The organism is Desulfovibrio sp. (assembly GCF_009712225.1).
Classification (GTDB): Bacteria; Desulfobacterota; Desulfovibrionia; order Desulfovibrionales; family Desulfovibrionaceae; genus Desulfovibrio.
In genome coordinates, this window is sequence record NZ_WASP01000005.1 from 237,239 (window position 1) to 293,996 (window position 56,758).

51 protein-coding genes, 2 tRNA genes and 1 riboswitch (1 of these 54 only partly in view) are annotated in these 56,758 nt (G+C 55.0%); of the genes, 21 read left to right on the plus strand and 32 right to left on the minus strand.

From position 1 onward, the window contains the following. Positions 1 to 61 precede the first annotated feature (61 nt). On the minus strand, positions 62 to 1,774 hold the full coding sequence (locus F8N36_RS04875) for a 30S ribosomal protein S1 (RefSeq protein ID WP_291331676.1): 1,713 nt from the start codon (positions 1,772 to 1,774) through the stop codon (positions 62 to 64). A gap of 205 nt (positions 1,775 to 1,979) precedes the next feature. Beyond that, positions 1,980 to 2,206, plus strand: a riboswitch (cobalamin riboswitch). 30 nt (positions 2,207 to 2,236) lie between these two features. On the opposite strand from F8N36_RS04875, the gene F8N36_RS04880 reads away from it, so the two are divergent. Next, the gene (locus F8N36_RS04880) at positions 2,237 to 3,193 is read left to right on the plus strand and encodes a sirohydrochlorin cobaltochelatase (RefSeq protein WP_291331677.1); all 957 of its coding nucleotides are present in this window, start codon (positions 2,237 to 2,239) and stop codon (positions 3,191 to 3,193) included. Positions 3,194 to 3,304: 111 nt separating this feature from the next. Here F8N36_RS04880 and F8N36_RS04885 read toward each other — a convergent pair whose 3' ends face one another. From F8N36_RS04885 to F8N36_RS04900, 4 genes are all read right to left on the minus strand, one after another. Then, entirely contained in the window at positions 3,305 to 3,880 is a 576-nt protein-coding gene (locus F8N36_RS04885; RefSeq protein WP_291331678.1) for a hypothetical protein, read from the minus strand. A 144-nt stretch (positions 3,881 to 4,024) separates the two neighbouring features. Continuing rightward, entirely contained in the window at positions 4,025 to 4,333 is a 309-nt protein-coding gene (locus tag F8N36_RS04890; RefSeq protein WP_291331679.1) for a hypothetical protein, read from the minus strand. An 87-nt stretch (positions 4,334 to 4,420) separates the two neighbouring features. After that, positions 4,421 to 5,701 carry a phenylacetate--CoA ligase gene (locus tag F8N36_RS04895; RefSeq protein ID WP_291331680.1) on the minus strand — a complete coding sequence of 427 codons (1,281 nt, stop codon included), beginning with the start codon at positions 5,699 to 5,701 and terminating at the stop codon, positions 4,421 to 4,423. Positions 5,702 to 5,803: 102 nt separating this feature from the next. Continuing rightward, a complete protein-coding gene (locus F8N36_RS04900) occupies positions 5,804 to 6,856 on the minus strand; it encodes an asparaginase (RefSeq protein WP_291331790.1) in 1,053 nt (350 codons plus the stop codon). Positions 6,857 to 6,967: 111 nt separating this feature from the next. Here F8N36_RS04900 and F8N36_RS04905 point away from each other — a divergent pair, with 111 nt between their 5' ends. Together F8N36_RS04905 and F8N36_RS04910 are read left to right on the plus strand one after the other, a co-directional pair. Beyond that, entirely contained in the window at positions 6,968 to 8,152 is a 1,185-nt protein-coding gene (locus F8N36_RS04905) for an MFS transporter (RefSeq protein ID WP_291331681.1), read from the plus strand. A gap of 2 nt (positions 8,153 to 8,154) precedes the next feature. After that, the gene (locus F8N36_RS04910; protein ID WP_291331682.1) at positions 8,155 to 8,724 is read left to right on the plus strand and encodes a methylated-DNA--[protein]-cysteine S-methyltransferase; all 570 of its coding nucleotides are present in this window, start codon (positions 8,155 to 8,157) and stop codon (positions 8,722 to 8,724) included. 592 nt (positions 8,725 to 9,316) lie between these two features. Here the strand turns inward: F8N36_RS04910 and sfsA are convergent. Continuing rightward, complete coding sequence (gene sfsA / locus F8N36_RS04915) at positions 9,317 to 10,132, minus strand: DNA/RNA nuclease SfsA (RefSeq protein ID WP_291331683.1); 816 nt, start codon at positions 10,130 to 10,132, stop codon at positions 9,317 to 9,319. A gap of 90 nt (positions 10,133 to 10,222) precedes the next feature. On the opposite strand from sfsA, the gene F8N36_RS04920 reads away from it, so the two are divergent. Then, entirely contained in the window at positions 10,223 to 11,413 is a 1,191-nt protein-coding gene (locus tag F8N36_RS04920; RefSeq protein ID WP_291331684.1) for a pyridoxal phosphate-dependent aminotransferase, read from the plus strand. Positions 11,414 to 11,618: 205 nt separating this feature from the next. Further along, positions 11,619 to 11,694 (plus strand) — tRNA-Ala (locus tag F8N36_RS04925). Between the two features lie 78 nt (positions 11,695 to 11,772). Here F8N36_RS04925 and F8N36_RS04930 read toward each other — a convergent pair. The 4 genes from F8N36_RS04930 to F8N36_RS04945 all read right to left on the minus strand — a co-directional run bounded on the left by F8N36_RS04930 (position 11,773) and on the right by F8N36_RS04945 (position 15,054). Continuing rightward, complete coding sequence (locus tag F8N36_RS04930; RefSeq protein ID WP_291331685.1) at positions 11,773 to 12,594, minus strand: hypothetical protein; 822 nt, start codon at positions 12,592 to 12,594, stop codon at positions 11,773 to 11,775. A 208-nt stretch (positions 12,595 to 12,802) separates the two neighbouring features. Continuing rightward, the gene (locus F8N36_RS04935; protein WP_291331686.1) at positions 12,803 to 13,276 is read right to left on the minus strand and encodes a hypothetical protein; all 474 of its coding nucleotides are present in this window, start codon (positions 13,274 to 13,276) and stop codon (positions 12,803 to 12,805) included. Continuing rightward, positions 13,263 to 14,186 (minus strand): hypothetical protein, encoded by a 924-nt coding sequence (locus F8N36_RS04940; protein ID WP_291331687.1) that lies wholly within the window; start codon positions 14,184 to 14,186, stop codon positions 13,263 to 13,265. Before F8N36_RS04940 ends, F8N36_RS04935 begins: the two co-directional genes overlap by 14 nt. Positions 14,187 to 14,538: 352 nt before the next feature. Then, a complete protein-coding gene (locus F8N36_RS04945) occupies positions 14,539 to 15,054 on the minus strand; it encodes a hypothetical protein (RefSeq protein WP_291331688.1) in 516 nt (171 codons plus the stop codon). A gap of 263 nt (positions 15,055 to 15,317) precedes the next feature. On the opposite strand from F8N36_RS04945, the gene F8N36_RS04950 reads away from it, so the two are divergent. Next, complete coding sequence (locus F8N36_RS04950) at positions 15,318 to 15,998, plus strand: hypothetical protein (RefSeq protein WP_291331689.1); 681 nt, start codon at positions 15,318 to 15,320, stop codon at positions 15,996 to 15,998. 247 nt (positions 15,999 to 16,245) lie between these two features. Here the strand turns inward: F8N36_RS04950 and F8N36_RS04955 are convergent, their stop codons facing one another. Then, entirely contained in the window at positions 16,246 to 17,412 is a 1,167-nt protein-coding gene (locus tag F8N36_RS04955; protein ID WP_291331690.1) for an HD-GYP domain-containing protein, read from the minus strand. A gap of 589 nt (positions 17,413 to 18,001) precedes the next feature. Between F8N36_RS04955 and F8N36_RS04960 the strand changes: the two genes are divergently transcribed. After that, positions 18,002 to 19,174: an HD-GYP domain-containing protein gene (locus F8N36_RS04960; protein WP_291331691.1), complete on the plus strand. Its 1,173-nt coding sequence runs from the start codon at positions 18,002 to 18,004 to the stop codon at positions 19,172 to 19,174. 63 nt (positions 19,175 to 19,237) lie between these two features. Here F8N36_RS04960 and F8N36_RS04965 read toward each other — a convergent pair whose 3' ends face one another. After that, complete coding sequence (locus tag F8N36_RS04965; RefSeq protein WP_291331692.1) at positions 19,238 to 19,840, minus strand: class I SAM-dependent methyltransferase; 603 nt, start codon at positions 19,838 to 19,840, stop codon at positions 19,238 to 19,240. A 475-nt stretch (positions 19,841 to 20,315) separates the two neighbouring features. Here F8N36_RS04965 and F8N36_RS04970 point away from each other — a divergent pair, with 475 nt between their 5' ends. Further along, positions 20,316 to 20,633: a multidrug efflux SMR transporter gene (locus F8N36_RS04970; protein ID WP_291331693.1), complete on the plus strand. Its 318-nt coding sequence runs from the start codon at positions 20,316 to 20,318 to the stop codon at positions 20,631 to 20,633. A gap of 95 nt (positions 20,634 to 20,728) precedes the next feature. Here the strand turns inward: F8N36_RS04970 and F8N36_RS04975 are convergent, their stop codons facing one another. The 14 genes from F8N36_RS04975 to F8N36_RS05040 all read right to left on the minus strand — a co-directional run bounded on the left by F8N36_RS04975 (position 20,729) and on the right by F8N36_RS05040 (position 33,498). Further along, complete coding sequence (locus F8N36_RS04975) at positions 20,729 to 21,376, minus strand: L,D-transpeptidase family protein (RefSeq protein WP_291331694.1); 648 nt, start codon at positions 21,374 to 21,376, stop codon at positions 20,729 to 20,731. 283 nt (positions 21,377 to 21,659) lie between these two features. After that, complete coding sequence (locus F8N36_RS04980) at positions 21,660 to 22,661, minus strand: hypothetical protein (RefSeq protein WP_291331695.1); 1,002 nt, start codon at positions 22,659 to 22,661, stop codon at positions 21,660 to 21,662. 7 nt (positions 22,662 to 22,668) lie between these two features. Beyond that, the gene (locus F8N36_RS04985; protein ID WP_291331696.1) at positions 22,669 to 22,905 is read right to left on the minus strand and encodes a hypothetical protein; all 237 of its coding nucleotides are present in this window, start codon (positions 22,903 to 22,905) and stop codon (positions 22,669 to 22,671) included. Between the two features lie 575 nt (positions 22,906 to 23,480). Continuing rightward, complete coding sequence (locus F8N36_RS04990) at positions 23,481 to 24,131, minus strand: aminotransferase class IV (RefSeq protein WP_291331697.1); 651 nt, start codon at positions 24,129 to 24,131, stop codon at positions 23,481 to 23,483. Positions 24,132 to 24,138: 7 nt separating this feature from the next. Then, positions 24,139 to 25,119 (minus strand): aminodeoxychorismate synthase component I, encoded by a 981-nt coding sequence (locus F8N36_RS04995; RefSeq protein ID WP_291331698.1) that lies wholly within the window; start codon positions 25,117 to 25,119, stop codon positions 24,139 to 24,141. Next, on the minus strand, positions 25,116 to 25,691 hold the full coding sequence (locus tag F8N36_RS05000) for an aminodeoxychorismate/anthranilate synthase component II (protein ID WP_291331699.1): 576 nt from the start codon (positions 25,689 to 25,691) through the stop codon (positions 25,116 to 25,118). The genes F8N36_RS04995 and F8N36_RS05000 overlap by 4 nt, the downstream gene beginning before the upstream one ends. A gap of 486 nt (positions 25,692 to 26,177) precedes the next feature. Beyond that, entirely contained in the window at positions 26,178 to 26,492 is a 315-nt protein-coding gene (locus F8N36_RS05005) for a hypothetical protein (protein ID WP_291331700.1), read from the minus strand. A gap of 96 nt (positions 26,493 to 26,588) precedes the next feature. Then, a complete protein-coding gene (locus F8N36_RS05010; protein ID WP_291331701.1) occupies positions 26,589 to 26,969 on the minus strand; it encodes a hypothetical protein in 381 nt (126 codons plus the stop codon). An 8-nt stretch (positions 26,970 to 26,977) separates the two neighbouring features. Next, on the minus strand, positions 26,978 to 27,457 hold the full coding sequence (locus F8N36_RS05015; protein ID WP_291331702.1) for a hypothetical protein: 480 nt from the start codon (positions 27,455 to 27,457) through the stop codon (positions 26,978 to 26,980). 531 nt (positions 27,458 to 27,988) lie between these two features. After that, positions 27,989 to 29,746 (minus strand): hypothetical protein, encoded by a 1,758-nt coding sequence (locus F8N36_RS05020; protein WP_291331703.1) that lies wholly within the window; start codon positions 29,744 to 29,746, stop codon positions 27,989 to 27,991. 435 nt (positions 29,747 to 30,181) lie between these two features. Beyond that, a tRNA-Ala gene (locus F8N36_RS05025) sits at positions 30,182 to 30,257 on the minus strand. 54 nt (positions 30,258 to 30,311) lie between these two features. Continuing rightward, positions 30,312 to 31,154, minus strand: coding sequence for a class III extradiol ring-cleavage dioxygenase (locus F8N36_RS05030; RefSeq protein ID WP_366247031.1), 843 nt, complete (start codon positions 31,152 to 31,154; stop codon positions 30,312 to 30,314). Positions 31,155 to 31,321: 167 nt separating this feature from the next. Beyond that, positions 31,322 to 32,776, minus strand: a complete 1,455-nt coding sequence (locus F8N36_RS05035) for a 4Fe-4S dicluster domain-containing protein (RefSeq protein WP_291331705.1) — start codon at positions 32,774 to 32,776, stop codon at positions 31,322 to 31,324. A gap of 227 nt (positions 32,777 to 33,003) precedes the next feature. Beyond that, entirely contained in the window at positions 33,004 to 33,498 is a 495-nt protein-coding gene (locus tag F8N36_RS05040) for a GyrI-like domain-containing protein (RefSeq protein ID WP_291331706.1), read from the minus strand. Positions 33,499 to 33,823: 325 nt separating this feature from the next. Here F8N36_RS05040 and F8N36_RS05045 point away from each other — a divergent pair, with 325 nt between their 5' ends. Beyond that, positions 33,824 to 34,600 carry an L-2-amino-thiazoline-4-carboxylic acid hydrolase gene (locus tag F8N36_RS05045; RefSeq protein WP_291331707.1) on the plus strand — a complete coding sequence of 259 codons (777 nt, stop codon included), beginning with the start codon at positions 33,824 to 33,826 and terminating at the stop codon, positions 34,598 to 34,600. A 116-nt stretch (positions 34,601 to 34,716) separates the two neighbouring features. On the opposite strand, the gene F8N36_RS05050 is transcribed toward F8N36_RS05045, so the two are convergent. Then, complete coding sequence (locus F8N36_RS05050) at positions 34,717 to 35,991, minus strand: DUF4910 domain-containing protein (protein WP_291331708.1); 1,275 nt, start codon at positions 35,989 to 35,991, stop codon at positions 34,717 to 34,719. Positions 35,992 to 36,423: 432 nt separating this feature from the next. Between F8N36_RS05050 and F8N36_RS05055 the strand changes: the two genes are divergently transcribed. Further along, a complete protein-coding gene (locus tag F8N36_RS05055) occupies positions 36,424 to 37,422 on the plus strand; it encodes an Ldh family oxidoreductase (protein ID WP_291331709.1) in 999 nt (332 codons plus the stop codon). 59 nt (positions 37,423 to 37,481) lie between these two features. On the opposite strand, the gene F8N36_RS05060 is transcribed toward F8N36_RS05055, so the two are convergent. Further along, a complete protein-coding gene (locus tag F8N36_RS05060) occupies positions 37,482 to 38,186 on the minus strand; it encodes a DUF554 domain-containing protein (RefSeq protein WP_291331710.1) in 705 nt (234 codons plus the stop codon). A gap of 257 nt (positions 38,187 to 38,443) precedes the next feature. Between F8N36_RS05060 and F8N36_RS05065 the strand changes: the two genes are divergently transcribed. From F8N36_RS05065 to F8N36_RS05095, 7 genes are all read left to right on the plus strand, one after another. Further along, positions 38,444 to 38,755 (plus strand): hypothetical protein, encoded by a 312-nt coding sequence (locus tag F8N36_RS05065; protein WP_291331711.1) that lies wholly within the window; start codon positions 38,444 to 38,446, stop codon positions 38,753 to 38,755. A gap of 71 nt (positions 38,756 to 38,826) precedes the next feature. Next, a complete protein-coding gene (locus tag F8N36_RS05070) occupies positions 38,827 to 39,552 on the plus strand; it encodes a sulfite exporter TauE/SafE family protein (RefSeq protein ID WP_291331712.1) in 726 nt (241 codons plus the stop codon). A gap of 155 nt (positions 39,553 to 39,707) precedes the next feature. Then, complete coding sequence (gene larA / locus F8N36_RS05075) at positions 39,708 to 41,012, plus strand: nickel-dependent lactate racemase (protein ID WP_291331713.1); 1,305 nt, start codon at positions 39,708 to 39,710, stop codon at positions 41,010 to 41,012. Positions 41,013 to 41,204: 192 nt separating this feature from the next. Beyond that, on the plus strand, positions 41,205 to 42,182 hold the full coding sequence (locus F8N36_RS05080) for a lipoate--protein ligase (RefSeq protein WP_291331714.1): 978 nt from the start codon (positions 41,205 to 41,207) through the stop codon (positions 42,180 to 42,182). Between the two features lie 268 nt (positions 42,183 to 42,450). Further along, positions 42,451 to 42,894: a transcriptional regulator SlyA gene (gene slyA / locus F8N36_RS05085; protein WP_291331715.1), complete on the plus strand. Its 444-nt coding sequence runs from the start codon at positions 42,451 to 42,453 to the stop codon at positions 42,892 to 42,894. Between the two features lie 45 nt (positions 42,895 to 42,939). Next, on the plus strand, positions 42,940 to 44,064 hold the full coding sequence (locus tag F8N36_RS05090; RefSeq protein ID WP_291331716.1) for an HlyD family secretion protein: 1,125 nt from the start codon (positions 42,940 to 42,942) through the stop codon (positions 44,062 to 44,064). Next, positions 44,045 to 45,601 carry a DHA2 family efflux MFS transporter permease subunit gene (locus F8N36_RS05095; RefSeq protein ID WP_291331717.1) on the plus strand — a complete coding sequence of 519 codons (1,557 nt, stop codon included), beginning with the start codon at positions 44,045 to 44,047 and terminating at the stop codon, positions 45,599 to 45,601. Before F8N36_RS05090 ends, F8N36_RS05095 begins: the two co-directional genes overlap by 20 nt. 12 nt (positions 45,602 to 45,613) lie before the next feature. Here the strand turns inward: F8N36_RS05095 and F8N36_RS05100 are convergent, their stop codons facing one another. The 4 genes from F8N36_RS05100 to F8N36_RS05115 form a co-directional block, all read right to left on the minus strand. Next, positions 45,614 to 46,552 carry a DMT family transporter gene (locus F8N36_RS05100; RefSeq protein ID WP_291331718.1) on the minus strand — a complete coding sequence of 313 codons (939 nt, stop codon included), beginning with the start codon at positions 46,550 to 46,552 and terminating at the stop codon, positions 45,614 to 45,616. Next, the gene (locus F8N36_RS05105) at positions 46,552 to 47,952 is read right to left on the minus strand and encodes a sigma 54-interacting transcriptional regulator (protein ID WP_291331719.1); all 1,401 of its coding nucleotides are present in this window, start codon (positions 47,950 to 47,952) and stop codon (positions 46,552 to 46,554) included. The genes F8N36_RS05100 and F8N36_RS05105 overlap by 1 nt, the downstream gene beginning before the upstream one ends. A 25-nt stretch (positions 47,953 to 47,977) precedes the next feature. After that, complete coding sequence (locus F8N36_RS05110; RefSeq protein ID WP_291331720.1) at positions 47,978 to 48,919, minus strand: glycyl-radical enzyme activating protein; 942 nt, start codon at positions 48,917 to 48,919, stop codon at positions 47,978 to 47,980. Positions 48,920 to 48,983: 64 nt separating this feature from the next. Continuing rightward, on the minus strand, positions 48,984 to 51,479 hold the full coding sequence (locus F8N36_RS05115; protein WP_291331721.1) for a glycyl radical protein: 2,496 nt from the start codon (positions 51,477 to 51,479) through the stop codon (positions 48,984 to 48,986). A 710-nt stretch (positions 51,480 to 52,189) separates the two neighbouring features. Between F8N36_RS05115 and F8N36_RS05120 the strand changes: the two genes are divergently transcribed. The 4 genes from F8N36_RS05120 to F8N36_RS05135 form a co-directional block, all read left to right on the plus strand. Next, positions 52,190 to 53,023, plus strand: coding sequence for an amidohydrolase family protein (locus F8N36_RS05120; protein ID WP_291331722.1), 834 nt, complete (start codon positions 52,190 to 52,192; stop codon positions 53,021 to 53,023). Between the two features lie 12 nt (positions 53,024 to 53,035). Next, positions 53,036 to 54,415 carry an MFS transporter gene (locus F8N36_RS05125; RefSeq protein ID WP_291331723.1) on the plus strand — a complete coding sequence of 460 codons (1,380 nt, stop codon included), beginning with the start codon at positions 53,036 to 53,038 and terminating at the stop codon, positions 54,413 to 54,415. Between the two features lie 190 nt (positions 54,416 to 54,605). Beyond that, positions 54,606 to 55,352 (plus strand): sulfite exporter TauE/SafE family protein, encoded by a 747-nt coding sequence (locus tag F8N36_RS05130; protein WP_291331724.1) that lies wholly within the window; start codon positions 54,606 to 54,608, stop codon positions 55,350 to 55,352. 99 nt (positions 55,353 to 55,451) lie between these two features. Next, positions 55,452 to 56,758 carry the 5' portion of a 2-hydroxycarboxylate transporter family protein gene (locus F8N36_RS05135; protein ID WP_291331725.1) on the plus strand. Its footprint extends 31 nt past the window's final position, so only the first 1,307 of its 1,338 coding nucleotides appear in the window; its start codon is at positions 55,452 to 55,454; the stop codon falls past the right edge of the window.

Below are 56,758 nucleotides of genomic sequence, written 5' to 3' on the forward strand. Positions count from 1 at the left end.
GGCACCATGAACGGGCGCCCCCTTGCGGGAGCGCCCTTTTGTATCTTGAAGCAATAACAGACTAGCTGTTTTCGCTTTCTTCAAACTTCTGCTTGAGCAGGTCGCCCAGGCTCTGACCGGCTTCTTGCGGGCCGGAATGGAATTCCTTGGGCTTGCGGCGTTCTTCTTCGTCCTTGATCTGCTTGATGGACAGGCCCAGACGGCGCTCTTCAGCGCTGACGTGGATGACTTTGGCCTGGATTTCCTGGCCTTCCTTGTAGATCTCGGCGGGGGTCTTCACTTTCTTGCTGGAAAGTTCGGAAACGTGCACCAGACCTTCAATACCTTCTTCCACTTCAACAAAGAGGCCGAAGTCGGTGATGTTGGTCACGATACCCTTGATGGTGCAGCCCACGGGGTAGGTGTTGGGCACGTGGCCCCACGGATCGTCCACCAGCTGCTTGACGCCGAGGGTGAACTTTTCGTTTTCCTGATCCACGGTCAGCACCTTGGCCTGCACGGTGTCGCCCACCTTGTACAGTTCGTTGGGATGACGCACTTTCTTGGTCCAGGAAATGTCGGAAACATGGATAAGGCCGTCGATGCCGTCCTCGATGCCAATGAACATGCCGAATTCGGTGATGTTCTTGATGACGCCTTCAAGGATGGTGCCTTCGGGGTACTTTTCAGCAACCAGTTCCCAGGGGTTGGGGCGAACCTGCTTCATGCCGAGGCTGATGCGCTTCTTGTCGCCGTCCACGCCCAGAATGACCACGTCCACTTCGTCGCCGGTGTGAACCATCTGGGAAGGATGACGCAGCTTGCGGGTCCAGGACATTTCGGAAATGTGCACCAGGCCTTCAACGCCGGGTTCCAGTTCCACAAATGCACCGTAGTCAACCAGGTTGGTGACCTTGCCGCTGCACTTGGCACCTTCGGGGAAGCGGGCAGAGATGTCCTGCCACGGATCGGGCACAAGCTGCTTGAGGCCCAGGGAAACCTTGTTGTTGTCGCGATCGAAGGAAAGCACCTTCAGGGTCAGTTCCTGACCGATGGTGATCATTTCCTTGGGGTGGCGAATGCGCTTCCAGCTCATGTCGGTGATGTGCAGCAGGCCGTCGAGGCCGCCGAGGTCAACAAACACGCCGTATTCGGTGATGTTCTTGGCCTTACCGGTAACGATCTGGTTTTCTTCAAGGGTGCGCAGCAGATCCTGACGCTTCGAGTCGCGTTCTTCTTCAAGCAGCACGCGGCGAGAAACGATAACGTTGCTGCGGCGGCGGTTGATCTTGAGCACGCGGAATTCGAATTCCTGGTTGACCAGGGCGTCCATATCCGGCACGGGACGCAGGTCCACATGCGAACCGGGCAAAAATGCTTCCACACCGCCGATGTCCACGGTGTAGCCACCCTTGATGCGGCGGACAATGTGGCCCTTGATGACCCTGTTGTTTTCCTGCACGTCTTCGAGCTGGTCGAAAACCTGCATGCGCTTGGCTTTCTCGAAAGAAAGGGTGATGGTGCCGTCGTTTTCGTTCTTGCGAACAACGTAAACGTCAACACGATCGCCAACCTTGACGCAAATGTTGCCGGCGGGGTCGCGGAATTCGGCCGCGGGAATCTGCCCTTCGGACTTGAAATTCACGTCTACAAGCACATTGTCGTCATCCACGCGGACGATTTCGCCCTTCGTGATAGAGCCTTCCTCAAGATCGCCGAAATCGGGATTGAGGTAGTTTTCAAGGGCGCTTTCGAAATTGATTTCGTTGTCGTGCCCGGTTTCAAAACCTGCCATATGTCCAGCCTCCAAACATAATTTCCCCATAACAGGGAGGTGACTTATTATCAGGATTTCATCAAAAGAACAAGAAAAAAGAAGCGCCAAAACGGCTTTGGACGCCGAAAAAACGGGATTTGAACAGTGCTGGAAACCTGCTCTGCCCGGGTGCTGCAAAATGGGTAGGCTGCCAGCCCCTGTCAACCGGGGGTCGCAGGGTTTGGGGCTCTTGACTTTTGCGGGCGCATGCAGTGTTTTTAAAAAGTCGGCGGGGAATTCCGTGCAAATCGGAAACAGTCGCGCTGCGGTAAGAGGGAACGAAACTTCATCGCTCCGCCAAGGGCGGAGCGCAGCAGCCAGTCGCGCAAGCGGCGAAGGCGAAGCGTAGGTGCGGGCGCAGGCCCCCATTGCCCTCAAGTCCGAATATCCTCCGGCATTTCATACACTTCAACCCGTCAACGCGCTATTGAGGAGGTTGCCATGCAGCGTAACGCGCCGCATTCCATTCTGCATTTTTTCACTCGTACCCTGTTGCCCCTTTTGCTGCTCTGCGCCGTGCTGGGCGCTCCTGTTGTTTCCCCAGCTGGTGAGCCCGCCGCCAAAGCGGCCGCCGCCGTGCCCCAGGGCAAGGCTGGCGTGCTGCTGGTTGCCTTTGGCACCAGCGTGCCCGAAGCCCTCGTTGCCATGAAGGCCGTGGATGAGGAATTCAAGGCCGCTTTTAGCGGCCAGCCTGTGGTGTGGGCCTATACCTCGCAGATTATCCGCAAAAAAATCGCCGCCGAGGGGCATCCCGTGGGCGGCATCAGCGACGGTCTGGCAAAGCTTGCCAGCGAGGGCGTCAATGTTGTGCGCGTGCAGTCGCTGCACGTAATGGCGGGCGAGGAATTCAGCGCCCTTGAGCGGGCCGTGCTCATCGACCTGCAGAAAAATCCCGGCCGCTTTGAGGCCGTGTATCTTGGCCGCCCCATGCTCGAATCAAAGAAGGACGCGCAGGAACTCATCAAGGCCATCACGGCTGATGTCAAAAGCCTGCGCGGCAAGGATGCGGCTCTGGTGCTCATGGGCCACGGCCAGAGTCACGGTCGTGCCGACCTGACCTTTGAAGGCACACGCGCCGTGTTCCACGATGCCGACAAGCGCGTGTACATGGCCACGGTTGAGGGCGCGCGCAGCGTGGATGATCTGCTGACAGAGCTCAAGGCCGCCAAGGTCAAAAAGGTTGTGATCGAGCCGCTCATGCTGGTGGCGGGCGACCATGCGCGCAACGACATGGCTGGTGACGAGGAAGACTCGTGGGCCTCAAAGCTCAAGGCCGCCGGGTTCAAGGTCGAAGCCAACATCAAGGGACTGGGCGAGATTGCGGGTGCACGGGCCATTCTGGTGCGCCATGCGCAGGAAAGCGCCGATGATCTGACAAAGGAGCCCAAGAAGCAGTAGCGGCCAATCCCGCACCACAGTTTTTTGGCTATGGGCCGTGCAAGCCGGGACAGCGCGTCCGGCCTGTGCGGCCCCTGTTTTTGCGGAGATTTTGTGGCGTAGAAAGTATGCCTAGGGTTGCCTGGCCAGCAGAAGCGCCAGCACCCCGCCCTGTGCCGCAATTGCGACCAGCAGTGCCAACCAGCACCACGGAAGGCGCAAGGCCCTGGGCGCAACGCCCACAATCAGCGCCAGCATGCCCTGAAAGGCCCTTTTGAGCGGCCACAGCAGGGCCAGGGCTGTCCAAACGGAAGCGCCAATGGTAAAGCCCTGCAGTTCCTTAATTTCCCATAGCCCTGCCAGCGAAGCGTACAGATCGGCCTTGCCCATGTTGTAGGCATTGCCAATGGCCTCGAGCCTGTCCAGGGCCTGACCGTCGGTAAAGCTGATGCCAAGGATGAAAAAGCTCGATACAAGCACGAAAAAAAGCAGCAGAAAAAGGCCGAAGGTGCGCATCTGCCAGCGAGAATGCGCAACGCCAACCACATCGCCCATGCGGCGCGCAAAAAAATGCAGAGGAATGGCCAGAAGCGGCACAGGAACAATAAGCAGGCCCAGCCCGGGTTTCACCAGGGCAAATGCGCCACCGGCCAGCATGATGTAGCCAGCCAGAAAAAGAATGGATACGGCTGTGGCGGCAAGGGGCATGCAGGCTCCTGTGTCGGCGATTTTTGGCACGTAAGGTGGAGTAGTACCTGCATTTAAGGGTATGACAAAATAAGGCAAAGGTCTATGTGCTGATTACCTTTGCAAAATGGCAGTACAGGCGGTGGAGACGCGCGGGACGGGGGCTTAGCGCCCGGGCGGGCTGAAAGCTGGCGGCATGCCTGCTGTCGCCGCCCGGCAGGCCGGGTGGTCGGGGTCGATGCAGCGGAGTATGGAGCACCACGAGCCGCCGTTTTCCTGACGGGCCACGCAGGCCTCAAGTTCTCTGCTGGGGCAGCCGCCAGCCGAATTCATGTCTGGCAGGGCAGCCCGGCAGGCGCTTTCCCTGCGCAGGCATTGCGACTGCGCCGCGGGGGCATGCTGTGCGCACCATGTGGGGCTGTCCACATTTGCCAGCTCGCGGGCGCAAACTGCGGCAGGCCACAAATGCAGCATCAGGCCGCAAAGGACTGTCGCCGTGAGCATGCAAAGGGCGCAGGGCATAAGCCCCGCGCCTGAAAGTTTGATCTGATGTGCCACGGCTCAGCGCTTGTCGACAACGCGTTTGGATTTGCTGAATGTGCGCGGCAAGCTGGCGTAGTCGGCCACGTTTACAGAAACACGGGCCATGATGGCCTTGTGCAGCCGGTTTTCCAGCTCGCGCGCCACAGATTCGTCATTGCCCGCGCCCTGTCCCTGCCCGCGTTCCACGGTGAGGGCCAGATGGTCGAGGGCGCGTTCGTCGCGGGTGAGCTCCACCTGGTATTCGCCGCCCAACTCCGCGAACTGCCCTATAACTTCCATGATCTGGCCGGGGTAAATATTGACCCCACGGTAGATGATCATGTCGTCCGAGCGGCCAAGAATGCGGTCGTGGCGGGGCATGTCCAGCCCGCACGCGCATTTGCCCGGCAGCAGACGCGAAAGGTCGTGGGTGCGGTAACGCAGCAGGGGCACGGCCTCCTTGCTCAGGCTGGTAACAACCATTTCGCCCACCTCGCCTTCGGCAACGGGCTGCATGGTGGCGGGGTCGAGCACTTCAATGATGAACAGGTCGGCCCAGTAGTGCAGGCCCTCGTGGGCGTCGCAGTCGATGGCCGTGCCGGGGCCGTACATTTCTGTCATGCCGCCGATGTCATAACAGCCCTCAAGGCCCAGCTTGCTCTCGATGGCGAGGCGCATCTTTTCGCTGCGTGTCTCGGAACCGCAGATCATGCGGCGCAGTTTGATCTTGCCGCGCAGGTCGGCGCGTTCCACTTCTTCGGCCAGCAGCAGGGCCATGGATGCCGTGGCCGTAAAGCCGGTGGCTCCCAGATCCTGCAAAAGCTGCAGGTGCATCTCAAGGTTGCCCGGGCCCACCGGCACGGTGAGCATGCCCAGCTTTTCGCTGCCCGCCTGAAAGCCCGCGCCAGCCGTCCACAGGCCGTAGCCCACGGCAAGCTGCATGCGGTCTTCGGGGGTAAAACCCGCCAGCTCGAAACAGCGGGCGATCTGAAGGCCAAGGGTGTCGATGTCACGCTGGGTGTAGGCCAGAATCTTGCGCTTGCCCGTGGTGCCGCTGGAGGCGTGGATGCGCGCCACATCGCGCGGGGGCACACAGAGCAGGGGCAGGGGGTAGCCCTCGCGCAGGTCGTCCACATCACTGGTGGGCAGGCGGCGCAGGTCGTCAAGGCTTGTGATGTCGTCGGGCTTTACGCCGCAGGCTTCCAGCTTGGCCCGGTACTGGGGCGAATTCCAGGCCTGCCGCACGGTGTAGCGCAGGCCTTCAAGCTGTTTGCGACGGATATCCTCATCGGTGAGCTGGGGAATAAAGCGGTACGACATGAAGCTCTCCTGATTCCATTTCGGTCATGGGCTTGAAAAAGAAAAATAAAAACCACACTGCGGTTTTTTTGCGTCGCAGGCAAGCCCAACGGGCGGTCAAACCTACAGTTTGCCGCCAAGAGCAAACACTTCGCGCACGGCGAGCATGCGCGCGGCGGGCTCGGCATCCTTCTGCTGTTCCAGCGTAAGCATGAGCAGCACGCGGGCCTTGGCGGGCGAAAGCATGCCCCCGGCCACAAAGCCTTCGTATTCATCAAGGGGAGTCACAGGGCCGGAGCCCGTGCGGCTGCAGCGGATAACAGGTATGCCGCTGGCAATGGCCTGGCGCAGCTCGTGGCGCACTGCGTCAGGCATGGAGCCGTTGCCCATGCCGGCCAGCACGATGCCCGCGCTGCGCTCCATGGAATAGCGCACCAGATCAACAGGCATGCCCGCGCAGCCGTATATCACATCCACACGAGGCAGATTGCTGCGGCCAGCCAGTTCGGCAAAGGTTCCGGCCAGCGCGGGGTTTTCCTCGCCGCCGTAATAAAACTGCGGATCGCCGTTGATAACGCGGCCAAGGCAGCCCGATTCCAGCGCGCGGAAGGCCTCCACATCAAGGGTGGCAACTTTTACCGCCGTGCGGGCCGAGAGCACGCGGCTGTTCATGACCAGCAGCGCCCCGCGTGCCTGAGCCTGCTGGCAGGCCGCCACGGCCACGGCATCGCGAATGTTGATGGGGCCGTCGGCGCTCAGCGAGGTGGCCGGGCGCATGGAGCCGGTGAGCACTACGGGCTTTGGGCTGGCAAGGGTAAGGTGCAGGTAGAAGGCCGATTCTTCCAGCGTATCAGTGCCGTGGGTGAGCACCACGCCGCAGATTTCCGGGTCTTGCAGGACTTTTGCGCACTGCTCGCCCAGCATGGCCCAATGCTCGGGGGTGATGTTTTCGCTGGGCAGGTTGCCGCACTGCACACTGGTGATGCGGGCCACGCCCTCTATGCCGGGCAGGGTTTCGAGCATGCGGTCAACGGTGAGCACGCCCGCCTGATAGCTGATCTGTTCGAGGGGCGTGGGGGCCACGCCAGCGATGGTGCCGCCTGTGGCGATAAGGGCCACCTTTGGCAGCGAAGTGGATGGTGTAGTCATGGCTGTTCCTGAAAAAAGTGCGCGCAGTTTGCTGCGATGTGCGCAACGTAGCGCAAGGCGCGGTAAAAATGAAGAGCGACGCTTGTGAACTGGTGCGCGTTGCTTGGATTTGGAAAAACATTGGTGTAGCGTGCCGCAATGGACAAAAAGAAAATATTACTCGTGTCGTTGGGGCATTTGTCGTGTGATATCAACGGCGGTGCACTGCCCGCCATACTGCCGTTTTTGCGGGCGGCATACGATCTGAGTTATCAGGCAACCGGCGGGCTCATGTTTGCCTATGCCTGCCTGTCGTCCATGATTCAGCCGCTGTTCGGGCTGCTCTCTGACCGCTTTTCCAAGCCCTGGTTCATTCCGCTGGGTGTGCTGCTGGCGGGCTGCGGCCTTGCGGCCATTGGCTGGATGCCGGGCTACTGGGGCATTTTTGCGGCCATTGGCCTCAGTGGAGTGGGCGCGGCCCTGTTTCACCCCGAGGGTGCGCGTTTTGCCAACGCGGTTTCGGGCCAGAACAAGGGCACTGGCATGAGCCTGTTTTCCATCGGCGGCAACGGCGGTTTTGTGCTGGGGCCTTTGCTGGCAACCGCATGCCTTGGGGCCTTTGGCCTGCCGGGAACAACCATTTTTGCCGTGCTGGCCGTGATGACGGCGGGTACGCTGGTGTGGTCCATCGCCCGTATGGAATCCACCAAAAAGGCGGCCGCTGCCGCAGGCGGCAAGTCCGGGCCTGCCCTGAGCGCAGAGGGTGAAACCCCGGGCGAAAACAACTGGCGCGAATTTTTAAAGCTCACGGTTTCCATTGTGACCCGCTCCATCACCTTTGTGGGTTTCAATACATTTATTCCGCTCTACTGGGTGAGCGCCTTTGGGCAATCCACTGCCACGGGCGCCATGGCCCTGACATTTTTCAGCGTGTGCGGCGTTATCAGCAACTTTTTTGGCGGCATGCTGGCCGACAAATTTGGCTACCGCGCCGTCATTCGTGCGGTATTTGCCCTTATGCCGCCGGTGGTGGCGGGCTTTAGCCTGAGCAACAACCTGTATGCGGCCTGGGCCCTGCTGCCGCTGCTGGGTTTTGTGCTGTACGCGCCGTTCAGCGCGCAGGTGGTGTTGGGCCAGCAGTATCTTGCCAAAAACATCGGCTTTGCATCGGGCATTACCCTTGGGCTTGCCACAAGCCTTGGCGGCGTGGTGGCCCCGCTGCTCGGCTGGATTGCCGACCATTACGGCATGGCCGCCACTTTTCAGTCGCTGGCGGCGCTCTCCATCGTGGGCGCCATTTTTGCTTATCTGCTCAAGCCCGTGACCGTTAAAAAAGGAAAGTAAACATGAACAATAAACAGAAGGCCGAACCTCCGCATGTAGCACTTGCGGCACTCCCAGGGTTTGCTCTGACGCGCACTCTTCCTCATATCGGAGACGTGCGCATTGTGGAACGCGGGCAACATATTGTGCAGCTTGATCTGGGTTCCAAGGCTCCTTATGAACCGCTGGAAGATGTCACCGATAAGGAAACGCTCCTGCTGCGGCATGCTTTTGAACAGCTGAGCGGGTATCTGGCTGGCGTGCGCAAAGATTTTGATCTGCCCCTTGCCCCGGCGGGTACGCCTTTTCAGCGCAAGGTGTGGGATGCCCTGCTGCGCATTCCCTACGGCCAGACCCGCAGCTATCAGCAGATAGCCGAGGCCGTTGGCAGCCCAAGGGGCTTCCGCGCCGTGGGCATGGCCAACAACCGTAATCCTATTGCCGTGTTCATTCCCTGCCACCGCGTGGTCGGCGCAGATGGCGGCATGGTGGGTTACGGCGGTGGAGTGGACATAAAGGTGGCACTGCTTGGGGTTGAGGACTGCAAACTGACGCAGACGCCCGCAGGCTGGAAGGTCGCCAAAAAATCCTGATCCGTCGCCGGTAAACTGGCTGCTTTCGGGTCGCCTCCCTTCTTGGGGGGCGGCCTTTTTTTGTGCTCGTGGAGGCTCGCCAATGGGTATGCGTGGCAGCTGGCAGTTCCTTGTGTTGCCATGTGTGCGCTGATGGCCGCCACCAGTGTGCGCAACTATTATAATTATCTAAAATATATGATTATATTTTATATGATTGATGTGCGTAATCTGGCCGTTGCAGGTGGGTTGCCGGTGTGTGCCCTTCTGCGGGGCGGATTGCAGGTAGTGTGCGCAAGGCGAAATTGTGCCAGTAGAAAATGTGCAAAACTCAATTAACTATTATTAATTATTTGCTTTATTGCGCACATTTTCGCGCACATTTGCGCATGTCTGGCAACCTCATGCCGGGGCTGCGGCCAGGGAGGCGGGCGCAAAAAAAGCAGCGCACGTGAAAGGAAAATTCACCCGCGCGCTGCCCAAAAAACACGCCTGAAAACCAGACGCAAAAATTGTGCGTAATTATGTCATTATGCTGTTATGTTTGGAAAATTTAATTTGATCAAACTGTTCGTAATGTCTGTGGTGTTCATAACTGCCAGCCTTGTTTTCATCATGGCAGCTGGGGGCGCACGGGCAGCAGCTGCCCCAGGTCAATACCCGCTGGGCTGACCAGCGCGCGGAAGGGGTACATTTCTACCCCGGCGTGCAAGGCCTCATAAAAAAGGGCGGCATAGGCCGGATCAATAAAATCTGCCGGCGCAAAACATGTGCCGTCGGGCCGCTGCACAAGGTAGAACATGGCCGCGCGCTCGCCGCTGGCCACGATATCCATAAGTTCGCGCAGGTGTTTTTGCCCGCGTTCGCTGGCGGCATCGGGAAAGCAGGCGGCATCGTCCTCGACCATGGTGACGTTTTTGCACTCCACCCACAGGGGCGGCAGGTTGGGGCCGGTGAGCAGACCATCCAGCCTGCTTTGTCCGCGTTTGGCCTCGCGCACAAGGCTGGTGTAACCCTGCGCAAAGAGCAGGCGATGGGCGTGAAAGGCCGCCTCAAGCATGCGGTTGGGCGTGCTGGTGTTGACGCCCACCCAGAACCCGCAGGGCGCGGGCTCGCCCTCCGGCTGTTGCTGCGGCTCTGGCACGGCCCTGCGCTCCAGCCATACGCATTCCTGCGTGTATTTGAGCTTGCGGTCGGGGTTGCTGGCCGGGGATGCCAGCACCGGGGCGCCCGGCAGGCACAGGCCCAGCATGCTGCCAGAATTGTTGCTGTGCACCCACAGGTCTGCGCCCTGATGTTGCAAAAGCACGCTAAAGCGCTTGCGGCGTTGCACAAAGGCGGCCACAAGGCAGTGCGGCGGCAGGGGCAGCAGGGGCGCAACCCCGGCTGCGGGCGGGTTCAAACCCGCATGTTTGCTTTCAGAGCTCATTTACACCCCGTGGTGAAGCTGCTAAATACAGCCAGTTTGTGAGTAAGCCTGCCGATTACGGGTGCGTTGCATACGCCAAGGAGCCCCCTCATGCAGATTTCAGACCGTCTGAGCAGTATCAAACCTTCTCTGACCCTCAGTGTCAACAGTCGCGCCCTTGAGCTGAAGGCTCAGGGGATTTCTGTCACCAGCCTTGCCGTGGGCGAGCCGGATTTTCCCACGCCCAAGCATGTTTGCGATGCGGCCAAGGCGGCCATTGACGACAATTTTTGCCGTTACACCGCCGTGCCGGGCATTCCCGAACTGCGCAAGGCTGCGGGCGCGTATTTTGAAAGAACCTACGGCGTGCCGGTTCCCATGGAATCCATTGTTATCGGCGCGGGCGGCAAGCACTGCCTCTACAATTTCATGCAGGCCATGCTCAACCCCGGCGACGAGGTTCTTGTGCCTGCCCCCTACTGGCTCAGCTACCCCGATATGGTGATGCTGACCGGTGCGGTGCCTGTGCCTGTGCTGGCCGGGCCGGAGCAGGGCTTTAAGGTTACGCCCGCCATGCTTGAGGCGCATACCACCGACAAGACCAAGCTGCTCATTCTGAATTCGCCCAGCAACCCAACCGGCGCGGTGTACACCGAGGCCGAATTCACGGCCATTATGGATTGGGCCATCGCGCGCGGGCTGTTTGTGCTCTCTGACGAAATTTACGACCAACTTGTGTTTGCTCCTGCCAAGATGACCAGCGCCATCAGCTGGTTTGCGAAGTATCCCGAGCAGGTGGCCGTGCTTAACGGTCTTTCCAAGAGCTATGCCATGACGGGCTGGCGCGTGGGCTTTTTGGCCGCGCACCCCCTGTTGATCAAAAAGATATCGGCCATGCAGGGCCACAGCACCTCAAACATCTGTTCCATCGCGCAGAAGGCGGGCCTTGCCGCCCTGACCGGCAACATGGAATGCGTGGACAAGATGCGCGAAGCCTTTGTGCGGCGGCGCGACCTGGCCATGAAGATCATTGAAGGCTGGCCCTTTGCCATCTGCCCCAAGCCCGACGGCGCGTTCTATCTGTTCTTGGACGTCTCCAAGTGCTATGGCGGCAGCGTGAACAACTCTACCGACCTGTGCACCCTGCTGCTCGACAAGGCCCACGTGGCCGTTGTGCCGGGCGCGGCCTTTGGCGACGACAAGTGCATCCGCTTCTCGTATGCCGTGGGCGACGACGTGCTCAAGGGCGCGCTGGAAAGCATTGGCGCGGTGCTGGCACAGTTGGCGGCTGAGCCTAAGTAAGGCGGGACTGGTTGTTTGCCCTTGCTTTAGGCTGGGCGTAACCGTGCCTTAAAAAGCAAGCGAAGCCATGCTTGAAGCAAGGCGCAAAAACAGGCAGAAGCCGGGGTTGATGCAGGAGCAGGATTGGCGCGAAAACAGCTGCTGAAAAAAATTGCATAAATGTATTGACAGTTAGGCCAGTTTTCGTCATTCTGCTTTTCGCCGTGGGGCTGTAGCTCAGTTGGGAGAGCGCTTGAATGGCATTCAAGAGGTCAAGAGTTCAATTCTCTTCAGCTCCACCAGATAGGTAATTAAAACCCCCGATCATCGAAAGATGGTCGGGGGTTTTTGCGTGCTTATAAACCTTTCGTGGAGGTGTGTTATTTGAGTTGTGCCAGTCTGCGCACCGATTTTTTAAGTTCTAAATTGTCTGCTCTCAAAGCTGCCATTTTTTCCATTAACTCAGACAAAACGACTCGGACATCGGTTGCGTATTCAAGGCATTTTTCATCGGTCAATCCATGGATGCCGATGCTGAGGGCTTTATGTATGAGCAATAATGGATTTTGTCCATCTATGAGAAGTGCTTGGGGTACTGCGGGTGCGGCTGTTTTTACAGCTTGTGAGAACTGATTTTGATTTTTTAGCTTTTCGAGACCATCAATCATCTCAGTATTACAAGGGTCAACTATTTTCGTGACTTCAATCATTTTATCAAGCAATAACTTCCAGTTATTTTCTATAATTCTTCGGTAGTAACTAAAGGCACCAATACCAAGCCCTTGGTTTTCGGCTTGCCTACCCTGAAACATAAGCGACTTATCATTACCAAGTAAGGCTAAAAGCTTCTTTGGGATAGGTTGTCCAAACGCTGGGAGTTCGCCAAATTTTATTACCGAAACTACCTTGTCATCACCGCAATCCGGAAATTCTATGGCATATATTTTTATATTATCACCACAGTGTCTGCATTTATATTTAAAGAAATATAAACTACCACTCTTATAATATGGCGACCCTCCTATGCTGTCAAAAAACATATTTGCAGCGCAGGATCCATTGGGACAATACAAGTTAAGCCTAGGCAAATTTATATATTCATTCTGGTTGACTACATCGGATACGCGGACAGCATTGCTTGAAGGTGGATAGGATTCAAGAAACTCTTGCCAGCTTACTGGGCTTTCATTTACCTCAGGCATATTTACTTTGCTCCGGATTATACTGTATGTGGAATGCACACAAGTCGTGCATCATGCTTACTCGTAGTTTGCAAGCATAGTGTTTAGATTTTTTCTGTGATGTCGCACTAGGCAAGCATTAATGTGGAAAGAAATAAAACCTTTATTCCAAGAAAAATTTGCCACACGTAAAGCCCCGATAATTGCTAAAGCTGGGGGAGGTGTGAAGTTATTTGTTAGACTGATGGATTTGCTTTTTCTTGTTTAGCGCAATGAGAAAATCGTAATATTCAACATACATATTTGACAGTTTGAATGGTAAAATTGCTATATATGCTAGTGACATGCCAGAAATATATGCACAGGCTATATCAATAGCCCCTTTTAAAATATAGTTTAAAATAATTAGAGAGACGGATAATATTAAAATGAAACTAATCACAGTGCAAAATAGAATTCGTGATTGATATGTTTTTTTGAATGTTTGTAGAGATTTCCAATCCTCCCCTTGTAGTAGTGTAAGGCTATGCCCTGCAAGTGTTATTACTGCTAAAATAAGCCCGCTAAATGCAGTAAATGTCCCCACTAACCAGCCAATCACATCTTTATCATTCAAGCCCTCTGAAAGCATCCAGGCAGCAAGACATCCACAAATAGTTGCTCCGATGTGGACGAATATCTTGCGGATGCTAATCGCTGCCACTGAAAAGACCTTCCTGTTCCCAGTCTTGTTTTTGTTTGATTAAGGCACTCCATGCCTCATCCCTGAAAACAGTTTTTCCGTAGGGTTTTAAGAATATTTTTTGCTTTCGCTGTAATTTGTCCGGTGTGATTTTCGAATTTTTCTTTGTTATAATACAGTATGGAGCGTAGTTGCTGGTAACAATAAGATCTTTTGCAAGGTGATAGAGAGCGGCCTGAGTTTCCGTATTTTGTTCAATTTTCCCAGATTGCTCAACAGATACAGTGACTTTTGCATGTGTATTTTTGTGCGCAATTGCATCAGCCATTGGTTTTTCATTACTAAAGGCAGCATAACTTATATTTGAAAAAAAGCCTTTGTGCGAGTCGTTAACTTCTGCTAGTTGCGCTGCGTAAGCTGCCGCAAAGACATCTATCCGCTTAACTCCCTCGCCAAGGGCTTTAAGTGCCTGCGCGGGGAGAGCTGGCGCAAGGTAATATTCAGGAATTTCAGTATTCATTTCAGCAAAAAGGGCATCTAGATATCCTTTTAGTGTTGAAGGGTGTGCCCGCAAGGCACAAATCAATATATGATTACCAAATAAAAGAGCATGGACATCACCATCCATAAAATCTTCATTCTCAGGAGCATTAATCAGACTGGGATTCGCCTTGGCTTGTCGGTTTGGCTTGGGGACTGTGTTGGCTGGTTCACCAGGTGTGCACACCGACACATTAAGCAGGAACCCCTCTGTATATTCTTGACAGTCTAAGCAAGTGTATCTTTTGCCATTCCTATCAATACTGCGCTCTTCAAGGCTGCAAAAATTTTGGTGTGCAGATGTTGCCAATTTTTGCAGATTCATTGGCGTATCTTCATTTGCCGTAACAACACGTAAATAATGAATTGAGACTTCTTTATTTTTTCGCATAATGAACCCCAGATAAATTTTTAAAAAAGTACTAACATGATATAAAAAAGTAAATATTTTTTTGATAAAGGCGACTCTTACTTTCGCCCGACCATCTTTCGATGATCGGGGGTTTTATTTACTTATCTGGTGGAGCTGAAGAGAATTGAACTCTTGACCTCTTGAATGCCATACTAAGGCATCATGCCCCAAACCTTACATCACCTGCGTAATCAGGCTATTCACTGCATATTTTTCGTCAATTTTGATGTATTTCGATATCTTTTGCATATCTCAATCAGATTTTGTACTTTGACTGTGTGTATTCCAAACACTTGATGTTCAATCGTATGACTTTAACCTGCCAGCGGCACTATAATGGCCCCAGCATTCCGGTAAGCCCAATAAGCAGCCAGAGAAAAAATATTACAGGAGCAACAGCAGCAAGAAAAAAAAGCATGCAAATTGGTATCTTGAGCAACAAGGCGGCGCTTACCCGCGACCTGAAAACACACAGGTACAGCAGCAGTGCAAGGCCAAAGGACACCGCCGCCCCCTGAAAGGGAATAATTACCGTGCTGGCCGTCCAGGCATTCTCCTTCTCAAAGCCCATGAAAGCAGTGAGCCACTGGGCACCTTTTGGCCATATTTCCTCTGCTCCACCCAAAAAAAAGGCAGCTACATAAAACCAGATATTTTTATGCATCTTAAAAAGAGGCAAAAAAATTACTACACCAATAGCTCCAATTTCCTGAACGAAGTAACCATCATTTCTGGAAAGTGCGAACCATCCCAGACAGGTAAAGATCAATGTGATTAAAACAGGCCAATATTCCTTCCATCCAGCCAGCATATGGGCTTCTATTTTCGCATCTGTTGGAAATTGCATGTAAACCCTCAATCGCTTTTATGTACTTTGCCCGGCCATGCTCAAGTGTGGAAAAAAACATAAAAATGTTTCCAGTAAGTGCAAAAAAATTGCAGTTTGTCCTGCCTTAGTATCTGTGCTGAATTATAACCATCTGGATTTTTTTTATTGGCAACTGCCCTCATTCGCCACAATGAAAAGAACCAAATAACTGCCGAAACGTTTCAGTCTTACAAAAGCGCCCGCCTCTGCTATACCACTTCCAAACCTTTTAAGGAGGCAACATGGCAGGGAACAATCTCAATTCCAGAAACATGGGGCACGATGTCTCAGATCAGCCGCGTTTGAGCAACGGGCAATTCACTTTCAAAGGATTTGCAACGGCGGCAACCATGTCATCGCATAGGCAGCAGGCAGCGCTTGAGGCCCCCATGCCTGTTTCGCAAAATGCTCCGCTGCAGGAACGCATGTATCCAGCTAGCGTTGCTGATGTAGTAAAAAAACATGCTCAGAACGGGCATTCAACCTTGCAGCAGTATTCTCCAGACCCTGATGCAGCTATTCCCTACTATCGCATGGGAGTAAGGGAACTTGGGTTCTCTGGTGGCTCAAAATGGTATGGGCAAAGAATTCCATCAACGGATTTACACTATGAGCACATGCATTTTGTGGGCAGCGAGGGAAGCAATTTTGGCTTAACCTTAGGCGGTATTTTCTATGAATCACTTCCAGACTTAAACAACTATCAAGTAGAAGCCCCAAAGTATCGCAAGGAATATATTGACATGGCAAAGAATGATATTGGTGAAGCATGGAAAGAAAGAAAAATATTAGAGCGATTCAGCCAAGAATATAATCCGTTTGTCTACAAGGCGACGACGTATAACTGCCAGCACTATTTTGCTGAAGTTCTCAAACAGGCACAAAAGTACGAAACAAGAGAAAAGCCGCTCGTGCTGCCTTAAAAACGGAATTCACCTTTTCGCGCAATAGGCTAAATCCCGTGGATAATGGTACGTTATGGGCTTATGCATGGCAATGGAAATATTTATTTCTGCATAACCAGCAAGCCATAACAATACCCCCGACCATTTATCAATGATCGGGGGTTTTACTTACCTATCTGGTGGAGCTGGATGTCGCTAAACTCGCGCTCCTGAAGTTCACCCTAGCTTGCCGCATGCGATCTTGCCTGCCTTAAAGAGGCGCGGTTTATCCTCCCGACCTTTCAAGCAGCATGCGGTAAAACTTGCTGTTTGTGATGCTGGCAAGCTCAGAGGAAACAAGCACCCTGTTGATGCTCACCTGTTCATTCTGCGCAAGTTTGAGATAGTAGGGGGAGTATGGGCGGTCTTTTTTCTGTATGACAAGCACCGTGGGCTTGAGGGGGGCGTGCTGGTCCTGCTGGCACACAATGCCGGTGGTGTCGTTGGAGAGGTGAACCACCGTACCCACAGGAAAAATGCCCACCAGCTTGATGAACTGTTCCGCCAGCCCCGGCTTCCACGCCTGACCAGAGCTTTTGAACAGCTTTTTTACTGCCTGCGAGGGCGGAATGGCGTTTTTGTATACCCGCGAAGATGTCAGTGCGTCGTACACGTCGCAAATGGAAATAATGCCGCCGTGCAGGCTTATCTCGTCGCCCGCAAGCTTGTGTGGGTATCCCGTGCCATCGTGCCTCTCATGGTGGTGCAAAATGCCATCAAGAATAACTGGGTTTGTCCAGGGCAGGTCTTTCAGGTTGTCATGCCCGCGTTTGACATGCGAGCGGATGATGTTTGTTTCCTGCTGGCTGAGGCTGCGCGGGGCGTTCAAAACCTGCTGCGGCACAAAGGCCTTGCCGTAGTCATGAAACAGCCCGGCCATGCCGGTATTGAAGGTTTCGTCTTCGTCCAGCCCCAGAAACCGCGAAAAGGCGATGGAAAAAATGGCAACGTTGATGCTGTGCCGGTAGGTATAATCGTTTGTTTTCTTGATTGTTGTGATGAGCAGCAGGGCGTTGAAATTGCGGTGCAGGCTGTGCACGATCTCGTTTACAAATCCACGCAGGGTAGAAACCTCGATGGCTCCCACCTTTTTTTCCTGCATAAGGTTTTTGATGTAACTGAATGCATCAAAGTACAGATCGCGGGCGCGGCACAGTTCTTCGGCCAGCGGGGTTTGCGCGTCATGCAGGGGTTCGGAGTGGGTTAGCTGCGATTTTTCCGGGTCGTAGTAGGCCTCTGTGTAGCCGCTGGCAATGATGTGCCTGATTTCTTCGGCGCTTTTGATCAGGCCAGGTTTGCCGTAGACATACGGGGCATTTATCCATGAAGTGGTAGGCGCAACTATCATCATTCCCTGACGTAGCTGCGACACGCTGATCTTGACCGGCTTCATCAATTCCCCCGACAAAGGCCATCCCCGCATATCAGTTTGCCGGGGGTTGGTTGGTTTTGTTGCAAGCGAAATCTGATTAATAAGCACTGTAATCTGATTTTTTTAATCTATCAAATAAAAATTATGGCTTATATTGTGTAGTAATGGTTTTTATTAAAGAATGCTGTATATGTAAATTGGAAAAAGTTTAGCGCTTTGCGCTGTATTGCAGAGTGCTTGTGTTCCGTAATCGCATTGAGCTGGCAAATGCAGCATGCCCTCTGTAATTGGAAAATTTTGTTCATTGAAATAAAAAATGCAGAAATAGTTGATGGTTATCAGCAGGTGTGCGCACGGCAACATGCATCGGAGGGCTGCCTACCTGCGCGCTGGGTAGACGCAGGGAAGTGGTGCGCGTTAAAATCGATTATGTGCCGTGAAGCGGCATATTTTTTTAGCATATTGACAATAATAGTGATAATTGATTCTGTTCGTTACTAGCTCATGTTTTTGGTCCACTGGTTGCTGCTGCGCATGCATTGCTTCTGGAATCAAGCCAGATTCGCCTGCGCTTATTGCTCATAACCCCAGATGTGAAGTGACGATTGGCATGGCATCAGTGCGTATTTCCATAGCCCGCCTCAAGCCCGGCATGTTTGTGGTGGATGCTGGCATCTCGTGGCTTGAAGACCCGCACCTTTATCAGAATGAAGGCCTGATTATCTCAGAGGCCGAGATCAAGAGCATCAAACGGCAAGGATTTGCCGAGGTCTGCTATGATCCGACCCGCTCGCAGATTCAGGCCCTGCCAGAAGATAAAGCCGCGCCGCGAACCTTGCTCTCTGACGAAATTTACGTGGCACGCGGGGCTTTTTCCTCTGCGTATGGTCATGTGCGTTCTTTTATGCAAAGCGCTGCCTGTGGCAATGTTGAGGTTGCCGCTGTGGAGCCCTGCCTCAACTCTATAGTAAAAAGCGTGGCTCGTAACCGTAACGCACTGCTTTTACTTGCCAATCTCAAGAGTCTTGATGACTACATGTACCGGCACAGCGTAAATGTGGCGATATTTGCCGTGGCTTTTGGGCAGTATCTGGGGCTGGAGGATGAAGAGCTGCGCCGTATCGGCATTGCCGCGCTTTTTCACGATTATGGCAAGGCGCTGTTGCCGCCCAACATTCTGAATGCGCCGCGCAAGCTTGATGCCAGCGAAATGCAGATCATGCGCACCCACGTTGAATGCGGCTACGAAAAGCTGAGAAGCTCCGGCAAGTTTTCGCATGAGGTTTTGTCGGCCATTTTGCAGCACCACGAAAGGCACGATGGCTCCGGCTACCCCTATCAGCTGGCGGGCGACGAAATAGGCCTTTACGGGCGCATTATTTCCATTTGCGATGTGTACGATGCCCTGGCCTCCAAGCGGGTGTACAAGGATGCCATCCACCCCAAGCACGCTCTGGGAACCCTGTTTAAAATGAGCGAAAATGCCTGGGCCCCGGGCTTTGCCGAGCATTTCATCAAGATGGTGGGTATCTTCCCCATCGGTACGGCTGTGCTGCTCTCTAACGGGCAAAAGGGCATTGTGTGCCATTCAGAACCGCTCTCGCCTTCGCTGCCAAGCGTGCTGCTGGTGCGCGACTGCGAGCACGGCGTGAGGCCCCTGCGGCTGTTTGACCTCTCGCGGCAAAAAACCGTTAACGTCAACAGGTCGCTCTCCAAAACAGAAACAGCGTACTGGGATATTCCCACACTGCTTGATTCTGCCAACGAAGAAGAAATGGCCTGAGCACCGCGTCGCCGGGGCGCACGCACCAAGGCCTGAACGTGCGCTGCGGTGTGCCGTGCTCGCCTACAGCCTGCGTCCATGCCAGCCAGTTATCATAAAGGCTTGAAAAAACCGCGTTGGCAATTGCACACAGGCTACCCGCATTGCTTCTTCCACCTCAAAAGGTGGCAGCACACATAGTTTTTCTCGCAGCACCAAGGGGATAGCCGCAATTGCTTGGGGGGTGGCCCCCATGAGGGCTTGCACCTGCTCCCAACAGGCAAGCATGCCGCCAAATTCCGGCGAATCAAGGTCGCAGCTGATTTCGGTATTTATAAAATGCCCTCCCTGCTTGAGCCGCTGGCACATACCCCCGTAAAAGGTGCAACGATCCTCCCTGCTTACAAAATGCCCCACCAGCACGCTGAGCGCGGCATCATACACCGGGCTGGCTGGCACATCATGCACATAGCCCTGCTGTAGGGTGCACCTTTCGCCAATGCCCGCGAGTTGCAACCGCTCATGGCACACCTCAAGCATGTCGGCAGAGGGGTCAACCCCCGTAAACGTCCAATGCGGATTGTGCTGGGCCAAGGCAATCATTTCTGCACCTGTTCCCACTCCCACACACAAGATACGGGCATCAGACGGCAAATCATGCAGGGCCAGCCGTATCAAAAAATGCATGCAGTCGCTTATTGGGGCCAACCGCTTGTTGTTTGCATCATATTTTTGCGAAACTTCTTTGTTAAAAAATGCAGACATAATAAAAAATCCTTTTTTACATGGCCGCGCCACCAGGCAAATGCAGTGAGCGCAATGGTTAATCATCACAAATCACTGGTCACAACAAATATTCATGCAACTTTTATGGTTCAGGCTCACACAGATAATGCCATTTTTTGTTTTGTACAGAGCTAAACGGTTGTAAATTTAGTTGATATGAATCAGCAGATGCCGAGCGCATATTTTTGTTACATCAGCATTGGCCAGCGCCACAAACCAGGCTGCGCTCCAAAGTGTAAATGGCACGTTGCATTGTACGCCTTGCGGCATTTTTATAGTTGCATTGGCGTGCAATAGTTGTCATTTTACACATACTGAGTGTGCGGCAGCTTTGAGCCGCGTGGAAATCTGCAGTAAACCTGTGGGAGGGGCAACTATGGCATGGCTGTACCTTGTGCTGGCGGGATTTCTTGAAATCGGCTGGCCCATCGGGCTCAAGCTGGGCTGGACAGAAGAAGGCATCCGCGTGTTATGGCTGGCCTTTGCCATCGCCTGTATTTTGTTCAGCGGTCTTTTTCTGCTTATGGCGCAAAAAGAAATTCCCATGGGCACGGCCTATGCCGTGTGGACAGGCATCGGGGCGGTGGGCACGTTTGTGGTGGGTATTGTTGCCTTTGGCGATGCGGCCTCAATCATGCGCATTGCATCTGCCGGGTTGATCATAGCCGGGGTTATCGGCCTCAAGTTTGCCTGATTGCGGCCTTGGGCCATATTGCATGCACAAAGCGGGGGCTAGCGCACAATTGTTGCGCGGCCCCCGACTTTCGCTGGTGCAGGTGAGCCTGGCGGCTACTTTACAAGGCTTTGCATCTCGGCCTCTGAGCGTGCAATGGCAATGTGCGTGCCGGGCTTGATGAGGCCCAGAATTTTGACCATGGCTTCTTCAGACACGCTTACGCAGCCAGAGGTGGGCTTGCCAAGCGAACAGTGCAGAAAAATGGCCGACCCAGCGCCCTTGACGATGTTGGTGGTATTGTATTCAATAACAGCCACATACTTGTAGGCTACCGTCTCCTTGGGCAGGTTTTCGGCAGATTTCCAGTCCACTGGGGTCGTGGCCTTTGTCACCCACTGGTTGTAGCGGGCAGAGGCCACGTCATCCACCCATTGCTCGCCGCCCTTGAGCTGGGCGTAGTCAATGCTCACCGCGGGGGGGATTGCAAGGCCAAAGCCGCGGCGTATCTCAAATACGCCCACAGGGGTTTTGCCATCGCCCTCGTGCTTGTCTGTGTCACAGCCGTTTTTGCCCACATAGGCATCTGTGCGCAGCAGCTCCTCGCGCTTGCCGTTTGCATTGCCGTACACCACCAGGGTGCCTGTAGTACCCGCCGCCACGACCTCAATATTGGTGTCGGCGGCCTGGCATTCGCTTATGCCGTTGCTACCGCAAAGCAGGGCAAAAAGGCCAAGGCAGGCCGAAATCAGTGCTTTTTGCATGGTCCCTCTGATTGTTCGCGCAAGAATGTTGGTTCACGACATCGCCGTTGCGCAATTTCCAAACGTTACTGATGCCGCTGGGCGCAACTGCGCTGCATTTTGTGCAGTATGGGCATACTGCTATCTTGATTTGCAGGCATATTCAATAGCCTGTGCATATTACGCGGCTATTATTCTGGCTGCGGCGTTGCACAACGCAAACACCCCCGGCGTTCCATGAAAAGACCGGGGGCGTTTAATGGGCAAATTTGCCCGTAAAATTGTATTTTGCACGACATTGTAATCAGATGTCCTTGATTTCAAGGTATACAATGGTCTGGTTTAAAAGCTGGTAGGCTATTTCGCCAAATGTAACCGGGCCAACAAAGGATCCGGTTTTTTTGTTTTCGAGGTTCGAGAAAAGGTAGTTCAGGATGCAGTTGCAGGAAAAAACAACGTTGTCTGTGTCTGAGCCAATCTGTTTTTGCACCTGTGCATCAAAGGCGACCACATAGTCTGCAATGGGCTTTGCGTGTTTGTAGTGAATGCCGCTGAAAACAGGCGCGTAGAAGCGCACCACTTTGTCCTGTTCGTCCACGCCCTGAAAGCTGATGTTGACCAGCGCGCCGTAATAGTTGGCAACAATGGGCAACCTTGTATCCAGCTTGTGCGCCTGAAGGTAGGCGGCAAAATTCTGGGGCGCGCCATTGACCATGACGTTTCTGGCCGAAAAACCGTCTGACGAAAAGGTGAGACTGTCGCCATCGCCCTGCTCAAACAGGTTGAGAATGCCGATCTCTGCCAGTTTGTCGGGCTTGAGCTCGGCCCGCAAAACTATCGCGGCATCTTCAAGCATGCTTCCCGTGTTGCCGTTGAACACCTTGGGGATTTTTATGCCCAGATCCTGAAGGTGCACGCCCGCAATCCAGCCGATAAGCGGCGATATTCCAAATGATTTATAGTTGGGAGCATTTATGGCAAATGAAAGATGCGTTTCGCTGGCAGCGGGTATCAGAATAAAGCTGAAGCCCTGCCTGGGGCCGTCCTCGTAGACTTTTGCGAGAGTGTCCTTGTTGTACTGGGCAATGCTGACGCTTTCGGTAAAATCAGTAATATCTGTGACAAATATCAGCTCGCGGGACGAAAGCCCCCCATGCTCTTTTGTAATAAAATATGGAATTGTGCCGCCAACCCAGTTGCCTTGCGGCAGCTGCATGAGAACGGATTCATCACCGGCAAGAAGCAGTGAACGACCTTCGGAAATTTTTTTCTGAACCTCATCAAGTTTCATGATAGATTGATTCATAAAATCCTCACTTTCCGAAGATAGTTTTAATATCGTCCTGAACAGTCCTTGAATTGGAATTTTGGGCAAAGAGATTATACAGCTGGTCTATGCTTACGGTGATGTTTTGAGGAGTTGGATTGTCATTAACCCCGCGCAACAGTCGCCCGAGCATGATTTTTGCCGCCAGAAACTTGAGCTCGAAGGTCTTTTTGCCCGTGATTATGTCGTACCAGCCTTCGTGGTTCTTGCTCGGAACTTCCATGGGCTCCTCCTTTTTTTACTACCTTAATAGACATAATTTATTGAACATGATGCTTCTTTTACTTATTGCTATGGTAAACATATGAAAAAAACAATGTAAAGACAAAAAAATAAATTATGTAAGCAAATAGGGTTACATTGTTTCAATTGTGCGGAAGAGATGACGTTGTTTGAGGGGAGTGATCCATCTGTTTATAAATCGGCGAGTTGAAAGCTTTTTGCGCGACGTTCAAGACGATGTGCGGTGTTGAAGTGAAAAGTTGCACAAATTTTACTGCTGAAACTGCACGTGTTGTTATGGTTGCCATATCCACGCACCAAATAAAAAAGCGAATTGAGCTGACAATTCGCTTACAGGTAATCCGTCCGCATGAGGTTAAAAAATTATTTAGTTCATGGGGGATTCGTGCAAAGAACAATATATATTTATTTTATAGCCAATTCACAATTTGCTAATTTCATGCTGTATATCGCTTTTAAAATGTCATTTTATATTTATGCAGTAGGTTACTGTAATGCACAGAAAGTGCGCTCCTATCTAAACGGCTACGATATTGGCCCTCGTGGGTGTGAGCATCACCCTTGCGTCGGACAATCAGACAAAAATGAAAATGTATGCAATGAAGGCGAGTGCGCGTTTCCTGTTTTTTGAAGGGTGCTTATTGTAAATGAAATTGCATCTTCCAGATCAAGCATGGCATTGATCAGAAAGACACGGCGATAGTTGTAAAGGTCATCAACAGTAATAGTGGTTTCGCGTACAATTCCACTGTTTATCAAATTTGATCGCTGTACGCCCGGCAGAAGAAATGTTGCTGGTGTAAAAAGCCCTGCGTCACTTTCAAAGACCAGATTTGAAAAAGACGTATCGGTGATGGCTCCGTTTTTTACAATAATTACTTCATCGTGGCCGGATGCTTTTTTTAATGCCTCAAGCTCTGACCTGTCACAGGATTTCCAGCCGTAGCTTATGGCGGGAGCCTCAATCAGTGCCAGAGTCGTGATCTGTCGGCGTACGTATGGGATAAATTCAACACGCTCTATTTTTTGAGAATACGTTACACGGCAACGGTACAGGCCATTTTTAAACATTGGGGGAACGGTTATGGATAACACCGGAGGGGGGCAGTCTGGAAAAAAGTGTTGCACGGTCTTTGTTAATCTTGCCATGTGCAGGTCAAGATTCATTATGTTGCCGTCGAGCACTTTAATGGTTTCAAAAAACATATTGTTCTCACAATGGTAAATAAATTTTCTGCAGTGTTTCCTGATATTCGTTCTTCCAGTTGCTGCGCGCCGTAATCCCGCCCCCGCTTCTGAAAAAGAAGCAGCCATTTTCCTTTTCAATAAATCTGATCAGAACTGCGCTATCCAGGCTGGAGCCGTCGAAATAGCCGAACACCCCTGTGTAGTACCCCCTGTTTTCGCCCTCCGCCCGGCGGATTATATCAACTGTAGATTTCTTTGGGGCCCCTGTGCATGAGCCGGCTGGCAGCATGTCGAAGATAATATCTCCCATGTGCTGACGGTAATCGCTGGGGAGCTGCCCCTCAATCTCTGAGCTGGCCTGAAAAAGCTCCCCCGCATTTGTTGTAATCTTTTCTACATATCTGAAGCGTTTTATATGCACGTCATCAGCCCACATGCTGATGTCATTGCGCAATAAATCAACAATGGTGTTATGTTCTTCAGTCTCTTTTATATCATCAAGAAGCGACTGCTCGGCATTTGGCAGTGCCGCGTCTATGGTTCCCTTCATCGGATTTGTGGAAATACGCCCGGTGGAACTGATCTTTACAAAACGCTCTGGAGAAAAGCAGACAAATCGTTCCGGAATGTAGAGCTGATAGGGCGAACTGCTCTGTAAAAAGATGGATTCAAGCGAAGTTGTGCAATGTATAGGGGTGCGCACCGTAAGATTTGCCAGATAAGTGTCGCCTCGCAGAAGTGCCTTTTGCACAATATCCCATTTGCGCTTGTATAGCTCTGGGGGCAACGGCTCTGGTGCGATGTCACCTTTCTGGTTTTTTGCGGGGCGTGTTTGCTTGTTGCTGGCTGAGGGCGTGCAGAATCCTATGGCCTGTTGATGCAGGGGGTTCTCAATAAATAATGCTTCATCCCCCTCAAAATTAACAGCAAACAGGTAGGGACGTCCCTCGTGGGATGCCTTGTTGATCAATTTTCGTGCTAAGCTGACATCACTGTAAAGCATCATTGATTTGCCAAAAAGTTTGAAACCATGTGGCGTCCGTGCGGGGTCAGAAAAGATTCGGGATGAAACTGGACGCCGTGTACATTGTACTGCCTGTGGGAAAAAGCCATTATGTACCCGTTGTTGTCTTCTGCCGTGATGCGTAATTCTGCGGGAAAGGCATCTCTGCTCACACACCAAGAGTGGTACCGACCGACCTGTATATGTGCGGGCAAGTTGGAAAACAGACCGCTTTGTTCCTTGATATTTATGGTAGATTCAACGCCGTGAAAAACTTTTGGGAGATTAACAAGTTGCGCGCCACAGCAAAGGGCTAATGCCTGATGCCCCAGGCAAATACCCAGAATAGGTTTGGTATGCATATGGCGGCGCAAGAAGTCCATGAGGCCTCCCGCTTCTTCCGGCAACCCCGGGCCTGGAGAAACAATAACGGCATCGGCTTTGTCTGCCAGTTTATCTGTAAGCTCGTCATTTTTGGCAATGCACAGACTGTCATTGATTGTACATAAACCTTTTAGCAACTGAACAAGGTTGTAGGTAAACGAATCATAGTTATCGATCAGCAGGATGCGCATTATATCTGTGGTCCTTTAAGTAAATTGAATTGTCATTTGCGCAAACATGGCTGGTGAAGCGCTGTAGAAGCCTCGCACGACTATGACCGTCAAAGGCAAAGTTTGGTGTGGTTTTGAGCTGATCTGCAAAAGGTTCAGCCATTCATCCCTCGATGTCACCCCGCGTTGTCTGGGTATTGATGACAAAGAAGTGTCTGAAATCCTTACGCATGAAATCTGATTGGGATATACAAAATGTATTGAAATGTATCAAGAAGAACAAAAATACATACATCTAATAGTCTGATTTTGTTGACGGTGGTAGGTTTTGGGGGGGGATGCCCGAGTATGGCATTCAAGAGGTCAAGATTTCAATTCTCTTCAGCTCCACCAGATAGGTAAATGGGAACCCCCGATCATCGAAAGATGATCGGGGGGCTGCATATTTACTGGGCGATGGCTTTGACTTGCGCAAAGGGGCTCATCCGCTCCCCCAATATCAGATGCCTACCTGCTGCGATAGACCACTTTTTCTGCCGTACATTCCTGAATTTCGCCGCTCTTTGCCACCGTCAGGTTAAACATGACCGCTGTGGTAAATTCCATTCTGCCCTGCTCCAAAAAATACAGCTTGCCAGCCTGCAAGGTTTGACCTTTTCCCAGAGGCTTGCTGAAAAAAGTCATCTCGGGAAATCCCGATTCCATGATTTTCTTGCCTGCAAGTTTGCCGCCGTTGCAGTCCCGCATCAGAGGCAACAGGGTTTGCACGGTCACTTGCAAGGCCGGGGCTTCATTCGGCGCCCACGCAACCGTAAATGGCATGGGAGGCGGAGGTGGTGGCGGAAGGGATTGCCCTGCGCAGCCAGGCAACAGACAAAACAGGGCCGCCATCACAATATACTTACGCATGGGATACCTTTATTCCGTTTCAGCGCGGCACTGCTTAATATTGCCAGCGCTGTCCACGCTTACATTAAACAATGTTTTTGCCTGCACCATGGCTGAGTAGCTACGGGCATCTACAAAAGAGAAATATCGGTCTTCCGGGTACACAAGCAGCACGGCGCACTCCTGTCCACGACCACGTGGCTGGCACTGAGAATTCTTGCTCTCTGGCAAGGAGCCAAAAGTTTGTCCCTTGTACCCCTGCTTGGCGCACAGATGTATCATGCTGACCGCATGCGCCCTGTCGGTTTCAACAGGCACAAGCGTCTCTGGCCGCCACAGCGAATGTTGCAGCAAGCCACAAGCGGGCAGCAACAGCAGACCAGCCAAAAGAATAAGAGTCATATTGCGCATGGCTTTTTCTAATTTTTTGGCAACGTTGCAGCAATCGACCCTTTCTCGGGCTCTGACTTGTAAATCAGGGCTGCATGCCCTTCACCCGCCTTGCAATCATACACAATTCCCTTGTCATTAATGTACAGGTTAATCACGTAGCGGTCATTTTCTGGAATATACTCATATTTATACTCTGTCTTTTTGGTGCTGGAATCATACACGGGCCTAAGTTCATACCTGCTGCGGTCATCCAGCCCTCTAACTGCACAAATGATGTTGCCTCCATCAAGGTGCTCACAACGCTGGCTCATTCTTTGATCGAGGTTTTTTGCACTAAACCCGGTGTAGAATCCCTCGTTGCATTTGCTTGCGATATTTCTCATGGCATAGCCAGAACTGAACATTTCGGGCACAGATTTTGGTGCCCATATGTTGTCTGGGTAACGAACAGCACAGCCAGACGACAACAAAAAGACCAGAAAAAGCGGCACACCATATCTATGCATTGTTGCTTACCTTCTGTGCTAAACGTGCAGATTATATAGACACGATATACATCAGGCCAGACGGTATGTCGAGAACTGGCGATAAATTCTTATATATACTGTGCTGATATGAATTGGCTTGTCAAAAAAATTTGGCCCATAGATGTGCGCAGGCAAATGCAGCACGTACAGATACACCTCATATAATGATACACCTAACTACTACAGACATAGCCACACTCGTGCCGCCGTATGAAACCTGCCGCGCTACCGAGCCACAAATCCACAGACCAGTTCTGCTTGCATGGCCACAGTTTCAGCCTTGCAGCATGCTTATACGCACAGGTTTGCGTACTTATGTTTTACTGGTGCCGACGCAAAAAACCCCCGACCATCATTCGATGATCGGGGGTTTTTCGTGTTTAATGAATTGGCTGTTGAGGGTAACACTTGAACGGCCTCTTTCCTCGCATAACTACCCAATATCATAAAACTTAATTTTTAACGATGTATTGCAAATTTTCTTACACAACGGCGACCTGAATATATTGTCTATCCTTCCGGTTGCCCAAAAAGAGCTTTGCCTATCCACCAGATGGAGCGTCCAAAATTATTAATTAATTGTTCACCTTGCCTTAGAAAAGAAAGGCTCGAGTCAACTCCTGCAAGCTTGATGGCTTCTGCAACCTTTGATCCGGTCGGGTGAGCGTCTCCGACACGCATATCATAGGTGCCTACAATTTCGGTAAAAATTTTACGAGCAGTCTCCGGCCCTACCTTTTTGGACAATACATCCTGCAGTAACTTATTTGATCCTAATTTTTCTTTTTCTGCATGATCAGAAATTTTGCGAAGCTCTTGAACATTCAGACGATCCGAAAATACACGAATGAGATCTTTTGCTAGCCTAAGCAACGACATATTGTCTTTACTCGTAAACCTCGAGACCTGTTGCATTGCAATATTTTCATCGAGGGGATGGGTAAACAACGCAATTCCATATCCTCTACGGAATCCCTCTTCTAGCATAAACATAGCCCTAAAAAGTAAGAGTTCAACTGCAAGAGTACGTGCTGGTCGAGCTTTAACTTGTGAAGCAAGCAGTTCGCTTGAAACTTTTCCTTCTGGAACAATATTATGTGCAGCCCAAATATGTTGCTCCCAAGAATGAAGGCGAGCAATATCGTAAGCATAAACGGTAATCAAATCCGAGGGATTAATTCCAAAATGAGTCTTGTACCCCGACGTTGAGTGAATAGAACCTGTTTCTGCCGTATACCACTCAAGGGAAAACCCTCTGCAGTTGAGCAACTCGGTGACTACGCTGGACCGAAACCACAGCCATCGACCAACATCTTTACTCTTCAATTCAGCAGAAGCCATACGTTTCCCGTCTGTCTCGACGATGAATTGTGGCAGATTACTATCTACATCTCCCCGTACTCGCACACTTTTTAATTGATGCTCAATCCATTCGTTTCGCCAAAATTCACCTTCAACGCGAATGCTTTCGTAATCACCTCGATACCCTTCTGAACTCTCATGGCTAGTATTATCGTCATTTTCTGGGCCCATGACTGGAGCATCTTCTTCCTCGTCAATGTCCGTTCTCCAAGCCCTGAACATAGCCCAACTTCCACCGAAGACATCATTGACATTGCGAATTAATAGCTCAAATCGTCCTCCATCTCTATCATCCTGATGTGCTTTCAGGTTTGCGTACTCACTTCCCTCAAGAGCCGCTATATTTTCAACTCGTTGACGATAATAAGAGAGGCGAAGCGAAAGGTTTCTTGCGGCTAAATAATCAAGAAGAAATTCTCGCTTAATCTCAATCGAAATATGTTCGCCTTTTTCATTAAGAACCTCACGAGCAACTACAACAAAATTTTCCTCTGGCCGTACCCAGTTTACTCCTTCCTTTATCAGGCGAAGTGCTACAACTAGATCAGGATTCAATATCCATAACCTGCCGCCAACAACGGGCTGAGGATGGTCAAAGACTAGGTGAACACCAAGTGGCTCTTTGTCGTTATATTGATATTGGTCAATTGGTGAATAATAATCGTCATATGCATATGGTGTTACCTCATGCCCTATTCCGAGATCACTCCAGACTAAATGCTCCTCAGCAAATTTACTATGTTCTGGTGGAAATGCGACAGAACCACATCCAAAATATTCATTGACGTAACCTACATTTTTAACGTTTCCTTTTTCTTCATCTATAGATGCTCTCAATGGGACCCATGTCGCATTAGAGAAGAAGCGGCGTGTTTCTTTTTTGTGGAGAATCCATTCTTCATTCATTATGAAAGCCCTTTTTCATAGTTGAAAAACAGTCATTTACTGCCACACAATCTACTAACTAGCTGATATAAAATATGAATTTATTATGAAATACATTCCGAGCTATTTGTGCGTGGCGGCTATTTAAATCAGACGCATCTATTTGCAATTTTCTACGCTCCAAGCTTCCTGCACAACTGGTGCACCCTTGGTGGTGCGGTATAGGTCTACTTAACTGCGCCTTATTATCTATAGGAAAAAATAATGCCTAGTATATGTTCCCCACGCAGGGAAACACAAGCATTTCCCCGCAGTTTGATTTAGTTTTATTACATTATGATATTGGGTAGTTATGCGAGGAAAGAGGCCGTTCAAGTGTTACCCTCAACAGCCAATTCATTAAACACGAAAAACCCCCGACCATTTTTCAATGATCGGGGGTTTTATTTACTTATCTGGTGGAGCTGAAGAGAATTGAACTCTTGACCTCTTGAATGCCATTCAAGCGCTCTCCCAACTGAGCTACAGCCCCATGAGGAGAAATCAATTATACCCTTTTGCCGTGGGGTGCAAGTATTTATTGCACCTAGTCAAAAGAAAATGCCGAGAGCGGCGCACCCATGGCTCTGCCGTGCCAGGCAAGCTTGCCCTGAGCAGTTCCCGCGGCTCCTGCAAGTACCATAAGCGGAATAAGATGTTCCTCTCGCGGGTGGGCAAAGCGCGCGCCGGGGGCTTTTTCCCATTCTGCGAGGGCAGCATTGCGTACAGAGGGCTGAGGATTGCACACGGTTTCGGCCAGCCAGTCGTCAAAAATCTCTGCACCGTCTATGGGCGTATTGTCGCCGTAGCGGAAGGCCCGCATGTTGTGAAAGCTCATGCCGCTGCCCACAAACAGTACTCCCTCGTCGCGCAATGGGGCCAGCGCACGGCCAAGCGCCAGATGCTCCTGCGGGTCAAGCCCTAGCCGCAGCGATATCTGCAGGGTGGGAATCTGCGCTTGCGGATACATGAGCATGCCGGGAATAAACACGCCGTGGTCAAAGTCGCGGGTATTGTCCTCTGCCAGAGGTATGCCCACGGTCTGCAGGCACTGGCGCACGCGGTCAAACAGTTCTGGCGCGGCAGGGGCAGGCCACTTCAGCTCATAGGTATGCGGCGGAAAGTCGTAATAATCGTAATACAGGTCAGGATGACGCGTAGTGAGCAGGGTAAATTCCGTCTGCTCCCAGTGGGCGGAAAAAACGAGCTGCGCCCTAGGTGGTTGCGGCAGGCTTGCGGGAATGGAGCGCAGCCAGTTGCCAAGGGCATTCCATGTATCAGCCGGTGACCAGTCCATAAAAAAGCAGGGGCCGCCGCCGTGAGGAATGTAAAATGCGGGCATTGCCATGTTTCGCCTCGCTTGCAGGGTTAGGGCACGGCACGCAGACATCTGCGTTTGACCATGCCGTGCGAGCGTAGCGTCATTTGGGGCCAAGGCCAAGAGGTCCCCACCGCAGTGGGGGCACAAAGGGCGGGGCTGCCATAATTTAAGGGGCGGGCATTCCGCAGAATACCCGCCCGCACCGCAGCCATGCCGCGTCAATAAAATCCAGAACCCTAATCATCCTCGTGCCATGCGCCACGCCCCTTTATCCACAGGGTCAGGCATATAATACCAAGCAGCACGGCAAAGCCAAGGTGCACAAGATCCACAAAGGTGGTTGTGCCAGCAGAAAACGTGATAGAGGGCAGATTTTTGGCAACACGGGCCAGCCCCGTGAGCACAACTATGCCCAGAACGCCCAGGCGCACCTTGCCCCAGAAGGTAAGGTGCCCACGCAATCTGCCGAGACCCATCACAACCAGCCAGTAACAGCCCAGAGCCAGCAGCAGGGCCGCAAGAGCATAGTGAATGCTCAGCGTGGTGTAAAAATCTCCGGTCCAGGTCAGACCGGGTATTTTGGCAATGCCGTACCTGCTGGCCACGGGCAGTTGCATCATGCCCGTAAAGCCCAGCAGCAATGCCAGGGCTACCCAGATTTTTTTGAGCAGTCCGCCGGTCTGACTGGTCTCGACCTGCGGGTCGCGCAGGCTGTGCGCACTTCGGGGCTGGGGCTGGCCCTTTCGGGCCACGTTTACCATGGCTCCGGCCACGCCCACCAGCGGTGCAGCAACCAGCATGCGGGTGAGGTTGCCCGCCTGCGCCATGGAGTCAGCCACCGGCCCCATGGTGGGTTTGCCGGGGCCGGGTTTGGACTGCCTGGCGATCTCACTGAAGGGAACAGGCGAAAGATAGAATGTGTTTGTGCCGCCGTTTTCGGTCACGCCGTACAGATACGCGCCGCGCTTTTGCGCCAGCTGCTGGGCCTGTGCAAGAATTTCGTGGCGCGGGCCGATGGTCTGCACCTGCTGGGGGCAAACTTCCACACAGGCGGGCAGCTGGCCGTGGGCAAAGCTGTCTGCGCAGCGGTCGCACTTGTACATGACGCCATTGCCCGCAAAACGCGGCATGAGGTCAAGGTACAGGCCCACGCCCGATTGCCGCTGGGGAATGTGCCAGGGGCAGACCGTGCGGCACTTGGCCCCGCCAAGACAGGTCTGGCTGTCTATGCTCACGGTGCCAGTATCGGGTTGCCTGCTGGCCGCGCCCCAAGGGCAGAGGTTTGCGCAGGGCGGGTTGGTGCAGTGCAGACAGCGGCGGGGTATGTGCAGCTCAAGCGGCGCGCCGTTTTTCTGCACGGTCACGCTCTCAATATACAGCCAGTTGTAGGGGGTCAGGCGGTCGTCCACATCGCGCCTGGCCGACCAGTCCTCGTCCTTGGTTCCAGGCGGAAACATCACCGGCAGAGGCTTTTTTACTTCAGGAAAACGGTGCCCGTTGCGTTCGTGGCAGCCTTCAACGCACTGGCCACAACCAATGCATTTTTCAATATCAAGCAGAGTTGCATATTCCGCTGCCGGGTCTGCCGTATCACCGGGCAGGCCAGTTGCGTTGGCGGCTTTAAGATTCATAGCAGAAAGGCCCGCAGCAGAGGCCGCGCCTACCAGAAAATTGCGCCGGGTCAGACTCATGGTTGCATCCTTTTCAGCCGCAGGCACAGGGGTAGAACGTGACCCCGTGTGATTACTGCTGATTATTAAAATCGGTTCTCAATATGCCACATGTCAGAAAAAAGTGCAATTTATGGCATACTTTTGCAGTATGGATTAAAGGGCGAGTCGTGGTCGATGCTGCAAAAAAGGATGCGTGGACGGGGGGTTGATGGGGGCGCAGGCCGCTTGGGCGTTGCCTCTGCAGGTCAGGCCTTGCGGGGCAAAACAGGCACATACACGTCGTGTGTGCCAGATTGAAAAAAGCGGCTGTCGTAGCGTTCAAAGCAGGGGCTGTCGACCTGCACGGCATGGCCTTCGGCGGTGTTGGGCCATTCGTCGTACATGTAGTCGTACGCTTCACGCAGCATGCCAGCGGCCGGTATGCGGCAGCAGGCATAAAGCCCGCCGGGCAGCACTACCTCGCTCATGCCTGCGGGCGGAGCAGCCACTTCCGGGGCCTCCATGGCTGCCCAGTAGTCAAAGGCCAGACCCTGATGGTCAGTAAAGACAGACACGCCGTAGGAAGGTCCCTGATACAGGTGCGGGGCTTTGCCGCTCAGCTCCGGCATGCGGGGGGCGAACACGTCGTTCCACAGCCTGGGGCAATCAATGGGGGCCTGGTGCAGATTGGTGTTTATGTTCACACCCACAAGGCGCACACTGTGATGGTGCATCAACACTACGGCAAAAGGCTTTGACATGCATGCTCCCTGGCAGGTCGGACCACTGGAACAGTTCTTTGGATTTGGTGATTTCAAAAAGCAAAAATTTTTTTATGCCAGCGCAAGTGCATGAACCAGTTACGCGATAGTGTCAATATGGTATTATGGTATGAAATTGTGTTATTTTGTGGCAGATCACAATCTGGCATGTAATCATAATGACATTGCATGTAAATACAGCTGCGTAGAAATGCTTGCAGGTGCGCGATCTTGCAATGGGGCAGCCATGGACAGCCGCCACGCGTGCCGCTATAAGCAACGTATTGCCTGAACTGCTCTTTCACCCTCCACAAGGGGAGCCGTCATGTATTCCGCAGCCCCATGCACCCGCCGTACCTTTTGCTCGCTTGCTCTAGGCACCTGCGCAGCCCTGCTGTTGCCCTGCTCTGCCCTTGCGTCCATTGCGCAGGGCATTGGCAAACCTGTGAGCGACGAGGCTCTCAAAGCCGAATTTGCCGGTATGTGCGAGGGCGCGGAGCAGATGCTGACAGGGCAGCGGCCCGTGCAGGATTTGCGCGCCATGTTTGCAGCGGCCAAAAAAGCTCACGCCCGGCTGCTGCCCATGCCCGATATCGGCGGGCCAGAAAATCTGACCTACCCCAGCTTTCTGGTGGGGCCGCAGTATGCCGCCCTGTATACGGCCATGCGCCCCTGCGGGTTCAGCGCACGGGATGTTGGCAAGCTGGTTTACGATCTTGCCGTGTACAGCTTTGAAGCCCAAAAGGAAGTTTACCGGGCCAACGGGCAGCGCTTTTTTTCGCCAGAGTATTTTGCACTGCTGCAGGCCTGGGCGCAGCGCAGCCAGCAGCGGCGCTACCCCATGGACTGGGTGCAGACGGTATTCAGGGGTGATGGGCGTGATTTTGATATCGGCGTAGACTACACCGAGTGCGGGCTGGTCAAGTATTTTGCGTCGCTGGGCATGCCTGAGCTTGCGCCGTATCCCTGCCGGGTGGATTTTCCCACTGCGCGGGCAGAGGGCACAGGCCTTGCGCGCACCACAACCCTGGCCACAGGTGGCAAGATGTGCGACTTCCGCTACAAGCAGGGCAGGGAAGTGACGCAGGGCTGGGACCTGTAGGGGGCGCCCAGACTGTTGCGCCGTAATTGCAGCGCCGCAATTGATGCATAAAACAAAACGCGGCAGGGGCCTCAGCCTCTGCCGCGCAATTATTTATGCAATCCGGCGCGTGCCTGTCAGCACTTTTTGATTGCCAGCACGTCCTTTGCAACCAGTTTGCGCATGGTTTCCGCACAGCGAAAGATATCCCTGCCCACAATGTCGGCTTCTTCCAGCAGGGTGGTGTTGCCGTCGGCATAGGCCAGCAGGTCCATCATCAGATTGACCTGCTCGGTACAGGATGTCTTGGTGCTCAAGGTTGGGTAAAGGCCCCGCTTGCCCAGCTGCGGTTCGCACAGCACCCGCGGTTCGTAGACCACGTTTTCTTCCAGGGTCTCAAGTATGCGTGTCATGATGTTTACGCTGCCCTCAAGGCCTTTTTGCGTAACCAGCGAGCAGTCGTCCAGCGAGGTGTGGTACTCGGGGTAGACGTGGTACTTGCTGCGCATGACGCTGCACAGGGGCAGGTCAATGCCGGGCGAGCAGTATTGGCGCTCGTCGCTTTCGCGGTCAAGAAAGGTGTAGCGGATAAAATCGGGCGCAAAGTGCCGCAGCACGTGCAGGGCCGCCTTGTCTGCCATGGTGTCGCCCTTGCGGCTGGGCAGGTAGGAATAGGCCCGCTCGTCGCCCATGCAGGTAAGGTTGAAGCCTGCCACCACATTGCGGCGCAGGGCTTCGTGATTGCGGCTCAGATAGGTGATGGAACCGATGGTTTCTGGCACAAAAACAAAGCGGTAGGTGTAGCGGCGGGGCTGCTGGGCCACCCACTGGGCCAGAGCCGTGGCCACCACCGGGCCGGAAAGCTCGTTGTTGGCCATGGAGGGATGGCAGATGTAGGTGGAAATGAAAATTTCTTTTTCACACTGGCCGGGTATGACAAGCTCACCGTAGGTCAGGTTGCCCGGAGCAAGTGTGGAATCGATAACTGCATGGTACATGCCGGGCACAAGCTTTTGCCGCTGCTCGTGCGTGAGGCAGAAACCCCAGCGGCGGGCATAGTACGAAGTAACGTAGGGAATGGCATTGGGCATTTCAGGCAATGAATGCAGGTGGCTTTGCAGATCCTCAAGCGAAATCGTGCAGTCCACCGGTTCGGAATAGCCCATCACATGCAGGTTTGAATCGGCAAAGTTGGCGATGACTTCGCCAGAAGGGCCGGTGAGACGGGCCCCGGTGATGTTCCACTCGTCAGGAATTGTCCAGTCAAAAACCTTGGAGCCCGAAGGTACTTCAAAGGTTCGCAACTCGGGCAATTCTACCTGTAACATGCGCAACGTCTGCCGTACCCCGTTGCCTGTTATGCTGCGGCATATGGGAAAAAGGCTGCGTAAAAGGTCGTGGAAGCTCGTCATTATCCTTCCTTGGTGTGCATTGCGTGAGGCAGCATTTCCCATGGGGGGTGGCAACCCTGATTGCCATTTTCCGGGGGTGACTGTCGGCGGCAATGCCTATCGCGAGCTTGCTTATTGCTAGCGGGCCGCGCCGTCAAGCAGCTTTTTCCGGCATAACGGAAAAAACCGCTGCAAACCCCCATGCAGGGCTTATTGCGCCCGGTTGCAGCAAATCAAGACTGCCATTCATGATTGCAGGCAACGGGCTTCAACAGGCAGGCTGGTCTGGCGGGAGCCAACGTGCCTTTTTTAATATAGCATACAGATCGTAAGTAGAAAAGCCCCGAATTCTGCGCATGAAATTTGCTTTGCCTCCGCCCCCTATGCTGGTATGCAGAAAGGGCTGTGTGATGCAGGCAACCACATGTAAAATCAGTCAGAATTGGAGCAGATATGCCAGCCGTATCCCTCGCCGAAGCACAAAATCTGGGCGAAAAAATCCTTATGGCCCACAACGTGGCGCAGCGAAATGCCACCTTCACCATCACTTCGCTTCTGCGGGCTGAGATGGAAGGGCTGCCCTCGCATGGGTTTTCGCGCATACCCTATTACGCGGCGCAGTCGGCTGCGGGCAAGGTAGACGGCCATGCCGTGCCGCTGGTGGAGCGCCCCAGATCTGGCGTTGTAGCTGTTGACGCCCGTTGCGGTTTTGCCTTCAGCGCTTTTGCCGACGGCCTGCCTGTGGCGGCTCAGGCCGCAAGGGAATCGGGCGTGGCCCTGCTGGCCGTGCGCAATTCGCACCATGCCGGCGTGCTGGGCTTTCCTGTGGCTGATCTGGCGGAGCAGGGTCTTGTGGCGCTGGGCTTTGCCAACAGCCCCGCCTCGCTGGCTCCCTACGGCGGGTCAAAGGTTACCTTTGGTACCAACCCGCTAGCCATGGCCTGCCCACGTAAAAACTCGCCACCTCTTGTGATCGACCTTTCCATGGGGCTGCTTGCACGCGGCAAGATTTTGCAGGCTGCCAAGAAGGGCGAGCTTATTCCAGAGGGCGCGGCCGTGGACGCGCAGGGCAATCCCACGCGCGATCCGGCCAAGGCCTTTGACGGCGCGCTGCTGCCTTTTGGCGGTCCCAAGGGTTACGCGCTGGCCCTGATTGTGGAAATAATGTCGGCCGCGCTTACAGGTGCCGCGCTGGCCATCGAAGCCTCATCGTTGTTCACGCCCGACGGCCCCGCGCCGCGGCTTGGGCAGAGCTTCCTGATTATGGATCCTTCTGCCAGTGCAGGGGCAAACTTTGTGGACCGGGTGGAGCAGCTGCTGACCTTTATCACCGACCAGCCCGGCACGCGTTTGCCGGGTGACCGGCGCATAGGCCTGAGCCAGGCAGCCAAACAAAGCAACAGCATTGATCTGCCGGAAGACCTGCTGATCCAGTTACGGGAGCTCTGCTAGCAAGGGCGTGGCGATTTTGCCCTTCGGCCTGCTGGCCGGAGGGCAAACTGCTTTTGGCGCTATTTGAAGGGAAAATACAGCTCCCAGAGATACGAGAGCGGTAAAATGATGCCCAGAGCGGGCAGCATGTTGATGACAGGGAATATCTTGATGTCGCACATGCGCAGGCCCGTTGCCACAAAAATAACACCGCCGCAGGCGGTAAAATCGTTGAGCATGGCCGGGGTCATGAGCGGGGCAATGGTGGTGGCCCCCATGTAGATGAGCGCCAGAATGACAAACTGCGGCACGGCGATAAGGCTTACGGAAAAGCCCATGAAGGAGCCGAAAACCACGCCGGTAAACATGTCCAGCGCGGCCTTGGTCAGCAGAATGTCGGGATTGCCGGTGAGCCCCTCGTGAAAGGCCCCCAAAAAGCCCATGCTGCCAAAGCAGAATGCGGCCACCAGGGTTATGACCGTCAGGGAAAAGTTTTCGTCGCCCATACGCTTGCTTTTCAGCAGGCCGAATATGGCCCGCAAAACCTTTTGTAGCAGGGCCTCGGCATACATAATTTCGCCCACCATGGTGCCGAGAATGAGCGAAATCGTCACGGCTGGCAGAGCCGAGGCTTTACCCACAAGGGTTGCGCCCAGACACAGGGTTATGACGCCAAAGATGGAAGGCAGGGCCTTTTTGAGCCGTTCAGGAAAAATATCGGCAAAAACAACGCCGATGATACCACCGATAAAAAGTCCGCCACTGTTCACAATGGGCCCGATCATATGCGTACTCCGCGTGATGGCATGGAAATCGTTCGGAAAGGCGGACAGGAAAGGGGGGTCTGTAGGCCGGTGTGAATCGATGTGGTGATGCCAGGTTTACTGCCCCGAAAAGCAAAGGGCGCGCATGCGCGGGGCCGCCAGCGCGCCGAAAGTATCAACAAGGTGATAATCCAGATGCGCGTTTTGGGTACCACAAGGTATTTGAGTTGACAATAATCCCCCTCAGGGACTCAGGGCATGAGACAGCAGGAGAAAACATGATTGTCAGAACATGGCACGGCTGCGTGCCCGAAGCTTTGGGTGACACCTTTGCAGAGCATTTGCGCAGAACCGGCGAGGATCACGCTCGGGGCGTGGCGGGCAATCTGGGGGTGGCGGTGAGACGCATGACCTTTCGGGGATGGGAGCATTTTTTCTTTGCCACGTGGTGGACTTCGCTTGATGCCGTAAAGGCCTTTGCGGGCGAAGACTATCAGCTTGCGGTGCATTATCCGGACGACGAGCGCTTTGAACTGGTGGCCGACCCCTATATTTTTCACCATGAGGTAGAGCAGATCACGCCCCTGTAAGTCGTGGCTGCATACCCGAAAAAGGGCGAATTTCTGCTTTTGAGACAGCGGGCGTAAACTCTGGGGGCAACGTGGTCTACGTGCTCATCGCCATATGCGGTATAGTGGCCGGGGCCATCAGCGGGGTTGTGGGCACAGGCTCGTCCATCATCCTGCTGCCGGTGCTGAGTCTGGCTTTTGGCCCCAAGGCGGCCATTCCCATCATGGCCATTGCTTCTATTGCGGGCAATGCCTCGCGCGTGCTGGCCTGGCGGCGGCAGATCAGCCTGCGGGCCTTTGCCTGGTATTCGGTTGCCGCTGTGCCGGCTGCGGTGCTGGGCGTGCGCACGCTCTGGGTTATGCCGGCGGATGTTTCCAATCTGTGTATCGGCCTGTTTTTTTTCGCGCTCATCGGTCTGAGGCGGGCCAGCCGCACGCGCGGCCTGCGGCTCAATACCCGCCAGATGGCCATGGCCGGGGGCGTGGTGGGCTACCTGACAGGCGTTGTGTATTCCACGGGGCCGCTGACCATCCCCATCTTTGCCGGTTTTGGACTGGCCAAGGGTGCGCTGCTCGCCACAGAGGCGGCGGCCTCCATCGCCGTGTATCTGGCAAAGGCGCTGGCCTTTGGCGCGGTGGGCGGCCTGCCCCTGCCCGTGCTGTGCAACGGCCTTGTGGTGGGGGCAACACTGGCGGTGGGTACGTTTGTGGGCAAACGCTTTGTACTGGGCATGCCCGAGGCGACCTTCAGCCTGCTCATCGACATGATGCTTGCCTGCGCTGGACTGGTGATGACAGGCGGCGCGCTGCTTGCATAGGGTATGCCCCATGCAGAACAGGCCTGCTGCGGCCTCTTCACAAAAGTCTGTAAGGGGCATAACAGACCTGTGAATGAACAGGCACTGCGACAGGCCTGCAATGCACAAGGCCAGTTGCTGCACACGCGGCATGGCAACAAACAGGGATACCATCCATGGCACAGCATTACATGAAGTACGGCGACAAGAAATTTTGTGTGGGGCTCGATAGCGGGCTTATGGCAGCAGAGCTGCATTCCAACGCGGTTGCACTGCCTGGAAAAAGCGCCCTTGAGCACATCAACGATGCTCTGGACAATCCCATTGGCAGCCCCCGGCTGGAAGAAATGCTCAAACCAGGACAGACCGTATGCGTGATTGTGCCCGACTCCACCCGCCTGTGGCAGTCGCCCAATGTCTATGTGCCTGCCGTGGTCGCCCGGCTGAACAAATGTGGAATCCGCGATGCCGACATTCGCATTCTCACGGCCACGGGCACGCACCGGCCCATGTCGCGTGAGGAGCACATAGCCATTGTTTCCGAGGATATTTACAACCGCATTGGGGTTATCGACCACAAGTGTCGCGATACGGCAGACATGGTCAAGGCTGGCGTGACCAGCAACGGCACCGAAGTGTGGTTTAACCGCGTGGCCATGGAAAGCGACCATATCATCCTGACTGGCGGCGTGGTGTACCATTTTCTGGCCGGGTACGGCGGCGGCCCCAAGTATCTGCTGCCCGGCATCGCCAGCTACGAGACCATCCAGAGGCACCATAATCTTGCCCTCAACGAGGGCTTTGGCAGTGGCACCAACGCGGCCGTGCGCAGCGCCAACATGGAGAGCAGCAATATTTTTCATGCTGATCTTGAAGAAGCCGCCCTGCTTGCCAAACCCAGCTTTTTGCTCAACGTGGTGGTGGACGACAGCTATAACATCATCAAGGCTGTGGCTGGCGACATGGTGCTGGCCCATCGCGAAGCCTGTGCCCTGGTGGACGCCATAGACGGTGTCAACGTGGCCGAACGCACGCCGCTGGTTATTGCCAGCGCGGGCGGCGCCCCCAAGGATATCAATTTTTACCAGACCATCAAAACCCTGGCCAACGCCCTTGCGGTGGTGAGCGAGGGCGGCACGATCATCATCCTTTCAGCATGCACCGAGGGTTTTGGCAGTGCGGACACCCGGCACCAGATATGTGATTTCAGCACCATGGAAGAACGCGAAAAAGACCTGCGCGAAAACTTTTCCATCGGCAGCTATGTGGGATTTCTGTTTGCGGAATCGGCGGAAAAGCACCATCTCATCATGGTAAGCGCCATGGATGCGGCAGACTTTGCCAAAACAAAGATACACATCACCAGAACCCTCGACGAAGCCCTTGCACTTGCAAAAGAATTGAACAATGGCAGGGAGCTGCGTGCAACCCTGTTGCCCCACGGGGCCAATACCCTGCCCAAGCTTGCGGGCAACTGTTAGCAGGGATGCGGTTATAGTGACGCAAGTCTGGCCTTGAACGCTGGCAGCAGTGGTACGTGCCTTGCGTTCAAGGTCCTTGTTTTATTTGTGTGTTGATTTTGCCTGTGTGTCCGGCGCAGGCATGGGCCACTGCTTGCTTGGATAAATGTAGAAAATGCGATATTTCCCATGAATGCAATCTGTGGGGGAGCTATGCGCTTTATCTATAATGCGAGTACCGATGCACCGTTCAATCTGGCGACGGAAGAATGGCTGCTGCATAATTCAGATACGGACGTATTCATGCTGTGGCGCAATGCTCCTGCCGTAATTGTAGGACGCAACCAGAACAGCCATTCCGAAATCAACGCAGATTACGTGCAGCAACACCGTATCCCCGTGGTGCGCAGGCTTACCGGCGGGGGAGCTGTTTTTCACGATCTGGGCAATATCAACTTTACCTTCATCAGCCTCAACAACCAGTCTGGCCTGTTGGATTTCAGGCGGTTCGCCACGCCGATCATCGAGGCACTCAATGCCCTGAACGTTCCCTGCGAATTTAATGGCCGCAACGACATGGTGGTGGGAGAAAGCAAAATTTCGGGCAATGCGCAGCACGCGCACCGCGACCGGCTGCTGCATCACGGAACCCTGCTGTACAGCGCAAACCTCGATTCGGTCTGCGCCGCTCTCAAGCCCAGCCCTGCCAAATACGTCGACAAATCCGTCAAAAGCGTACGTGGGCGTGTGCGCAACATTGTGGATTTCATGCCCAAACCCATGGCAATTGAGGAATTCATCAACTATCTCATGGCCTATGTTGCCAATGACCAGAAGGCAGAAATCTCGCGTCTGAGCCACGATGAAATAGAGGCCATCGAAAAGCTGGCCGAAGAGCGTTACCGGTCGTGGTACTGGAATTACGGTTATTCGCCCAATTACGCCTTTGAGCGCACCACCAAAACCCCCGGCGGCGTGCTGGACGTGCGTATGGACGTGCGCAACGGCGTGATTGCCGACATTCGCCTGTTTGGCGACTATTTTGGCGTACGTGACGTGGTGGAGCTTGAGGATACGCTTTGCGGCTGCCGTCACGAGCGCGAGGCCCTCAAGCGGCGGCTGGCCCTGGTACACATCGATGCCTACATTCAGGGCGTGGGCGAACGCATCTTTCTTGACTGCCTTTTCTAGCCCCGCGGCGGAGCGGCAGCATTTGCGGCATGCCGTGGCTTGATTTTTCTTATACATCCGACATGTCGGTAACAGCTGACCTGCGGCCTCGCGGCTGCGGGCTGGATGCCTTGCGGCCTGTATTCGCGTGCACAAATGCCTATTGTTGATAATGATATAAAGGTATATCTGCCTTGCAGGCATTAAAATTGGAAATTTCCGGCCCTGAACTCGGTTGACAAAACGATAGCTAGCTAATATTTAGCTATGCACACAATGAGGGGGTAGCATGAGCTCTTCCACCAGAGAAATAGTTGGCATGACCATTGCCCGTACCTCCCGTATGTGGCGCAACAAGCTTGACGAAAGGCTTTCGCCCCTGGGACTCACGCAGGCGCGCTGGCTGGTGCTTATGCATCTTTCACGCATGGGCGGCGAAGCTCCGCAAAAAGAGCTGGCCATTTCTGTGGGAGTGGAAGGCCCAACCCTTGTGCGCGTGCTGGATGGCCTAGAACGTCTGGGTCTGGTGCAGCGCGTGGGCGTTGAGGGCGACCGCCGTGCCCGGCGCGTGTGCCTTACCGCCAAGGCCGACAGTGTTATAAGCGATATCATGCGTATTGGTGCGAATTTGCGTGCCGAAGCCCTGCTTGGCATCACCGATGCAGAGCTTGAAAGTTTTTACCGCGTGCTTGAAACCATCATGGGCAATCTGGCCGCCGCACCGCCAGAATAGCACACAGACCGGCACGCGGAACAGCATTTCAGGAGTTCCGTTCACATGCCTCTTTCGCTTTCGCCCCAGGCGGCCCGTCTGCTGACCGCTCCGGTTCGTACAAAAAAACGCCTCATGCTTTTTGGCGCAATGGCATGCGCACTGGTCATCCTGCTGGTAGTCATCCACAGGCAGAGGCACATTACAGAAAACGATGCGCGCGTCATGGCCGACATGGTGACCATCAGCAGTCGGGTAGACGGCTGGGTTGCCCAGCGCGACGTTACCGACGGTGACAGGGTAAATGGTGGCAGCCAGCTGGTGGTCATTGACCAGCGCGAGGCCGCCATGCAGGTGGAAGAACTGACTGCCAGGGACGAGGCGCTACGCCTTGAGCACGAGCGCGTGTCCACCCTGCTGCAGGTGAGCCTGGGCGCTACGCAAAGCGCCATTGATGCTGCCCGCGCCCACTGCAACAATGTGGGGGCAAGCCTGCGCGCCAGCCAGGCCGAGCTTGATCTGGCCCGCGCCGATTTTACCCGTGGGCAGAGCCTTATTGCCGCCAACGCCATTGCCCGCCGCACATGGGACCAGAACCGTACCTCCCTGCATCAGGCAGAAGAAAAATTCCTTCAAAACAAGGCACTGCTGGCCGAAGCCCAGGCCGCGCTGGCCCAGGCCCTTGCGCATCAGGGTGATCCTCTTGCGCTCAAAAGCCAGCTTGCCCAGCTTGAACAGCAGCGCGCGGGAGTGCAGGCGCAGCTGCGGCAAAAGCAGGTGGCGCTGGACGACCACGTGGTGCGCAGCCCCATCAGCGGCGTTGTGGACCAGAAATTTGTGGAGCCGGGCGAGTACGTTATTCCCGGCCAGAGGCTGGTGTTGCTGCACGACCCTAAGGCCGTGTGGGTTGAGGTGCTGCTCAAGGAAACCAAGCTCGACGGGCTCAAGGCCGGGCAATCCGTGAGTGTGAGCGTGGACGCCTACCCCGACAGGGCCTTTCACGGCAGCATAGAACGCATCGGTACGGCTGCCACCAGCCAGTTTGCCCTTATGCCAAGCCCCAATCCTTCGGGCAACTTCACCAAAATCAACCAGCGTGTTCCCGTGCGCATCAAGGTTGAGCAGCCGGACGACAACCCCCTCCGCCCCGGTATGATGGTAGAGGTGGACATTGACCGCTCCAGCCTTTGATGCACTGGCCCAGCGCTACGGCGCGGGCTACAAGTGGCTTGCCACGGCTGCCGTCATGGCGGGCTGCGTTGCCACGGTGCTGTCGTCCACCATCGTCAACGTGGCCATGCCCGACATAATGGGCGAATTCGGCATGGGGCAGGATCAGGTGCAGTGGCTTTCCACGGCCTTTCTGGCTTCCATGACAGCCTCCATGCTGGCAACAGACTGGACGCTGCACACCTTTGGCGTGCGGCGGGCCTATCTGGGCGCCATGGTGGCCTTTCTGGCGGCGTCCGTCATGGGCAGCATGAGCCCCGGCGTGGAGCTGCTCATACTTGCGCGCTCCATACAGGGGGCGGCGGCAGGGTTGGTGCAGCCTCTTGCCATGGTGGTGGTATTTACCGTCTTTGGGGCAGAAAACCGGGGTATGGCCATGGGCGTGTTTGGCCTTGGCGTGGTGCTGGCCCCGGCCCTTGGCCCCACGGTGGGCGGCCTGCTCATCGACAACTATTCGTGGCGGTACGTCTTTCTGGTGGGGCCGCCCTTTTGCGCTCTGAGTATGGCCATGGCCCTGACCTTTTTGCCTGGCCGCGCGCAGGATGTGCAGCCCCGGCCCTTTGACGGCATAGGCTTTGCCCTGCTGTGCCTTGCCATTGGAACCCTGCTGGCGGGCATTTCCAGTGGTCAGCGCGAGGGCTGGGATTCCGGCTACGTGCTGGGCGCATTTCTGCTGAGCCTGTGCTTCTGGATTGCCTTTGCCGCGCACGAACGGGCCTGCGCCCACCCCCTGCTGGCTCTGGACGTGTATCTGAACCCGCGCTTTCTGGCTGCCTCTGTGGTGGCCTTTATTCTGGGTATGGGGCTTTTTGGCTCCACCTATCTTATTCCGCTTTTTGTGCAGATGGTGCAGGGGTACAGCCCCACCGAATCGGGTCTGCTACTCATGCCGGGGGGGATGGTTCTGGGCGTGGTGATGCCGCTGGCCGGGCGTTTTGCCGACCGGCTGCCGCCTTACCAGTCTATCATGGCCGGGCTGGCCGTTTTTGGCGTTTCGTGCCTGCTCATGGCCGGGGTGGGCGTATCTACGGATTTTTGGGATTTTGCGGGCTGGATTGTGCTTGGCCGCGTGGGGCTTGGGCTCATTTTGCCATCGCTGAACAGCGGGGCGCTGCGTCTGCTGGATGGCGGGCACATGGCGCAGGGGGCTGGGGCCATCAACTTCAGTCGCCAGCTGGGCGGCGCGTTGGGGGTGAGCCTGCTTTCCGTGTATCTGGAGCGTCAGACAGAGCTGTACGCCCAGGCCTTCAACGCCCTGCAGCAGGGTACGCACGCCGCCGCAGACGCCCTTGATATCGTTTCGTTCATGCTGGTGCGTTCGGGGCAGCTCGATAACGTGGCGCAGGCCCTGCGGCCCCCGCAGGCCTACCAGTTTTTTTCAGAGATGATTGCCGCGCAGGCGCGCACAATGGGCTTCAGGGAAAGTTTTTTGCTGGTGGCCGTGGCCTTTCTGGTGGCTGTGCTGCCAGCTTTGTTCATGAGGCAGCGCAGGTTGTAAGCGTGGAGTGGTTCAGCGGCTGCGCAGCAGGTGGGGCAGGGCCGTGGCGCAAAAAATGCCGCCCAGAATGGCAAGACTGCTCACCAGCAGGCGCAGCCCAAGGGCTTCGCCCATGAGCCATGCGCCGCCAAGGGCGGTGATGAGCGGCACGCTCAGTTGCACCACAGCGGCAGAAGGCACGTTGAGCCAGCGTAAAACCGCATACCACAGCACATAGCCAAGAGCCGAGGCCAGCGCGCCGGCAGCCAGAGCACAGACAACGCCCGCCCATGGCCATGCGGTGGGTGTGCCAGCCCCGTCAAACAGCATGCCCCACGCCAGCAGCGCAAGGGCCAGCGGCACGCAGCGAATAAAGTTGCCAGCCGTGGCCGCCGTGGCGTCGCCGCTCTGTCTGCCGCAGATGGTGTACACGGCCCAGCACAGGCCAGAGCAGAAGATCACCGTGGCAGCCCCCGCCGGTGGCGCATCAAGTCCCGGCAACAGCAGATACACAAGGCCCGCCATGGCAAGCCCGATGCCCAGCCCTTGCGCCTTGCCGGGTCTTTGCCCCAGCCGCAGCCCGGCCACAAGCATGCCCACCTGCACGGCCACCGCTATGACCAGCGCCCCCGCCCCGGCAGAAAGCCGCACATAGGCCCATGAAAAACAGGCCATATAGCCAAACAGGGCCAGGGCCGCGTTCCAGCTGCCAGCACGCAACGGATTGCCGCCGCGCCATATCTGGATAAACCAGAGCATGGCTGCCGCTGATATGGCCCGCAGGGCCGTGTAGACAGAAGGATCAAGTGGTTGGGAAGATGGTCCCTGCGCGAGGGCGAACCTGCAGAGCAGGGAGTTGGCGGCAAAGAGCGTCATGACCAGGGTTGTGAGCGCAGCCACCAGCCAGGGCGAAGCGCCCGTGCCGCCCGGCCTGTCGCCCGCACTGGTGCCAGTCGCTACGCTGGCCCGCATCAGTCAATCCGCCGTGCGCCCTGCAATTTGCGGAACACCGTGCTGCGGTTGATCTGGAAAAGCTCGGCCACACGCTGCACAGAACCGTGCACTTCAATGGCCTTGAGCAGAAAATCGCGCTCCATTTCAGCCATGATGTCGCGCAGGGGGCGGCGCGCGGAAAGAATATCTTCTGAATAGCACGAAGATTCACGGGTGGAGCCGGATATCTGCGGCGGCAGGTCGCGCGGCGAGATAAGCGGCCCGGTGAGCGTGATGACAAGGCTGTGCACAAGGTTTTGCAGTTCGCGCACGTTGCCCGGCCAGGAATAGGCCGACATGATGTCGAGGGTCACGTCCATAAATGCCATGGCCTTGTGATACTTGGCTGTATACTGGGCAAGATAGTGCTCTGCCAGCGCGCGCACGTCTTCCTGCCGGTCGCGCAGGGGCGGTATGCGCACGGTGGCCACGTTGAGGCGGTAATAGAGGTCGCGGCGGAATGTGCCAGCCTCCACGCTCTTGGCCAGATCCCGGTTGGTGGCGGCAATAATGCGCACGTCCACCTTGCGCGGGCTTGATGCGCCCACCCGCATGATTTCGCCGTCCTGCAGCACGCGCAACAGGCGCGTTTGCATGGAGAGCGGCAACTCGCCCACTTCGTCCAGAAAAATGGTGCTGCCGTCGGCAATTTCAAAATACCCGGCCTTGCCCTTGTTGGAGGCCCCGGTAAAGGCCCCCGGCATGTAGCCGAAGAGTTCGGATTCTGTGAGTGATTCGGAGATGCCGCCGCAGTCAACCTTGAGCAGGATTTTATCGTTGCGGGCAGACTGCGAATGGGTGTAGCGGGCAAATACGTCCTTGCCTGCGCCGGTTTCACCCAGAATAAGCACCGTGGCATCGGTGTGGGCAAAGCGTCCCAGCAGCGAAACCACATCGCCCATGGCCCGGCTGGCGTACACTGGTTCGCTCGACTTTGCCGAGCCCTGAGCAATGTACGCCAGCTGGTCGTTGATCTGGTCAATAAGCTTGCACTGTCCCGCCACCTGATCCTGCAACTGGGCAAGCAGGGTAACGTCGCGGGCAAAGGTCACCACCAAGCACAGGTCGCCCTTGCCGTCAAAAACGGGAAAGCCGGTGAGCACCAGTTTTTTCCCGTTTTTGAGCTGCTGGACGTGTGTGGTGGGTCTGCCCGTGCGTACGATTTCCGGGTTCAGAATGCAGTCAAACGTGCCCTCCTGAACCAGATCGCGCACGTTTTTGCCGCGTATCTGTTCCTGGGTCAGCCCGGTAAGCTGCTCGTACATGCGGTTGACCCGCAGGCTTGTGCCTGCGGCATCACTTATAAAAACGCCTTCGGGCAGGGCGTCGAGTATGCGCTCCACATGTTTCGAAAGAAGCTCGGAAGATCTGCATGCCATAGGTCATTGGGGGGGTAGAAGGTTATCAGTGCGGTACGCGCAGGCGCTGGCCCAGAATACCCTGCACCACAGTCTGGAGCCTGTTCATGTGCTCCGTATCCAGTTTTACTTCGCCCATGGGTACGGGCCTGTCGAGAAACTGGTACTTCTGCGTGCCAAGGCGGTGGTAGGGCAGCATTTCGTATTCCACGCGCTCATAGGGCTTGAGAAACTCGGCAATGGCGGTAACGGCCTGTTCGCTGTCGTTAAAGCCGGGAATGATCGGCGTGCGCGCCAGTATGGGCAGGTCGGGAAATTCCTCTGCCAGAATGCGGAAGTTTTCGAGGATGTGCCTGTTGGGCAAGCCTGTTTGAGCTTCGTGCTCGGCGCTGTCCATGTGCTTGATGTCAAAAAGCACATAGTTCAGGTATTCCGCCGCGGCGCGGATTGTGTCGGGCGAAACCATACCGCAGGTTTCCACAGCGGTCTTGATACGCCGCGCACGGGCCTCGCGCAGCAGGGCCACGGCAAACTCCCCCTGCAACAGGGGTTCGCCGCCCGACAGGGTAAGGCCGCCGCCAGAGCGGGCATAGAAGGCCATATCCTGCTCAACCACATTCAGCACGTCATCTACTGTACGCTGTTTGCCGTAAACCAGCAAACCCTGGGCCGGGCATGCTGCGGCGCAGGGCATATGGCACGAGGTGCAGTGGCTGCGGTTAATGCGCAGCTTGTCCTCGTCGCCAAGGGTTATGGAGCCGTATGGACAGGCTACAATGCAGTGCCCGCACTTGGAAACGCCCAGGCAACGGCCTGCGTTAAAGGCCAGCTCGGGCTCGCGCTGCTGCGACTCGGGATTGCTGCACCAGCGGCAGGAAAGGCTGCAGCCCTTGAGAAAAACGATGGTTCTTATGCCGGGGCCGTCATGAACCGAATATTTCTGAACGTTGAAAACCATGCCTTGCCGTTGGCAGTCATCCTGACACATAAGACCATCCTTTTATAAAAAACGGGCGCGGCCAACCTTTCGGCCAGTCGCGCCCGTGCGTGTGTTACATCACGTCGTGTTCGGTACGGGCAATCAGGTCGTTCTGCAGGTCGGGCGACAGGTCCACAAAGTAGGCGCTGTAACCGGCAATGCGCACGATGAGGTTGCGGTACTTCTGCGGGTCTTTCTGCGCGGCCACCAGGGTCTGCTTGTTTACCACGTTGAACTGAACATGCCACAGCTTGAGGTCGCAGAAGGTGCGGATGAAGGACACCAGCTTTTCAGTGCCCTGTTCGCCTTCCACGCACTTGGGCGTGAACTTGATGTTGAGCATGCGGGCGGCGCGGTCGCGCATGCCCATGTTCTTGGTCTGGTAGTTGGAGAGCAGCACGGCGGTGGGGCCGTTGACGTCCGCGCCGTGCGAGGCCGAAGAGCCGTCGGAAAGCGGGAATCCGTCGGTACGGCCATTGGGAGTAGCGGAAACCACCTTGCCGAAGGGCACGTGCGAGGTAAAGGGCACGTAACGCACATCGTTGTGGATGCCCAGTTCCTGCATGGAGTATTTGCCGCCGTATTCCACGGAAATCTTGTCGATTTCGCGGCCAATGGCGTCGGCGTACTCGTCGTTGTTGCCGTAGCAGGGGGCGGAACGCAGCAGGGCGCGCACGTCGTCGTAGCCTTCAAAGTTGGCGTCGATGGCGGCCAGCAGCTTGTCCATGGTCAGTTTCTTTTCTTCAAACACCAGCTTTTTCACGGCGGCCAGCGAGTCCACAACCGTGCCAAGGCCCATGTATTCAAAGTAGCCCAGGTTGATGCCTTCGGGAATCTGTTCCTGGTGCAGGTCGATGCAGTGCTTCATGCACAGGTCGTGCATGGCCGAGCCCATGGGCTGGGCAAAGTGCTGGGCGCGCAGCTTGTTGATGATGTACTGCTGGGTAAAGGCCGTCTTGAGGAACAGCAGGTGCTGCTGCACATAGGCGTTCCAGAATTCGTCCCAGGTCTTGAAGTTGCGCGGGTCTCCGGTTTCAACGCCCAGCTTCTGGTCACCGAACTTCTTCATGCGGCCATTGCGCAGCACCATTTCAACAGCAGCGGCAAAGTTGATGTACGCACCGCCAGAGGTGTAGGTGTCGCGGTTGGGCATGCGGGCTTCGGTGCAGCCAGAAACCGCGTAGTCCAGGGCTTCCTCGAAGGTAGCGCCCTTGGAAACATACAGGGGCACGATTTCTTCGTCATTGATAAGCTTGGGGAAGCCGGAGCCGTACTTGATGGTTTCTGCCACGTCCCACAGGTAACGCTCGGGCGCGCGGGAATGGATGCGGGCCGCAAGGTCGGGGTAGTGCAGGGGGAATTCGCGCTTGGACTTGAGGATCAGGTAGGTCAGCGCGTTGCTGGCGTCGCGGCCATCGGTGGTCTGGCCGCCAACAGTCACTGCTTCCCAGTGGGCGTAACCTTCGTTGAAGGCGCCGCCGGTGGGCGAGATGTACATGTCGATGAATTCGGCCATGCCAACCCACATGCATTCCAGCAGTTCCATGGCCTGAGCGTCGTTGATCTTACCTTCGGCGCGGTCTTTGGCGTAGAAGGGGAAAAAGTACTGGTCCATGCGGCCATTGGAAATGGTGGTGCCGGTCTTCTGCTCGATGCGCGAGAACATCTGCGTAAACCACTGGCTCTGGCAGGCTTCCCAGAAGTCGCGGGCGGGTTCGCCGGGCACGTGCTCGGCGTTTTCAGCCATGCGCAGCAGCTCGGCCTTGCGGGTGGGGTTGGTTTCCTTTTCGGCCATTTCGCGGGCGAGCACTGCGTGGCGTTTGGCCCACAGCACAATGGCTTCGCACACGATGACCACGGCTTCGAGGAAGGGGCGCTTTTCGCAGGCGTCCTTGCAGCTCAGGGGATCAAGGGCGTCCAGCTTTTCCTGGGCTTCCTGTTTGATGCTGTTGAAACCGCGCTTGAGGATCTTTTCAAAGTCGTGCACCCACTGGATGGACGAACGGAACGACGAGGTTTCGTTGACGATAAAGCGAGAGATGAGCCCCATGGGATCATCATAGGTGAGCTTGTGCACTTCGGCGGGCAGGGCAGCGTTGAGCGCTTCGTGGTAGGTCTTGCCCTTCCAGTAGGGTGCGATCTCTTCGATCACGCGCTTGGCGTCTTCGGGCGTGATCGTGGCGGGCGAGGTCTTGCGGGTGGGCAGGTCGCGCACCGCGATATCAAGAAAGTCGCCGTCGAGTTCGGGGTACAGAATGCCGTAGCGGCCATCGCAGCCAGCGCGACCGAGCAGCAGCTGGTCTTCCTGCACATAGACGGTCATGTTTTTCGCAATGTGCATGAGGGCCTTGGCCCAGCGCAGCACCAGGGGCTGACCGTCTGTTTCCTGCATGGACTGGGTGAAGTACAGGGCGCGTTCGATATCAATACGCGGCTTCTGGCCTTCAAAACGTTCCAGCAGCTTGAAAACGCGGGTGTGGGTTTTACGGAATTTGTCTTCCCTGCCCTCGATCTTGTCGTACAAACGCTGTTCCTGGGGGGAGCGGCATTCGCAAGTGGTGGTGCTCATCACGATACTCCTGAAATATGAATATGTGGCGCGCGGGGGCGTATGCTCTGCCGCCGCACGGAGAATGCCGAAGGGGTGTGGCAATCCTCGTTTGCAATCCCCTGTGCATGTGGCATGCCATAATATTTAACTTGCTGAATTTTATGTGTATTCAAAAAAAGTTTTTTTATTCGGTGCTGGAAGTTCGATTTTGGACAAGCTTGGGTCGCAAGTTTGCATCAGTCAGGAGCCCTTGGCGTTAATAAGGGCATTTCTTGCGACGCAAAGTTGCGACAGCCCGATTTGGGGGGGGCAAGTTCGACACGGTTAACATGACAAAAATCATCATGATTTTATTTTCACAAGCAGCTATTTCGCTTAGCCGGAGAACAATTCCTGCTTGTTGCAAATTTGCGACACGAGGATAAACCATATCAAAAGAATATGTAATAAATCAAAATATTATGCTGAATTTATTGAGTTTTGAGCAGAAGCGCATTGAAAAAGAGGTTTTGTGAGCTGGCACACATCGTGCAAAACGAAAAAAATCACAAGTCGTGCGGGTTGGAGGCGACCTGAGCGACTTAGAAATAGCAACGCCTGGAGAAGAGAGATGGGAAACGTTTTTGTTTCCTGCGTGGGTGGTCCGGCAGGGCAGCCCGCATGGATCTGGAAGGCCATGACGCCGCCAGCGCCACACAACCCCCAAGCGGGTTCAGGAGAACCGCATTATGAACGTGATTGACTTTCGCTTTCGCCCAAACACGCCAGAAATCATTAACGGTATCAAAAACAGCGCCATGTTCAAGGCGGCCTGCAAGGCCATTGGATTTGACGCACGCAAGCCCCAGCCTCTTGACGAGATTGTGGCAGACCTGAACAATCTTGGTGTGGAACTTGGGGTCATAACTGGTCGTGACTGCGAAACCACGTACGGATTTCCGGCCAACAACAACAGCGTTCTGGAATTTTGCCGGGCCTATCCCGACAAGTTTGTGGGGTTCTGGGGCATTGACCCTCACAAAAAGATGGACGCGGTGCGCGAAATTGAGCGCGTGGTTGCCGATTACGGCATGAAGGGTATTGCCATCGACCCTTACCTTGCGCACATTCCCGCTTCAGAGGCCAGGTTTTATCCGTTGTACACCAAGTGCTGCGAACTGAATATTCCTGTGTTCATCACCATGGCCCCGCCGCCGCAGGTTCCGGGTGCCATTCTGGAATACGCAGACCCGCGCGATGTGGACAAGGTTGCCAGAGATTTTCCCGAGCTGACGCTCATCATGAGCCACGGCGGGTACCCCTTTGTAAACGAGGCCATTTACACCTGCCTGCGTAACGCCAACGTTTACATGGATATTTCTGAATACGAACGCGCACCCATGGTTGATGTGTATGTGCGCGCCATGAACGATCTCATTCCCGACAAGGTACTTTTTGCCAGCGCCCACCCCTTTGTGGAGCTGGCCGACGCTCTTGATGCCTACAAGCACTTTGATCTTACCGAAGAAGCCCGCCGCAAGGTCATGTACGAAAACGCCCGCCGCGTGCTGGGCCTGTCATAAGGGAGAAAAGACATGAGCAACGCTGTTGATAAAGCAACCGCACAGGCAAACCTGCGCCGCGTAGTTATTTCTTCGCTGATGGGCGCTGTCATCGAATGGTACGACTTTTTTCTTTATGGCGTAGTTGCCGGGCTTGTGTTCAACAAGCTGTTTTTCCCGTCCTTTTCGTCGGGCGTAGGCACCATCCTGGCTTTTGCGACCTTTGCCGTGGGCTTTGTGGCCCGTCCTCTTGGCGGTTTTATCTTTGGGCACTTTGGCGACAAGATCGGCCGCAAAAAAATGCTCATTCTCACCCTTGAAATCATGGGTGTCGCCACAGTGCTTATTGGCTGCATTCCCTCCTTTGACAGCATCGGCATCTGGGCGCCCATCCTGCTGGTTACCTGCCGTATCGCCCAGGGCATTGGCCTTGGCGGCGAATGGGGCGGCGCGGTGCTCATGGCCTTTGAATCTGCCCCTGCCCACAAGCGCGCCTTTTACGGCAGCCTGCCCCAGATTGGCCTTTCCCTTGGCCTGATGCTGGCCTCTGGCGTGATCGGCCTGCTCTCCTGGCTGCTGCCCGACGAAGCCTTCATCGCCTGGGGCTGGCGCGTGGCCTTTGTGCTGAGCGCCGTGCTGGTGCTGGTTGGCGCGTACATCCGTACCTCCGTGCAGGAAACCCAGGACTTTGCCAGCGCCAAGAAGCATGTGGAAAAGATCCGCTACCCCATGATCGACGCCTTCAAGCGTTACCCCAAGACCCTGCTGGCCTGCGTGGGTGCCCGCTTTGTGGAAGGTATCGCCTTCAACGTGTTCGGCGTGTTCTCCCTGACCTATCTTACCAACACCTGCGGTGTTAACCGTACCGTGGCCCTCATGGCCGTGGTGGTTGCCTCTGGCGTGATGGCCTGCTTTATCCCCATGTGGGGTGCCATGGCCGACCGTGTGGGCAAGGGCCGCATTTTCGGTACTGCCGCTCTGCTGCTTGGCATCACCTCCTTCCCCGTGTTCTGGGTGCTGCACAACTACGCCACCACCAACCTGTTCTTTGTGTACCTTGCCATCATCGTGCCCTTCGGCATCATCTACGCCGCTGCTTACGCCAGCATGGCCAGCCTGTTCTCCGACAGCTTCGACCCCTCTGTGCGTTACTCGAGCATCTCTTTTGTGTACCAGTTCTCCGGCATCTTTGCCTCTGGTCTCACACCCATGATCGCCACCATGCTGGTGCAGGCCAACGGTTCGCAGCCCTGGTACCTGTGTGGTTACCTGCTGGTGGCGGGCTTTATCAGCACCATCGCCACCATGTGGCTCGGAACCATCCGCGAACGCAACGACCTGCCGCATACTGATTCTGCGGCCAACGAGGCCGAGGCTCCTGCCCAGGCTTCTGTGAGCGACGCGGCCGTATAGTTTCTCGGTCTGAATATCCTCCTCCCGTATGGCGGGGTCTTATGCCGGACCCCGCCACACCCTCAGGCTCTGCGCCTCCCGGCCCGCAACGGCAGGGCGGCGCTTTGCCAGTATGCGGGGGCGGGAGGAGGGCAGGCCACACCCTGAGCCCGGCACGCTGCCACGCCCGCAGCAGCTGAAAGGAGCCTTTATGCTTGTGGCCCTTGCTGTTTCGTCCTTTCTTGTTGGTACGCTTATTGGCGCAACTGGCGTAGGCGGCGTGCTGCTCATACCCGCCATCATGTTTTTTGGCGGGCTGGGAACGCACGAAGCCATGGCTACGGCCCTGTTCAGTTTTCTGTTTGCGGGCATTGTGGCAACGGTGAGCTACCAGCGCTACGGAACCATCGACTGGCGGGTTACCCTGCCCGTTGTGGCCGGCAGCTTTTTGTCCGGCTATGCGGGCGCGTATGTGGGGGCGTATGTTCCAGCGCGGGCGCTCAATATCGTACTGGCCTGCCTGATCATTTTTTCAAGTCTGTATTCCATGCTGCCAGCGCGGCAGGGCATGGGGCTGGCGCAGCGGCTGAGCCAAAGGGGCAACACCCTGCTGCTGTTTGGCATAGGACTGTTCACCGGATTTTTGTGCGGCATGACGGGCGCTGGTGGGGGTATAGTGTCTGTGCCGGTGATGCTGCTTTTCAGCTACGCGCCCCTGCAGTGCATTGCCACAAGCCAGGTCTTGCAGATGGTCATTTCTGTCTCTGGCTCGGCCAGCAACATGAGTAATGGTTTCATTTCCTATTCCATGGTCTGGTGGATCACCCTCTGCGAGCTTGTGGGCATTGGCGTGGGCGCACACATTGCCCACCGCGTGCCGGTACGCCTGCTCAAGCGCATGGTCAGCGGCCTGTGCATGGCCATTGGCCTGTTCATAGCATGGCGGGCGCTGTGCTGACTTACAAAACTTACCTAACTTTTTTATAACTTACATAAAAAGACTTCTTTCACGCGGTGGCATAGACAAAGATCAAATACTCCACGGAGGGTCTATGTCATGCAAACCGTAGAAAACAATCATTCTGGAGCCGGTGCGGAAGGGCTTTGGGACAAGCTGCTCAACTTCAAGATCGGTCCCGTGCCGCTTCCGGCCTATCTGTTTTTTGCCGCAGTGATCTTTTTGGCCTCGTATTACGGCAAACTGCCCAAGGATATGATTGGCGGTTTTGCCGTGATGCTGATTCTGGGCATACTGCTGGGCGACATGGGCTTGCGCCTGCCTGTGCTCAAGGATATTGGCGGGCCCGCCATTCTTTCCATCTTTGTGCCCTCTGTGCTGGTATTTTACGGCCTGCTTGACGGCCCGGCCAAGGAAGCCGTTTTTCACTTTACCGGCGGCAAGGGCGGCGGCGCCAACTTTCTGTATTTTTATATCGCCAGCCTGGTGACGGGCAGTATTCTGGGCATGCTGCGGCAGGTGCTCATTCAGGGCTTTCTGCGCATGTTTGTACCCCTGATTCTGGGTACGCTGGCAAGCTGTATCGTGGGCACGGGCGTTGGTACGCTGCTGGGCCACGGCGTATTTGAAAGCTTCTTCTACATTGTTGTTCCCATCATTTCCGGCGGCGTGGGCGAGGGAATTCTGCCTCTTTCGGCCGGTTATGCCGAAATCCAGGGCGTTGATCCCGGCAAGTTCATTGCCATGGTGGCCCCGGCTGCCATGCTGGGCAACGTGACGGCCATCATCTGCGCGGGCATGCTGCGCCGCTACGCCATCAAGCATCCCGAAAGCACGGGCAACGGCAAGCTGGTACGCATGGGTGGCGACGACCTGTTGCCCACTGAAGGCAAGGAAGTCATCGACGTTACCATTCTGGGCATGGGCCTGCTCACCGCCTGCTGCTTCTACCTGTTCGGCATGCTGGTGAACATGATCATTCCCATTCCCGCACCCATCATCATGATTCTGTCTGCCGCCATCGTAAAGGCTCTGGGCATCATGCCCGCCATTGTTGAAAAGGCCGCCAAGCAGTTCTACCTCTTTGTTTCCAAAAACCTCACCTGGGCGCTGCTGGTGGGTATTGGCGTGTGCTACACCCCCTGGAAGGACGTGGTGGCCGTTATCCAGCCCAGCTACGTCATCACGGTTGTTGCCACGGTGCTCTCCATGGTTGCCTGCGGCTTCTTTACCGCCCGCTTCCTCAACATGTACCCCGTGGAATCTGCCCTCGTTACCGCTTGCCACAGCGGCCTTGGCGGCACGGGCGACGTGGCCATTCTCTCCGCCTCGGCCCGCATGGAGCTGATGCCCTTTGCTCAGATTTCCACGCGTATCGGCGGCGCTTCGGTGGTGGTCATGGCAGT

Excerpts from the sequence above, each read along its gene's own strand:
- F8N36_RS05090 (WP_291331716.1), top strand. The coding sequence starts at position 42,940 with ATGCCTCTTTCGCTTTCGCCCCAGGCGGCCCGTCTGCTGACCGCTCCG.
- F8N36_RS04910 (WP_291331682.1), top strand. The coding sequence starts at position 8,155 with ATGAACAATAAACAGAAGGCCGAACCTCCGCATGTAGCACTTGCGGCA.
- F8N36_RS04940 (WP_291331687.1), bottom strand. The coding sequence starts at position 14,186 with ATGCGAAAAAATAAAGAAGTCTCAATTCATTATTTACGTGTTGTTACG.
- F8N36_RS04990 (WP_291331697.1), bottom strand. The coding sequence starts at position 24,131 with ATGTTTTTTGAAACCATTAAAGTGCTCGACGGCAACATAATGAATCTT.
- F8N36_RS04895 (WP_291331680.1), bottom strand. The coding sequence starts at position 5,701 with ATGTCGTACCGCTTTATTCCCCAGCTCACCGATGAGGATATCCGTCGC.
- F8N36_RS05015 (WP_291331702.1), bottom strand. The coding sequence starts at position 27,457 with ATGCATAGATATGGTGTGCCGCTTTTTCTGGTCTTTTTGTTGTCGTCT.
- F8N36_RS04880 (WP_291331677.1), top strand. The coding sequence starts at position 2,237 with ATGCAGCGTAACGCGCCGCATTCCATTCTGCATTTTTTCACTCGTACC.
- F8N36_RS05110 (WP_291331720.1), bottom strand. The coding sequence starts at position 48,919 with ATGTGTCAGGATGACTGCCAACGGCAAGGCATGGTTTTCAACGTTCAG.
- F8N36_RS04950 (WP_291331689.1), top strand. The coding sequence starts at position 15,318 with ATGGCAGGGAACAATCTCAATTCCAGAAACATGGGGCACGATGTCTCA.
- F8N36_RS04965 (WP_291331692.1), bottom strand. The coding sequence starts at position 19,840 with ATGCATTTTTTGATACGGCTGGCCCTGCATGATTTGCCGTCTGATGCC.
- F8N36_RS04980 (WP_291331695.1), bottom strand. The coding sequence starts at position 22,661 with ATGAATCAATCTATCATGAAACTTGATGAGGTTCAGAAAAAAATTTCC.
- F8N36_RS05100 (WP_291331718.1), bottom strand. The coding sequence starts at position 46,552 with ATGCGGGCCAGCGTAGCGACTGGCACCAGTGCGGGCGACAGGCCGGGC.
- F8N36_RS05030 (WP_366247031.1), bottom strand. The coding sequence starts at position 31,154 with ATGTCTGCGTGCCGTGCCCTAACCCTGCAAGCGAGGCGAAACATGGCA.
- F8N36_RS04955 (WP_291331690.1), bottom strand. The coding sequence starts at position 17,412 with ATGAAGCCGGTCAAGATCAGCGTGTCGCAGCTACGTCAGGGAATGATG.
- F8N36_RS04970 (WP_291331693.1), top strand. The coding sequence starts at position 20,316 with ATGGCATGGCTGTACCTTGTGCTGGCGGGATTTCTTGAAATCGGCTGG.
- F8N36_RS04960 (WP_291331691.1), top strand. The coding sequence starts at position 18,002 with ATGGCATCAGTGCGTATTTCCATAGCCCGCCTCAAGCCCGGCATGTTT.
- F8N36_RS05080 (WP_291331714.1), top strand. The coding sequence starts at position 41,205 with ATGCGCTTTATCTATAATGCGAGTACCGATGCACCGTTCAATCTGGCG.
- F8N36_RS05035 (WP_291331705.1), bottom strand. The coding sequence starts at position 32,776 with ATGAGTCTGACCCGGCGCAATTTTCTGGTAGGCGCGGCCTCTGCTGCG.
- F8N36_RS05050 (WP_291331708.1), bottom strand. The coding sequence starts at position 35,991 with ATGACGAGCTTCCACGACCTTTTACGCAGCCTTTTTCCCATATGCCGC.
- F8N36_RS05055 (WP_291331709.1), top strand. The coding sequence starts at position 36,424 with ATGCCAGCCGTATCCCTCGCCGAAGCACAAAATCTGGGCGAAAAAATC.
- slyA (WP_291331715.1), top strand. The coding sequence starts at position 42,451 with ATGAGCTCTTCCACCAGAGAAATAGTTGGCATGACCATTGCCCGTACC.
- F8N36_RS05060 (WP_291331710.1), bottom strand. The coding sequence starts at position 38,186 with ATGATCGGGCCCATTGTGAACAGTGGCGGACTTTTTATCGGTGGTATC.
- F8N36_RS04920 (WP_291331684.1), top strand. The coding sequence starts at position 10,223 with ATGCAGATTTCAGACCGTCTGAGCAGTATCAAACCTTCTCTGACCCTC.
- F8N36_RS04875 (WP_291331676.1), bottom strand. The coding sequence starts at position 1,774 with ATGGCAGGTTTTGAAACCGGGCACGACAACGAAATCAATTTCGAAAGC.
- F8N36_RS05120 (WP_291331722.1), top strand. The coding sequence starts at position 52,190 with ATGAACGTGATTGACTTTCGCTTTCGCCCAAACACGCCAGAAATCATT.
- F8N36_RS05105 (WP_291331719.1), bottom strand. The coding sequence starts at position 47,952 with ATGGCATGCAGATCTTCCGAGCTTCTTTCGAAACATGTGGAGCGCATA.
- larA (WP_291331713.1), top strand. The coding sequence starts at position 39,708 with ATGGCACAGCATTACATGAAGTACGGCGACAAGAAATTTTGTGTGGGG.
- F8N36_RS04930 (WP_291331685.1), bottom strand. The coding sequence starts at position 12,594 with ATGCCTGAGGTAAATGAAAGCCCAGTAAGCTGGCAAGAGTTTCTTGAA.
- sfsA (WP_291331683.1), bottom strand. The coding sequence starts at position 10,132 with ATGAGCTCTGAAAGCAAACATGCGGGTTTGAACCCGCCCGCAGCCGGG.
- F8N36_RS04905 (WP_291331681.1), top strand. The coding sequence starts at position 6,968 with ATGGACAAAAAGAAAATATTACTCGTGTCGTTGGGGCATTTGTCGTGT.
- F8N36_RS05020 (WP_291331703.1), bottom strand. The coding sequence starts at position 29,746 with ATGAATGAAGAATGGATTCTCCACAAAAAAGAAACACGCCGCTTCTTC.
- F8N36_RS05130 (WP_291331724.1), top strand. The coding sequence starts at position 54,606 with ATGCTTGTGGCCCTTGCTGTTTCGTCCTTTCTTGTTGGTACGCTTATT.
- F8N36_RS05040 (WP_291331706.1), bottom strand. The coding sequence starts at position 33,498 with ATGTCAAAGCCTTTTGCCGTAGTGTTGATGCACCATCACAGTGTGCGC.
- F8N36_RS04985 (WP_291331696.1), bottom strand. The coding sequence starts at position 22,905 with ATGGAAGTTCCGAGCAAGAACCACGAAGGCTGGTACGACATAATCACG.
- F8N36_RS05000 (WP_291331699.1), bottom strand. The coding sequence starts at position 25,691 with ATGCGCATCCTGCTGATCGATAACTATGATTCGTTTACCTACAACCTT.
- F8N36_RS05005 (WP_291331700.1), bottom strand. The coding sequence starts at position 26,492 with ATGCCATTTACGGTTGCGTGGGCGCCGAATGAAGCCCCGGCCTTGCAA.
- F8N36_RS04885 (WP_291331678.1), bottom strand. The coding sequence starts at position 3,880 with ATGCCCCTTGCCGCCACAGCCGTATCCATTCTTTTTCTGGCTGGCTAC.
- F8N36_RS05045 (WP_291331707.1), top strand. The coding sequence starts at position 33,824 with ATGTATTCCGCAGCCCCATGCACCCGCCGTACCTTTTGCTCGCTTGCT.
- F8N36_RS05125 (WP_291331723.1), top strand. The coding sequence starts at position 53,036 with ATGAGCAACGCTGTTGATAAAGCAACCGCACAGGCAAACCTGCGCCGC.
- F8N36_RS05010 (WP_291331701.1), bottom strand. The coding sequence starts at position 26,969 with ATGCGCAATATGACTCTTATTCTTTTGGCTGGTCTGCTGTTGCTGCCC.
- F8N36_RS04975 (WP_291331694.1), bottom strand. The coding sequence starts at position 21,376 with ATGCAAAAAGCACTGATTTCGGCCTGCCTTGGCCTTTTTGCCCTGCTT.
- F8N36_RS05065 (WP_291331711.1), top strand. The coding sequence starts at position 38,444 with ATGATTGTCAGAACATGGCACGGCTGCGTGCCCGAAGCTTTGGGTGAC.
- F8N36_RS05115 (WP_291331721.1), bottom strand. The coding sequence starts at position 51,479 with ATGAGCACCACCACTTGCGAATGCCGCTCCCCCCAGGAACAGCGTTTG.
- F8N36_RS04890 (WP_291331679.1), bottom strand. The coding sequence starts at position 4,333 with ATGCTGCATTTGTGGCCTGCCGCAGTTTGCGCCCGCGAGCTGGCAAAT.
- F8N36_RS04945 (WP_291331688.1), bottom strand. The coding sequence starts at position 15,054 with ATGCAATTTCCAACAGATGCGAAAATAGAAGCCCATATGCTGGCTGGA.
- F8N36_RS04995 (WP_291331698.1), bottom strand. The coding sequence starts at position 25,119 with ATGATGCTTTACAGTGATGTCAGCTTAGCACGAAAATTGATCAACAAG.